At 69.9% G+C, this 55305-nt stretch carries 50 protein-coding genes, 4 tRNA genes and 1 pseudogene; 25 read left to right on the top strand and 30 right to left on the bottom strand.

The window, feature by feature from the left end; genetic code table 11:
- Positions 1-65 precede the first annotated feature (65 nt).
- From V6S85_RS24275 to V6S85_RS24250, 6 genes are all read right to left on the bottom strand, one after another.
- Positions 66-740 (bottom strand): RES family NAD+ phosphorylase, encoded by a 675-nt coding sequence (locus tag V6S85_RS24275; protein ID WP_334350549.1) that lies wholly within the window; start codon positions 738-740, stop codon positions 66-68.
- On the bottom strand, positions 737-1261 hold the full coding sequence (locus V6S85_RS24270; RefSeq protein WP_334350548.1) for an MbcA/ParS/Xre antitoxin family protein: 525 nt from the start codon (positions 1259-1261) through the stop codon (positions 737-739). Before V6S85_RS24270 ends, V6S85_RS24275 begins: the two co-directional genes overlap by 4 nt.
- Before the next feature lie 193 nt (positions 1262-1454).
- Positions 1455-2147, bottom strand: coding sequence for a GntR family transcriptional regulator (locus tag V6S85_RS24265; protein ID WP_116488713.1), 693 nt, complete (start codon positions 2145-2147; stop codon positions 1455-1457).
- 163 nt (positions 2148-2310) lie between these two features.
- Positions 2311-3141 carry a type I methionyl aminopeptidase gene (gene map, locus V6S85_RS24260; RefSeq protein WP_116565672.1) on the bottom strand — a complete coding sequence of 277 codons (831 nt, stop codon included), beginning with the start codon at positions 3139-3141 and terminating at the stop codon, positions 2311-2313.
- Between the two features lie 245 nt (positions 3142-3386).
- Positions 3387-4100 carry a DNA/RNA nuclease SfsA gene (gene sfsA, locus V6S85_RS24255; RefSeq protein WP_334350547.1) on the bottom strand — a complete coding sequence of 238 codons (714 nt, stop codon included), beginning with the start codon at positions 4098-4100 and terminating at the stop codon, positions 3387-3389.
- Positions 4101-4113: 13 nt separating this feature from the next.
- Positions 4114-4407 carry a hypothetical protein gene (locus V6S85_RS24250; protein ID WP_116565676.1) on the bottom strand — a complete coding sequence of 98 codons (294 nt, stop codon included), beginning with the start codon at positions 4405-4407 and terminating at the stop codon, positions 4114-4116.
- A gap of 162 nt (positions 4408-4569) precedes the next feature.
- Between V6S85_RS24250 and V6S85_RS24245 the strand changes: the two genes are divergently transcribed.
- Entirely contained in the window at positions 4570-5331 is a 762-nt protein-coding gene (locus tag V6S85_RS24245) for a competence/damage-inducible protein A (RefSeq protein ID WP_116565678.1), read from the top strand.
- Here the strand turns inward: V6S85_RS24245 and V6S85_RS24240 are convergent.
- Entirely contained in the window at positions 5328-5702 is a 375-nt protein-coding gene (locus V6S85_RS24240; RefSeq protein ID WP_101716670.1) for a helix-turn-helix domain-containing protein, read from the bottom strand. The two genes, V6S85_RS24245 and V6S85_RS24240, sit on opposite strands and share 4 nt — an antisense overlap.
- Before the next feature lie 105 nt (positions 5703-5807).
- Between V6S85_RS24240 and V6S85_RS26700 the strand changes: the two are divergent.
- From V6S85_RS26700 to V6S85_RS24210, 7 genes and pseudogenes are all read left to right on the top strand, one after another.
- Positions 5808-5996 (top strand): annotated as a pseudogene (locus tag V6S85_RS26700) (response regulator transcription factor); the annotation flags it as partial.
- 160 nt (positions 5997-6156) lie between these two features.
- Positions 6157-6528 carry a hypothetical protein gene (locus tag V6S85_RS24235; protein ID WP_243410678.1) on the top strand — a complete coding sequence of 124 codons (372 nt, stop codon included), beginning with the start codon at positions 6157-6159 and terminating at the stop codon, positions 6526-6528.
- A gap of 212 nt (positions 6529-6740) precedes the next feature.
- Positions 6741-7088 carry a hypothetical protein gene (locus tag V6S85_RS24230; RefSeq protein WP_058350191.1) on the top strand — a complete coding sequence of 116 codons (348 nt, stop codon included), beginning with the start codon at positions 6741-6743 and terminating at the stop codon, positions 7086-7088.
- Between the two features lie 72 nt (positions 7089-7160).
- A complete protein-coding gene (locus tag V6S85_RS24225; RefSeq protein WP_334350546.1) occupies positions 7161-7604 on the top strand; it encodes a hypothetical protein in 444 nt (147 codons plus the stop codon).
- A gap of 92 nt (positions 7605-7696) precedes the next feature.
- Positions 7697-8176: a protein activator of alkane oxidation PraB gene (locus V6S85_RS24220; protein ID WP_116569920.1), complete on the top strand. Its 480-nt coding sequence runs from the start codon at positions 7697-7699 to the stop codon at positions 8174-8176.
- A 53-nt stretch (positions 8177-8229) separates the two neighbouring features.
- Positions 8230-8727 carry a protein activator of alkane oxidation PraB gene (locus V6S85_RS24215; RefSeq protein ID WP_116569921.1) on the top strand — a complete coding sequence of 166 codons (498 nt, stop codon included), beginning with the start codon at positions 8230-8232 and terminating at the stop codon, positions 8725-8727.
- A 30-nt stretch (positions 8728-8757) separates the two neighbouring features.
- The gene (locus tag V6S85_RS24210; RefSeq protein ID WP_116569922.1) at positions 8758-9243 is read left to right on the top strand and encodes a protein activator of alkane oxidation PraB; all 486 of its coding nucleotides are present in this window, start codon (positions 8758-8760) and stop codon (positions 9241-9243) included.
- 10 nt (positions 9244-9253) lie between these two features.
- On the opposite strand, the gene V6S85_RS24205 is transcribed toward V6S85_RS24210, so the two are convergent.
- Positions 9254-9340 (bottom strand) — tRNA-Leu (locus V6S85_RS24205).
- A gap of 216 nt (positions 9341-9556) precedes the next feature.
- Between V6S85_RS24205 and V6S85_RS24200 the strand changes: the two genes are divergently transcribed.
- Entirely contained in the window at positions 9557-10678 is a 1122-nt protein-coding gene (locus V6S85_RS24200; protein WP_334350545.1) for an acyltransferase family protein, read from the top strand.
- A gap of 9 nt (positions 10679-10687) precedes the next feature.
- Here the strand turns inward: V6S85_RS24200 and V6S85_RS24195 are convergent, their stop codons facing one another.
- From V6S85_RS24195 to V6S85_RS24175, 5 genes are all read right to left on the bottom strand, one after another.
- The gene (locus V6S85_RS24195; RefSeq protein ID WP_334350544.1) at positions 10688-11452 is read right to left on the bottom strand and encodes an SDR family NAD(P)-dependent oxidoreductase; all 765 of its coding nucleotides are present in this window, start codon (positions 11450-11452) and stop codon (positions 10688-10690) included.
- A 5-nt stretch (positions 11453-11457) separates the two neighbouring features.
- Positions 11458-12783, bottom strand: coding sequence for a histidinol dehydrogenase (gene hisD / locus V6S85_RS24190; RefSeq protein ID WP_334350543.1), 1326 nt, complete (start codon positions 12781-12783; stop codon positions 11458-11460).
- Between the two features lie 98 nt (positions 12784-12881).
- Positions 12882-13442 carry a helix-turn-helix domain-containing protein gene (locus V6S85_RS24185; RefSeq protein WP_116569926.1) on the bottom strand — a complete coding sequence of 187 codons (561 nt, stop codon included), beginning with the start codon at positions 13440-13442 and terminating at the stop codon, positions 12882-12884.
- 199 nt (positions 13443-13641) lie between these two features.
- The gene (locus V6S85_RS24180; RefSeq protein WP_116569927.1) at positions 13642-14697 is read right to left on the bottom strand and encodes an NAD(P)-dependent alcohol dehydrogenase; all 1056 of its coding nucleotides are present in this window, start codon (positions 14695-14697) and stop codon (positions 13642-13644) included.
- Positions 14698-14826: 129 nt separating this feature from the next.
- Positions 14827-16425 (bottom strand): sensor histidine kinase, encoded by a 1599-nt coding sequence (locus tag V6S85_RS24175; protein WP_334350567.1) that lies wholly within the window; start codon positions 16423-16425, stop codon positions 14827-14829.
- Between the two features lie 68 nt (positions 16426-16493).
- On the opposite strand from V6S85_RS24175, the gene V6S85_RS24170 reads away from it, so the two are divergent.
- Together V6S85_RS24170 and V6S85_RS24165 are read left to right on the top strand one after the other, a co-directional pair.
- A complete protein-coding gene (locus tag V6S85_RS24170; protein ID WP_116569929.1) occupies positions 16494-17108 on the top strand; it encodes a response regulator transcription factor in 615 nt (204 codons plus the stop codon).
- A 107-nt stretch (positions 17109-17215) separates the two neighbouring features.
- Positions 17216-17605: a response regulator transcription factor gene (locus tag V6S85_RS24165; RefSeq protein ID WP_116569956.1), complete on the top strand. Its 390-nt coding sequence runs from the start codon at positions 17216-17218 to the stop codon at positions 17603-17605.
- A 186-nt stretch (positions 17606-17791) separates the two neighbouring features.
- On the opposite strand, the gene V6S85_RS24160 is transcribed toward V6S85_RS24165, so the two are convergent.
- The 3 genes from V6S85_RS24160 to V6S85_RS24150 are packed head-to-tail and all read right to left on the bottom strand — an operon-like array spanning position 17792 to position 24512.
- On the bottom strand, positions 17792-19792 hold the full coding sequence (locus V6S85_RS24160; RefSeq protein ID WP_334350542.1) for a DNA/RNA non-specific endonuclease: 2001 nt from the start codon (positions 19790-19792) through the stop codon (positions 17792-17794).
- On the bottom strand, positions 19789-22917 hold the full coding sequence (locus V6S85_RS24155; protein ID WP_334350541.1) for an ATP-binding protein: 3129 nt from the start codon (positions 22915-22917) through the stop codon (positions 19789-19791). The genes V6S85_RS24160 and V6S85_RS24155 overlap by 4 nt, the downstream gene beginning before the upstream one ends.
- Positions 22914-24512 (bottom strand): trypsin-like serine peptidase, encoded by a 1599-nt coding sequence (locus V6S85_RS24150; protein WP_334350540.1) that lies wholly within the window; start codon positions 24510-24512, stop codon positions 22914-22916. The genes V6S85_RS24155 and V6S85_RS24150 overlap by 4 nt, the downstream gene beginning before the upstream one ends.
- Positions 24513-24799: 287 nt before the next feature.
- On the opposite strand from V6S85_RS24150, the gene V6S85_RS24145 reads away from it, so the two are divergent.
- Complete coding sequence (locus tag V6S85_RS24145; protein WP_334350539.1) at positions 24800-25357, top strand: DUF1353 domain-containing protein; 558 nt, start codon at positions 24800-24802, stop codon at positions 25355-25357.
- On the opposite strand, the gene V6S85_RS24140 is transcribed toward V6S85_RS24145, so the two are convergent.
- The 4 genes from V6S85_RS24140 to V6S85_RS24125 all read right to left on the bottom strand — a co-directional run bounded on the left by V6S85_RS24140 (position 25354) and on the right by V6S85_RS24125 (position 29582).
- Complete coding sequence (locus V6S85_RS24140) at positions 25354-26910, bottom strand: nSTAND1 domain-containing NTPase (protein ID WP_334350538.1); 1557 nt, start codon at positions 26908-26910, stop codon at positions 25354-25356. The genes V6S85_RS24145 and V6S85_RS24140 overlap by 4 nt on opposite strands.
- Entirely contained in the window at positions 26911-28230 is a 1320-nt protein-coding gene (locus V6S85_RS24135; RefSeq protein WP_116569934.1) for a hypothetical protein, read from the bottom strand.
- Positions 28230-29315, bottom strand: coding sequence for a trypsin-like peptidase domain-containing protein (locus tag V6S85_RS24130; RefSeq protein ID WP_334350537.1), 1086 nt, complete (start codon positions 29313-29315; stop codon positions 28230-28232). Before V6S85_RS24130 ends, V6S85_RS24135 begins: the two co-directional genes overlap by 1 nt.
- Positions 29316-29505: 190 nt before the next feature.
- Positions 29506-29582 (bottom strand) — tRNA-Arg (locus V6S85_RS24125).
- Positions 29583-29870: 288 nt separating this feature from the next.
- Here V6S85_RS24125 and ggt point away from each other — a divergent pair.
- On the top strand, positions 29871-31628 hold the full coding sequence (gene ggt, locus V6S85_RS24120; protein ID WP_334350536.1) for a gamma-glutamyltransferase: 1758 nt from the start codon (positions 29871-29873) through the stop codon (positions 31626-31628).
- Positions 31629-31760: 132 nt separating this feature from the next.
- On the opposite strand, the gene V6S85_RS24115 is transcribed toward ggt, so the two are convergent.
- Positions 31761-32192: an acyl-CoA thioesterase gene (locus V6S85_RS24115; RefSeq protein WP_101711763.1), complete on the bottom strand. Its 432-nt coding sequence runs from the start codon at positions 32190-32192 to the stop codon at positions 31761-31763.
- A 15-nt stretch (positions 32193-32207) separates the two neighbouring features.
- Positions 32208-32489: a zinc-finger domain-containing protein gene (locus tag V6S85_RS24110; protein ID WP_334350535.1), complete on the bottom strand. Its 282-nt coding sequence runs from the start codon at positions 32487-32489 to the stop codon at positions 32208-32210.
- A gap of 144 nt (positions 32490-32633) precedes the next feature.
- On the opposite strand from V6S85_RS24110, the gene V6S85_RS24105 reads away from it, so the two are divergent.
- A complete protein-coding gene (locus V6S85_RS24105; protein WP_116569939.1) occupies positions 32634-33596 on the top strand; it encodes an ABC transporter ATP-binding protein in 963 nt (320 codons plus the stop codon).
- 38 nt (positions 33597-33634) lie between these two features.
- On the opposite strand, the gene V6S85_RS24100 is transcribed toward V6S85_RS24105, so the two are convergent.
- Positions 33635-34540: a 5'-methylthioadenosine/S-adenosylhomocysteine nucleosidase gene (locus V6S85_RS24100; RefSeq protein WP_334350534.1), complete on the bottom strand. Its 906-nt coding sequence runs from the start codon at positions 34538-34540 to the stop codon at positions 33635-33637.
- Between the two features lie 135 nt (positions 34541-34675).
- On the opposite strand from V6S85_RS24100, the gene V6S85_RS24095 reads away from it, so the two are divergent.
- The 4 genes from V6S85_RS24095 to V6S85_RS24080 all read left to right on the top strand — a co-directional run bounded on the left by V6S85_RS24095 (position 34676) and on the right by V6S85_RS24080 (position 37281).
- Positions 34676-35728 (top strand): purine nucleoside permease, encoded by a 1053-nt coding sequence (locus V6S85_RS24095; RefSeq protein WP_334350533.1) that lies wholly within the window; start codon positions 34676-34678, stop codon positions 35726-35728.
- Positions 35729-35731: 3 nt separating this feature from the next.
- The gene (locus V6S85_RS24090; RefSeq protein ID WP_116569936.1) at positions 35732-37048 is read left to right on the top strand and encodes an NCS2 family permease; all 1317 of its coding nucleotides are present in this window, start codon (positions 35732-35734) and stop codon (positions 37046-37048) included.
- Positions 37049-37106: 58 nt separating this feature from the next.
- Positions 37107-37183 (top strand) — tRNA-Arg (locus V6S85_RS24085).
- 21 nt (positions 37184-37204) lie between these two features.
- A tRNA-Arg gene (locus V6S85_RS24080) sits at positions 37205-37281 on the top strand.
- Between the two features lie 196 nt (positions 37282-37477).
- Here the strand turns inward: V6S85_RS24080 and V6S85_RS24075 are convergent.
- Positions 37478-38209 carry a PIG-L deacetylase family protein gene (locus tag V6S85_RS24075; protein WP_334350532.1) on the bottom strand — a complete coding sequence of 244 codons (732 nt, stop codon included), beginning with the start codon at positions 38207-38209 and terminating at the stop codon, positions 37478-37480.
- Position 38210: 1 nt separating this feature from the next.
- Entirely contained in the window at positions 38211-39212 is a 1002-nt protein-coding gene (locus V6S85_RS24070; protein ID WP_334350531.1) for an NAD-dependent epimerase/dehydratase family protein, read from the bottom strand.
- A gap of 137 nt (positions 39213-39349) precedes the next feature.
- Between V6S85_RS24070 and V6S85_RS24065 the strand changes: the two genes are divergently transcribed.
- A complete protein-coding gene (locus V6S85_RS24065) occupies positions 39350-40096 on the top strand; it encodes a class I SAM-dependent DNA methyltransferase (protein WP_116569945.1) in 747 nt (248 codons plus the stop codon).
- 22 nt (positions 40097-40118) lie between these two features.
- Here the strand turns inward: V6S85_RS24065 and V6S85_RS24060 are convergent, their stop codons facing one another.
- Positions 40119-41456 carry a nucleotide sugar dehydrogenase gene (locus V6S85_RS24060; protein ID WP_334350530.1) on the bottom strand — a complete coding sequence of 446 codons (1338 nt, stop codon included), beginning with the start codon at positions 41454-41456 and terminating at the stop codon, positions 40119-40121.
- Positions 41457-41503: 47 nt separating this feature from the next.
- A complete protein-coding gene (locus V6S85_RS24055; RefSeq protein WP_334350529.1) occupies positions 41504-43657 on the bottom strand; it encodes a glycosyltransferase in 2154 nt (717 codons plus the stop codon).
- A 211-nt stretch (positions 43658-43868) separates the two neighbouring features.
- On the opposite strand from V6S85_RS24055, the gene V6S85_RS24050 reads away from it, so the two are divergent.
- Complete coding sequence (locus V6S85_RS24050; RefSeq protein ID WP_334350528.1) at positions 43869-44336, top strand: low molecular weight protein-tyrosine-phosphatase; 468 nt, start codon at positions 43869-43871, stop codon at positions 44334-44336.
- Between the two features lie 146 nt (positions 44337-44482).
- Here the strand turns inward: V6S85_RS24050 and V6S85_RS24045 are convergent, their stop codons facing one another.
- Positions 44483-45124 (bottom strand): TetR/AcrR family transcriptional regulator, encoded by a 642-nt coding sequence (locus V6S85_RS24045; protein WP_116488691.1) that lies wholly within the window; start codon positions 45122-45124, stop codon positions 44483-44485.
- A gap of 168 nt (positions 45125-45292) precedes the next feature.
- Here V6S85_RS24045 and V6S85_RS24040 point away from each other — a divergent pair, with 168 nt between their 5' ends.
- The 5 genes from V6S85_RS24040 to V6S85_RS24020 all read left to right on the top strand — a co-directional run bounded on the left by V6S85_RS24040 (position 45293) and on the right by V6S85_RS24020 (position 52474).
- Complete coding sequence (locus tag V6S85_RS24040) at positions 45293-45472, top strand: hypothetical protein (RefSeq protein WP_133244838.1); 180 nt, start codon at positions 45293-45295, stop codon at positions 45470-45472.
- 77 nt (positions 45473-45549) lie between these two features.
- Positions 45550-46725 (top strand): efflux RND transporter periplasmic adaptor subunit, encoded by a 1176-nt coding sequence (locus V6S85_RS24035; RefSeq protein ID WP_334350527.1) that lies wholly within the window; start codon positions 45550-45552, stop codon positions 46723-46725.
- Between the two features lie 175 nt (positions 46726-46900).
- The gene (locus V6S85_RS24030; RefSeq protein WP_334350526.1) at positions 46901-50083 is read left to right on the top strand and encodes an efflux RND transporter permease subunit; all 3183 of its coding nucleotides are present in this window, start codon (positions 46901-46903) and stop codon (positions 50081-50083) included.
- A 148-nt stretch (positions 50084-50231) separates the two neighbouring features.
- On the top strand, positions 50232-51626 hold the full coding sequence (locus V6S85_RS24025) for an efflux transporter outer membrane subunit (RefSeq protein WP_334350525.1): 1395 nt from the start codon (positions 50232-50234) through the stop codon (positions 51624-51626).
- A gap of 197 nt (positions 51627-51823) precedes the next feature.
- Positions 51824-52474 (top strand): flavin reductase family protein, encoded by a 651-nt coding sequence (locus V6S85_RS24020; RefSeq protein ID WP_334350524.1) that lies wholly within the window; start codon positions 51824-51826, stop codon positions 52472-52474.
- An 18-nt stretch (positions 52475-52492) separates the two neighbouring features.
- Here the strand turns inward: V6S85_RS24020 and V6S85_RS24015 are convergent, their stop codons facing one another.
- Both V6S85_RS24015 and V6S85_RS24010 read right to left on the bottom strand, forming a co-directional pair.
- Complete coding sequence (locus tag V6S85_RS24015; protein ID WP_334350523.1) at positions 52493-53665, bottom strand: carboxynorspermidine decarboxylase; 1173 nt, start codon at positions 53663-53665, stop codon at positions 52493-52495.
- Positions 53666-53687: 22 nt separating this feature from the next.
- Positions 53688-54893 (bottom strand): saccharopine dehydrogenase family protein, encoded by a 1206-nt coding sequence (locus V6S85_RS24010; RefSeq protein WP_116569954.1) that lies wholly within the window; start codon positions 54891-54893, stop codon positions 53688-53690.
- Between the last annotated feature and the right edge of the window lie 412 nt (positions 54894-55305).

Raw genomic sequence — 55305 nt, 5'->3', positions numbered from 1 at the left:
TGGATTGCCAAGGCCTGTGTCGGGAAAGCCTCACAGTTGGCGGGATGTTCCTTCCGTCCGCCGCCTCAGGCCGCCAGTCGCCTGGCCTCGATGCGCCGTGATGCGGCCCGCACCCGCAATTCGTAGTGGTCGCCCTGCGTCACGTCTTGAACGTTGAGGGGGCGATGGGCGGCGACATTGACGCCGCCGGCGTGGCGCAGGCTGTCGAACAGGATCCCCGCCCCGCCGGCGGCGCGCACGGCCTCGCCCAGCACTTGGCCGGCGGCGTAGTCATCGCTGGCGTAGACCCCGGGCCGCGCCGCCTGCTGGCCGCGGATGTCGAGATAGTCGCCCTCGAGCCGTGCGGTGTAGACGCGGTACTGGCGGCTGATCGTCGCCGCGCCGGTGGCGACCGCCTCGCGGCGCAGGTGGTGGGCCACCTCCGCCACCGCCGTCGCCAGATGCTCGGCGGCGTACCAGGCGCCGAGATCGGGGCCGTTGAAGCGCATGCCGCCCGGCGCGACGTGCAGGAACGAGGCCATGACGATGCTGGCGTTGGGCCGGCCGTAGACCCGCTCCTCCATCGGCAGCCGCGCGATGCGCTCGGCTGCCAGCCGGTCGTTGGTCCAGCCTGAAAGCTCCATCACCGCGTCGAGGTCGGCCGCCGTCGCCACGGTGTCGAACAGGCCGATCGGCGGAAACCGCGACGGGATCAGGCGAAAGGCCGGCCGGGGCGCGGGCGCGTGTGGCTCGTCGCTCACGAGAAGACGATCTCGGCGTCTTCGTAGGGGCGGAAGTCGCGGTCGATGTCGCCCGGCGGCATGTAGAGCCCGCCCCGCGCGGCGTCGAGGAAGCGGCGCACGCTGACCAGGCCGTCCTGGGTCCCGCAGGTCAGGAGCGCGATCGGCGCGCGGCCGCCGAACAGCGGCCCGGCATGGGGCGTACGCAGCCAGGCGATCCCCTCGCGCTCGCTGGAATGCAGCACGCCCAACGCTTGGTGAACGCCCAGCACCACCGAGATGCGGGTCAGCATGTCGAGGTCGAGGGTGATGTCGCGATGCTCCCGCACCGCCTTGATCCAGTTGTAGTAGGTCGAGCGCGACGGCAGGCCCAGCACCAGCAGGCGCTCGTCCTCGGTAAGGCCCCACAGGTCGGCGATCGACAGGAAGGTGCGCAAGGCCGGACCGCTCAGCCGCCGGCGGTTGGCGGTCGAAAACCGCGACATGTCCAGCACGCCCGGACCGGCGGCGACCTCGACGGGTTTGCGCTTGGCGATCGACATGCGAGCCTCCATCCAGATCCACATATAGTCCAAATTTGGACTGGATGGAAGGTCGCGCAGGAAAAGCCCCCTTCCCCCATCGATGGAGGAAGGGCCGGGGATGGGGTGACTACGGCGGTTCAGGTTGGCGCGCGGCGGCCAACGCCGCACCACCCCCACCCAACCCTCCCCCATCAAGGGGGAGGGCTTGGCGCTATGCCTCCACCGGCGGCCGCTGCACGGCCTCGGGGGTGACGCTCAGCACGCGCATCATGGCGGCCTTGGAGGCCTCGACGTCGCCGCTGGCGATGACGTCGGCGACCTCGCGGTGTTGCTCGATGTCGGCCATCAACTCGGCCTCGGTGGCGCCGCCGAACGAGAACACCCAGAAGCGGGCGGCCTTGTGCTGCAACGGAATGAGGATCCGGGCCAAGGCCAGGTTGCCCGAGGCCCGGGCGACGGCGGCGTGGAAGCGCTGGTCCATGGCCACCAGGGCCGGCAGGTCCCGGGCCTTGGCGGCGGCTTCGGCGTCGTCGAACACGGCCTTGATGGCGGCGATGTCGGCCTTGGAGGCGTGGCGGGCGGCCAGGCCCGCGCAGTGCGGTTCGATCAGGGCCCGGGCCTCGTAGCCCTGGCGCAGGTCCACGAGGTCCAGCGGCGCCACCGTGGTGCCCGAGCGGGCGCGGCGGATCACCAGGCCCTCAAGCGCTAGGCGGCCCAGGGCGTCGCGCACCCCGGCCAGCCCCGCGTCGTAGCGCGCCGCCAGCGACTGCTCGTCCAGCCGCGCGCCTGGCGGCAGCTCGCCCAGGATCAGGTCGAGCAGGATCTTCTCGTAGACCTTGGCCTTCTGCAGGTCTGGCGACCAGTCCTCCAGGCCCGACGAGGAGCAGACGTCCAGCACCAGCATGCGCGAGCGCGCGCCGCCTCCAGCGACGTTGTAGGGGGCGTCGTCAGGGGCCCGAGGGGGCGAAGGCTGGCGCACGAAACCGCTCCGAGTGTTGTCCTCGGACTGATAGGTAGGCTGAAATGTCAGTTTCGCCTAGTGGCTTCGCGCCCGTAAGGGGATGCGCTTAGGCGCCCTGCATCGGCGGCTGGAACAGGCCGGTCGGCGAGGCCGTGAAGATCTCGCAGCCATCTTCCGTCACGCCGATCGAGTGCTCGCACTGGGCCGACAGCGACTTGTCGCGGGTCACGGCGGTCCAGCCGTCGCCCAGCACCTTCACCGCCGGCTTGCCCAGGTTCACCATCGGCTCGACGGTGAAGAACATGCCGGCCTTCAGCACCGCGCCCTGACCGGGACGGCCGAAGTGCAGGATGTTGGGAGCGTCGTGGAACACCTTGCCCAGGCCATGGCCGCAGAAGTCGCGCACGACGCTGCAGCGCTGGGCCTCGACGTAGGATTGGATGGCGTGGCCGATGTCGCCCAGGGTCGCGCCCGGCTTCACGGCCGCCAGGCCCCGGGCCAGGCTTTCGTAGGTGATGTCGACCAGGCGACGGGCCCGCGGGCCCACGTCGCCGACGCCGTACATGCGCGAGGTGTCGCCGTGCCAGCCGTCGACGATGACGGTGACGTCGATATTGGCGATGTCGCCCTCGCGCAGCGTCCAGTCGCCCGGGATGCCGTGGCAGACCACGTGGTTGCGCGAGATGCAGACCGTCTTGGGATAGCCGCGATAGAACAGGCAGGCCGGCAGGGCGCCGTGGTCGAGGATGAACTCGCGGGCCAGCGCGTCCAGGTGATCGGTCGACACGCCCGGCACGACATGCGGGATCAGCATGTCCAGGCACTCGGCGGCCAGACGGCCGGCGCGGCGCATGCCCTCGAAGTCTTCGGGCTTGTGGATCTTGATCTGGCCCGTGCGGGTCTCGGTCTCGATCTCGAAGGCGTCGTCGAGGGTCATGGGCGGTTCAATCTCAAACAGGGGCGCGGCCACGCGGCGCGCAGGAAACACTGGATGCCGGTCGGGCTTATGTCGCGACCATAGCATGAAATTTCAACCGGGGGCGCCGTCGAGGCTCGCCCCCTTCCCCCTTTGATGGGGGAAGGGTCGGGGGATGGGGGTGACAGCGGTTCAGGACATGGCGGGGCCGAACCGCCGCGACCACCCCCACCCCAGCCCTCCCCCATCAAGGGGGAGGGAGCGCCTCAGCGCTTCCACACGATCGGCCGCGCGATCCTGATCTCTTCCGTGCTCATCGCGCACGCCCAGACCATGACCTCCACCCCCGCCTCGGCGGCGCGGTCCAGACCGGCGGCGAAGGCCGGGTCGAGTTCACGGCAGGCCTGGAAGGCCTCGCAGTCCTCGCGCTGCACGACGAAAAGCGCCACGGCGCGGTGGCCCTCACGGACCTGAGCGGCCAGGTCCTCGAGGTGGCGGGTCGAACGGGCGGCCTTGCAGTCGGGAAACTCCGCCAGGCCCGGCGAGCGCGACAGGTGCACGTTCTTGACCTCCAGCCAGCACGGCGGCCGGTCGGGATCGGTCAGCAGGAAGTCGACGCGGCTGGCGGCGGCGTACTTCACCTCGGGCCGGATCGAGGCGTAGCCTGTGAGCTCGGGGATCACCCCGCCGACCAGGGCCTCGGCCACCAGCTTGTTGGGCAGCATGGTGTTGATCCCGACCAGGCCCGTCCCATCGGGACCGGCGGCCTCGACCAGTTGCAGCGTCCAGGACAGCTTGCGCTTGGGATCGTCGGAGTACGAGACCCACGCCCCCTGCCCCGGCAGGTTCACGCCCAGCATGGCGCCGGAGTTGGGACAGTGGGCTGTGATCTCGCGGCCGTCGTCCAGCACCAGGTCGCAGAAGAACCGCTTGTAGCGCTGGACGATGCGACCGCGGGTCAGCGGTTGCGGAAGACGCACGATGCCGAAGGCGTCAGTTCGCCGACCCGCCGTCGGGGGCGTCGGTGCTGTTGGGCGCGCGGCCGTCGAGCAGGGTGCGGGCGGCTTCCTTGTCGGTGTCGCGCTGGGCGGCCGTGGTGCAGATCCGGACCGGGCGGTTGCTGCCGACGACGCGCTCGCGGCGGCAGACGACGCCGGAGTCCTTCTTCTTCTCGGCCTTCTTGTCGGCGACGGCCGGCGCGGCGGCGTCCGTGGGGGCGGCGGTCTGGGCGGCGGCCGAACCGGCCACGGCGATGGAGATCAGGGCGGAAACGACGAAGGCGCGCATCACGGCTCAATGGTTAAGCTGAAAGATGCAGCGATAAGCTGCCACGCCGACCCGGGTGTCAATCGGGGGTTGGACGCGCGCGAACCCGATCGACCGCACGACGCCGTTGCCCGCCGCCCGGGCTGGCCTTAAGTCCTAGTGGCGACAATAGGAGCGACGCGCATGACGGCCAGCAAGGATCGGGTGACGGCGGCGGTGCTGATCATCGGCGACGAGATCCTGTCGGGCCGCACCCAGGACGTGAACCTCAACGCCATCGCCAAGTACCTGGGGACCTACGGCGTGGACCTGTGCGAAGCGCGTGTGGTCCCCGACGTCGAGCAGGAGATCGTCGAGGCGGTCAACGCCCTGCGGACCAAGTACGACTACCTGATCACCACCGGCGGCATCGGCCCCACCCACGACGACATCACCGCCGATTCGGTGGCCAAGGCCTTCGGCGTCACAGCCCCCGAGCATCCCGAGATCATGGCCATGCTGCGCGAGCGCTGGGGCGAGCCCAACGCCGCCCGCCGCCGCATGGCCCACGTGCCCGAAGGCGGCACGCTGGTGAAGAACCCGGTGCAGGGCCCGCCCGGCTTCCAGAAGGACAACGTGTTCGTGCTGGCCGGCGTGCCGGCGATCATGCGCGGCATGCTCGACGACGTCGGCCCGCGCCTGCGCACCGGCGCCGTCGTGGTGGCCGCGACCGTGCGCGTCACCGGCACGGGCGAGGGCACGATCGCCGCGCCGCTGGAAGCGGTGGCCAAGGCCCACCCGGACCTGTCGATCGGCAGCTATCCGTTCTTCGCGCCGCCGGACCTCTACGGCGCCAGCCTCGTCATCCGCGGCCGCGATCCGGCCGAGGTCGAGGCCGCCGCCGTCGAACTGGAGAAGACCCTGGCGGACCTCGGGGTTTCCAATGTCGCGCGGCTGGAGGCCTAGTCCTCGTCGGCCGCCAGCAGCGACTGGGCCAGGCCCAGCAGCGCCCGCTGGGTCTTGGGCCCGGCGGCGGCGTAGGCGTGCAGCAGGTCGAGCGCGCCGGGCAGGGTCAGCGCCGCCAGCATGGCCGAATCCTCGCCGGACGGCGCGTCCTCGCCCACCAGGGCCGCCACCGTCGTCTCCAGCCGGCCGGCGATGCGCACCAGCATCGAGGCCGACACACGGTTCTCGCCCCGCTCGTACTTCTGGATCTGCTGGAAGGTCAGGCCCAGCGCCGCGGCCAGGTCGTCCTGGCTGACCTTCAGATAACGGCGACGAATACGGATGCGGGTTCCGACCGCAAGGTCGATGGGATCCGGGCCGGTTGTCGTCATCGATATTGTCCGAAGCTCACAGAACTCGGCTATCTATCGACGTAGCCGTCACCGGCCGCAACGCACCTCCCTCTTAGATCGAGTAGTTTCCTTCCGCTCGCCCTCATGCCCGACATGCCCCACATCACCGCCGGCCTCGAACTGTTGACCAAACGCGAACGGGAAGCCCTTCGCCTGGTCAGCGAACACAGGCTTTCCAAGGAAATCGGCCCGCTGATGGGGGTCTCCAAGTCGCGCGCCGACGCCTTGGTGGAAAGCGCCTGCCGCAAGCTTGGCGTCAACGGCCGGCGGGCCGCCGCCCGGGTGCTGAGCGAGCACGAGCGGGTCGCCGGGACCGTGGGATTCGTCGCCGGCGACTATGGGATTCAATCCCACCCCGATCCAATCGGACTGGCGGGCGCCCCGCCCTCCTCGCCACCGTCGGCCTCGCAATCAACCGAGGCCTTCGACCCCAGTGAAAGAGTTTCCCGACAACACCATCCCGCCGCCGGCGAACACGACCAGCCTGCAGGAGCACCGACTGGGCCTGCTGGTCTGGAAGGCCCGGCAGATCCGCCAGGCGGTGACCGCCTTCGAGCAGGCCTGGCCGCCCCTGCCGCCAGAGCCGGCGGTCCCGGCCTTCGGCTGGTCTCAGCTGCAGCGCCAGCTGACCGACCTGGCCCCGCTGGAACTGCAGCCGCTGGTGGCCGACCTGGTCTCGGCGATCCGCAAGGAATCGGCGGCCAAGCCGGCCGAGATGGTGCTGAGGGAGATCCTGACCATCACCGCCACGGTGCTGGACGATGGCTTCCGCGAGAAATACGCGGAGGATCCGACCATGCTCTGACCCCCGCCTTCCGCCTCCTGGCCGTCCTGGCCATCGCGCTCGGCTTCGCCATGCTGATCGGCGGGCTGCTCAGCGCCCGCCAGGTGGTCGAGCTCTTCCAGAACCTGCGCCACGGCTGAGGCAGCCCTCCCCAGGAGGCGCCCGCCGGCGCCTTCGATCATCGTCCGGACAGCGCCTGCCGGAGCGCCGGACTTCCGAGGGGACACCGCTTCATGAACCGCCGCATCGTCGCCGAGCACCTCGCCACCCGCCTGTTCACCGCCGAGGAGGCCGTGGACAACACCCTGGCCGCCATGGGCGAGCTGATCGCCGCCATGCCCCGCGCCCGCCTTCAGGCCAGAGTCGCCGCCGGCGTCGGCCAGCAGGCCGTCGACCACGTGATGGAGGCCGCCTCCGGCCTGGCCGACGTCCGCCGCTCGCTGATCGCCGCCCACGGCGCCCTGGCCGACGCCAAGGACCAGATCGGCCTGCGCCGCGTCACCCTGGTCGGCGGCGGCGACAAGGAGGAGGACGGCGATCCCACCCGCACCGGCTTCCTGGAGGTGGTGAAGTCGGCCTGACCAAGGCCTCAGCCTCTTCCGACGCCCGCGATTCGTCGCGACAATGGCCCCCGGACACTGTTCGGGGGCCTCATGTTCAGCATCCTGCCGACTCAGCTCGGCGCCGGCGCGATGTTCGTGGTCTGCGGCGTGGCGCTGTGGATGGGCGGCCGGCTCGAGCGACTGCTGGCCGTCGCCACCATGCTGGCCTGGGTCGGTTCGGCCCTGGCCGAGATCGAGGACAAAAGCCTCACCCAGTGGGGCATCTTCGCCATCGACCTCGTCTATCTCAGCGTGCTGGTCGGCCTGACCCTGTTCGATCGCCGGATCTGGCTGCTGTTCATGACCGCCTTCCAGCTCCTCATCGTCCTCACTCACGTCGCCTTCGCCCTCGACCACTCACTGCGCCAGTGGGGTTTCTTCTCGGCCTATTATCTGTGGAGCTACGCCGAGCTGGTGGCGTTCGCCGCGGGGCTGGCGGCGCTGGCCTGGAGGCGGAGAAGGGCGCGGTCGGCGGGTCGCGCGACGAAGGCCTGAGCAAGCAATACAACCTCAGCGTTTGCCATCAAACTTAAAGCCGTGTAAATAGCACATCGAACCAAAGAAGCGTGCGATTGGGGAGATGCGCCGTGTCCAAGTACGCCGCCCTTGCCTCGGCCCTGGCTCTCGCCGGCATGACGACGCCCGCCGCGGCCGCGACGTTCACGCCCAATCCGTCCTTCGTGAACCTCAGCGGCTACCTGACCACCAACGAGACGACCACGCTCAGCTGCTACGTCTCTCTGAACGCCTCGGTGAACTCCGGCGGCACGTCGATGACGATCACGGACGGCGTCTTCACCGGCGGCGACTGGCAGTGCGGATGGCTGATCCTTCCGGTCGCGTTTCCCTGGACGGTCACCCCGACCAGCACGAGCTCGGTCAGCATTTCCGGCATGGCCCTGCTCACGCCCGCCGGCGCATGCAGCGGCACGGCCTACGTCCGGTGGCGCAACTATGCCCCCTTCTCCAGCAGCCTGGAATTCTGGTCGGCGTCGATACCGGGCGCGCCGGTCAACTGCTCCTTCGTCGGCGACCTCTACGTCTCAGGCGGCGTCACCCTTCAATAGGGCGCGGCCGAACTCGCCAACAGAACGGATGAACGAAGCTGGGAGGTCTCATCATGTCGAAGAACACCCTCATCCTTCGCGCGGTCGCGCTGGCCGCCGCGATAGCGGGCGCCGCGGCGCCCGGCGTCGGCTCCGCCGCCACCTTCAACCCGCCGGCAACCGAAATCCGTCTGACCGGCCGCCTGATGTTCGAGCAGGCAGGATGGGTATCCTGCGACGTAACCTTGTACGGCTACGTCACGTCCGCAGGCCACTACGCCCACATCATCAACGGTGATTTCGGGTATGGCCCAGACTGGCAATGCGGCTGGCTGGTGACCCCCTCCGGCTTTCCCTGGATCATCGCCCCCACCTCATCGAACACGGTGAGCATCTCAGGCGTCAGCCTCAACACCATTCTGGGCAACTGCAGCGGGACCGTGAACGCCAACTGGCAGAACGGACCTCCGAGCGCGATCCCCCTCATGTACGCGACGATTCCCGGATCGCCGGGCGTCTGCGCCATCACGGGCACGCTGGAAGTCTCCCATTCGGTGACGCTCATTCCCTGATCAAACCCAGCCGAACCGGGAGGTCCCCCAATGTCGAAAGCCGTAGCGCTCCTGTGCGCGGTCGCCCTGGCCGCCGCGATCCCCGCCGCCTCCGCGACCGCCGCGAACTTCGTTCCCAATCCTCGGGACCCGGTGAAGTTCACCGGCAACCTGACGATCGAGCAAGGCGGCGTCTCGGTCACCTGCAGTGTCCTGCTGGACGCCAAGGTCGTGAACGGCGGCTTCCACGCGGAAATCCGGGGCGGCAGCTTCTCTGCGGGCGACTGGCAATGCGGCTGGCTCCTGAGCCCCACCGCGTTCTCCTGGTACGTCTACCCCGACACGACCACCCAGGTGCTCTTCTCGACCTTCAGCTTCAACACGATCCTCGGATCGTGCAGCGGGCCGTTCTTCACCGGGTGGGCCAACGGCAGCCCCGGCAAGGTGGTCTTCTCCAACACGGTCATTCCCGGTTCGCCGGGCGCCTGCACCGTCAATGGAACGCTGGACACCGACCCGTCGCTGACCATCGTCTAGGCTGGGGCCTTGGTGCGGGCAGCCGGGGTCGAACCGGCAAGGCCTTGCGGCCGGCGGATTTTAAGTCCGCTGCGTCTACCAGTTTCGCCATGCCCGCGCTGGTCGCCGAGGCTTATCGCAAGGCGCTTTGGCCGTCCATTGCCCAGGTCTCGCGCCGGTCGAGCGCGCTCGCGGGCAATTCCCCGCCCTCGCCGCTCATCAATGCGGCGATAAGCCCCCGGGCCAGGGCTCAGCTTGAGCGCGAGCGCGCTTTGCTGTTGTGGATCGGCGCCAACCCAGGCTTATAGCCAGGCTTCAAGTCCGGGGGGATGCGATGTCGGAACCGATCAAGCCCAAGATCGCCGCGCTGGAAGGCCTGCGCGGATTGATGGCCGTGTGGGTGGTGCTGGGACACGTCTCGCTGACCTTCGGCTGGCGGCTGCCAGGGATCGACCAGAACACCCTCGCGGTGGACGTCTTCATCCTGCTGTCGGGCTTCGTGATCGCCCGCCTCATCGACCAGAAACAGGAGCCCTACGCTCCCTACATCCTGCGCCGCGCCTTCCGGCTCTTTCCGCTCTACCTGGCGGTCCTCGCCGTCTCGACCGCCCTCCTGGGCGTGCAGGGCGAGGCCTGGGAACGGGTCCAGGCGCTGTCGCCGGCCAACCTCGGCCGCAGCGGGCTGGTCGACATGGCGCGCGCCCACCTGCCGCTGCACCTGGCCACGCACCTGCCGCTGGCTCAGGGGATCGTCCCGTCCTCCCTGCTGCCGCGGGCGGCCTACACCCTCGTCGGCCAGGCCTGGAGCATTTCGCTCGAATGGCAGTTCTACCTGCTGGCGCCGTTCATGGTCTGGGCGGTCAAGGCGCGCCGACGCTGGCTGCTGCTGGGCGCCGCGGTCGCGCTCCTGCTGCTGGCCGCCCCGCTGTTCTCCAAGGCCTATCTCGGCGCCAAGATCCTGCACTTCGTCGTGGGCGGGGCCAGCTACTTCGCCCTCGAGCGCCGGTTCGACAAGTGGGCCCTGGGCGTGCTCGCCGCGGCCTGCCTCGGGGTCGTCCTCATGGACGGCGCGCCGCAGCTCGTCGTGCTGGCCATCTGGCTGTGCGTGATCGCCGCGGTGGGCGGCCGCCTGCCCCTGGCCGGCCCGTCCATCGATCGCCTGCTCTCGTCGGCGCCGCTCAAGCGCCTCGGCGAGATCTCCTATTCGATCTACCTCGTGCACATGATCCCGCTGTACGGGGTCATCGTGATCCTCGGCCGCATGGGCGTGCCTGCCGCGCAGCTGGGCGCGTGGGCCGCGCCGCTGACGCTCGTCCTCACCTACCTGATCGCGACGGCGACCTACCGCTGCATAGAGCGTCCGGGCATCGACCTGGGCGCGGCGGTCACCAGGGGCTGGGCGCGGAAGGCGTCATCCGGATCGCGCGGCTCCGCGCCCGCCCACCAGGCGCCCTGAACCGGCTTCTCAGTCGGCTGTCCAGCCGCCGTCGACCACCAGCGAACTGCCGGTCATCAGGGCGCTGGCGTCGGAGGCCAGGAACACCACCGCGCCCATCAGGTCCTCGACCTGGCCAAGGCGGCCCAGCTTGATCTTGGAAAGCACGCTGTCGAGGAAGGCCTTGTCCTCGAAGAACGGCCTGGTCAGCGGGGTCTCGATGAAGGTCGGGGCGATGGTGTTCACCCGGATGCCGTGCGGGGCGAGATCCAGCGCCATGGCCTTGGACAAGCCCTCCAGCCCCCACTTCGACGCGCAGTAGAGGCTGCGCCGCGCGCCGCCCACATGGCCCATCTGCGAGGTCAGGTTGACGATCGAGCCCTTCACGCCGGCCTCGAGCATCCGCCCGGCCACGGCCTGGGCGACGAAGAAGGCGGCCTTGAGATTGAGGTCCAGCACGGCGTCGTAGTCGTCCTCGGTCACCTCGGCGAAGGGCTTGGGACGGTTGGTGCCGGCGTTGTTGACCAGAACGTCGAAGGCCGGCGTCGCGGCGATGGCGGCCTTCACCGCCGAAAGGTCGCCGACGTCGAGCACCAGCGCCCGCGCCCGCCCGCCCCCGTCTCGGATCGCCTGCTCGGCCGCCTCGATCTCGCCCGCCGACCGCGCCGCCAGGGTCACCTCGGCCCCGGCCTGCGCCAGGGCCGCGGCGGCGGCCAGGCCGATGCCCCGTCCCGCCCCCGTCACCAGGGCCCGGCGGCCGTCGAGGCGGAACGAGGGCGTGCGCGGCAGGTCCAAGGCCCCTACTCCGCCGCCAGCACCGGCGAGGCGGCGCCCGCATAGGGCACCTCGCGACCGCCGTAGCGGCGCACGCGGATATTGGCCTGCTCGCCGTGGCCGGCGAAGCCCTCCAGGGCGCACAGGCGCGAACAGTATTCGCCGACCAGGGCCGAGGCCTCGTCGGTCAGCACCTTCTGATAGGTGCAGGTCTTGAGGAACTTGCCCACCCACAGGCCGCCGGTATAGCGGGCCGCCAGCTTGGTCGGCAGGGTGTGGTTGGTGCCGATCACCTTGTCGCCGTACGAGACGTTGGTGCGCTCGCCCAGGAACAGCGCGCCGTAGTTGGTCATGTGGCGCAGGAAATAGTCCGGGTCGGCGGTCATCACCTGCACGTGCTCGGAGGCGATCTTGTCGGCGATCTCGACCATCTCGGCGTTGCTGTCGGCGAGGATCACCTGGCCGAAGCTCTCCCAGGCCCGACGGGCGATGGCGGCGGTCGGCAGCACCTCCAGCAGCTTCTCGATCCAGGCGATGGTGTCCTCGGCCAGCTTGCGCGAGGTGGTCAGCAGGATGGCCGGGCTGTCGGGGCCGTGCTCGGCCTGGCCCAGGAGGTCGGTGGCGCACAGTTCGCCGTCCACCGTATCGTCGGCGATGACCAGGGTCTCGGTCGGCCCGGCGAAGAGGTCGATGCCCACGCGGCCGAACAGCTGGCGCTTGGCCTCGGCCACATAGGCGTTGCCGGGGCCGACCAGCATGTCGACCGGCGCGATGGTCTGGGTGCCCAGCGCCATGGCCGCCACGGCCTGCACGCCGCCCAGGCAGTAGATCTCGTCGGCGCCGGCCAGGGCCTGGGCCGCGACGATGGCCGGGGCGGGCTTGCCGCCGAACGGCGGGGCGCAGGTGACCACGCGCGGCACGCCGGCCACCTTGGCCGTCAGCACCGACATGTGGGCCGAGGCCAGCAGCGGATACTTGCCGCCGGGCACGTAGCAGCCGGCCGCGCCCACCGGGATGTGCTTGTGGCCCAGCACCACGCCCGGCAGGGTCTCGACCTCGAGGTCGAGCAGGGTCTCGCGCTGCTTCTGGGCGAAGTTCTTCACCTGGGCCTGGGCGAACTCGATGTCGGCCAGGTCGCGGGCCGACAGCTGGTCGATGCAGGCCTGGATCTCGGCCGGCGACAGGCGGTAGCTCTCGCGATCCCAGCCGTCGAACTTCACCGACAGGTCGCGCACCGCCGCGTCGCCGCGCGCGGCCACGTCGGCGAGGATGCCCTCCACCGTCTCGCGCACCGCCCGGTCCGCGTTCGCCACCGCCGTCACGTCCGCGCCGGTCTTCAACCACCTGGCCATGGTCTTGTCCTCCTGGGATCTCCCGGAAGGACGTGTGGCCCGGATCGGCGGGGCCGGCGCGCGGTTCGGCCGGAACGGTCGCTGGGTGGAGACGCGCCTCAGGCCGCCAGGCGGTTGGCCCGGCGCCAGGCCTGGGGCGCCACGCCGGCCGAGCGGCGGAACAGGCGGCACAGGTGCGACTGGTCGGCGAAGCCGCACTGGTAGGCGATCTGGCTCAGCGGATCGCGGGTGGCCAGCATCAGGTTCTTGGCCGCCTCCAGTCGGCGGCGGGTGATGTAGGCGTGCGGCGTCTCGCCGAAGGTGGCCTTGAAGGCCCGGCCGAAATAGCTGGCGCTGAGCGCGACCATCTCGCCCAGCACGGCCGTGGTCAGGCTGGCGTCGAGATTCTCGTCGATGTGCTTGCGCAGCTTGCGGGCCTGCCAGGGGGCCAGGCCGCCCTGGATCGGCGCGACGGCCTGCGCGCCCACGCCGACGACGATGGCCGAGGCCCGGGCGACCAGGGCGCGGGCGGCCTGGGCGTCCGGCTCCAGCGAGCGCTCCAGCGCCGCCAGCACCTCGCGCAGGTCTTCGAAGGTGCGGGGCTCGCCGGCCAGGTCGTGCGGAACCCGCAGGCCCGCGACGGGCGTGGCGGAAACGGTGTCGACGGCGAGGAAGGACATGGTTTCGATCCCTGGCTGGAGCGCCCCCCAAGGGCCCTCTCTTTTCGGGGATCATTGTTCTTCCCACGACGTCCGCGTCGCCATCGCACCTGGGCTTATCGTCGCGCTCCCTGGGTGTGGCGGCCTCATACCCAGGTATGAGAGCGGTATCGCCGGGCGTGGCCCGCGCGCCCTCGACGGACGCGCGGGCCTCCGGACCTTACGCCTTGGCCAGCGAGGCGCTGTCGATCACGAAGCGGTACTTCACGTCGCTCTTCTGCATGCGCTCGTAGGCGGTCTCGATCTCCTGGATGTCGATCTTCTCGATCTCGGAGACGATGCCGTGCTGGGCGCAGAAATCGAGCATCTCCTGGGTCTCGGCGATGCCGCCGATCAGCGAGCCGGCGATCGCCCGGCGCTTGAAGATCAGGGCCGCGACGTCGGGGCTCGGGTGAGCATGCTCCGGCACGCCGACCAGGCACAGGGTCCCGTCGCGCTTCAAGAGGGCGGTGAAGGCGTCGAGGCTGTGGCTGGCCGAGACGGTGTTGAGGATGAAGTCGAACGTGTTGGCGTGGGCGGCCATCTCCTCGGCGTTGCGCGACACCACGACCTCGTCGGCGCCCAGGTCCAGGGCGTCCTGGCGCTTGGCTTCCGAGGTGGTGAAGGCCACGACGTGCGCGCCCATGGCGTGGGCCAGCTTGACACCCATGTGGCCAAGGCCGCCGATGCCGACGATCCCGACCTTCTTGCCAGGGCCGACGTTCCAGTGGCGCAGCGGCGAGTAGGTGGTGATGCCGGCGCACAGCAGCGGGGCCACGGCGGCCAGCTGTTCCTCGGGGTGGCTGATCTTCAGCACGAAGTCGTCCTTGACGACGATCTGTTGCGAATAGCCGCCCAGGGTGTGCCCGGGGGCGTCGGCGGTGGGACCATTATAGGTGCCGACGAAGCCGTTCTCGCAGTATTGCTCCAGACCGTCGTCGCACGAGTGGCAGTGCTTGCAGCTGTCGACCAGGCAGCCGACGCCGACCACGTCGCCTTCCTTGAAGCGGCTGACCTGGCCGCCGACGGCCGAGACGCGGCCGACGATCTCGTGGCCAGGCACGCAGGGGAAGAGGGTGCCGGCCCATTCCGAGCGCACGGTGTGCAGGTCGGAGTGGCAGACGCCGCAGTAGGCGATCTCGATCTGGACATCGTTCGGGCCGACGGCGCGGCGCGTGATGTCCATCGCTTCCAGCGGCTTGTCGGCGGCGAAGGCGCCATAGGCTTTGATGGCCATGTGCAGGATATTCCGATTGGCTTTTTGGGGAGGCGGAGACCCGGGGAGGAGTCTCGCGAAGCCAAACTAGCGCGCGCGCGACCGTAAAATTAGCCGCTCAGCTTTGCACGGGCTGATGAGCACATTTCATCAATCAGCCTCTTGCGCGACCCCGGCGCGAGGCAGTTTCAGCACGAAGCTCGCGCCCTCGCCCGGCGCGGAAACCACCGCGATCTCGCCGCCGTGGGCCTGGACGATCGTCTTGCAGATCGACAGGCCCATGCCCATCCCGCCCGCCTTGGTGGTGTAGAAGGCGTTGAACAGCTGGACCAGCCGCTCGGGCGGCACGCCGGGTCCGGTGTCGGCGACCGACAGCGTCACCATCGCCTCATCGACCGATCCGCGGATCGTCAGCACGCGCTCTTGCGCCTCGGCCATGGCCTGGGCGGCGTTGACCATCAGGTTGACCAGCACCTGCTGCAGCTGGACCCGGTCGCCCTCGACCTCGGGCAGGTCGGCGGGGACCTGCACCCGCAGCGCCACGTCATGCGTGGTCAGCTCTCGCCGCACCAGCAGCACCGAATCCTCGACCAGAGGCCCCAGCGAAAGCCGCGCCTTCTCGGGCTCGCCCTTCACGGCCATGGTCCGGATGCGACCGATCACGCCCGAGGCGCGGTTGGCCTCGCCGATCATCCGGTCGAAGGCACGCCCCACCTCCTCCAGGTCCGGCGTCGCGCGCCGCAGCCACCGCAGCCCCGCCTCGCCGTTGGTGACGATGGCCGACAGCGGCTGGTTGACCTCGTGGGCGATCGAGGCGGTCAGCTCGCCCAGGGTCGAGATCCGCGCCGCGTGGGCCAGTTCGGCCTGCACCCGCGCGAGGTCTTCCTGCGCCCGCAGGCGATCGGTGATGTCGATGACCCCGACCAGGGTCGCGCCCTGCGGCAGGTATTCGCGCGGATAGCAGCAGGTGAACAGGCCGTCGAACTCGCGGCCGTCATAGGTGCGAAAACGCGCCTCGCTTTCGTAGTGCGGCTTCTTCTCCAGCGCGGCGATGACGCTGGCGGCGAAGACGTGCTCGCTGCACGGCGGCCAGAAGCGGTCGACCGGCCCCAGCAACTGATCGCGGGTGGCCTCGAACAGCTGCAACGACTTGTCGTTGACGTCGACGACCTGGCTGGCCTCCATCATCTGCCGCACGAAGCGCGGGTTCTCGGCGATGTGGGCCCGCAGGCTGGTCACGCCCTTGGCGCGCAGGGCGCCGAACATTCCGGCCAGGGCCGAAAAATCGAGTTCCCAGAACGACACGCTCATGGCGTGGAAGACGTTGCGGAAGCGGTACTCGCTGCGGCGCAGGGCCTCCTCGGCCTTGCGGGCCTCGGTGACGTCGCGCCCCGTCTCCAGCACCTCGACCCCGCCCGACACGTCTCGGCGCAGCGACCACCGCAGGGCGATCACCGCCTCGCGACCGTCGGCCAGGCGGCGCGTGACCTCGCCCTCCCAGCGCCCTTCGGCCAGCAGCCGGGCGGTGATCTGGTCCAGCGGCGCGGGAAACACCGTGCTCAGGAGATCCGGCGCCAGCGCGCCGCGCGCGACCTCGCGGCCATGGCCGTAAAGGGCCTCGCAGCCCTGGTTCCAGAACAGGATCCGCCCCTCGAGGTCGCGCACGAGGATCGGCTCATGAGCCGCGTCCAGCAGCCCGGCCAAGCTATTGGCCGATATGTCCAAGACATCGCCCGTACAGTCGTGCATCGAGCTCACCGAAGGATGCGCTCCCCCATTGTTGACGCCGCGCCGGCGGCGGGTCCAGCTATTCGTCCATGTCCAATCCGACGGTGCACATTGTCGACGACGACGGCCCCCTGCGGGAGGCCCTCGACAGCCTGTTCCGGTCCGTCGGGCTGGAGACGCGCCTGTTCGGCAACGCCCAGGACTTCTTCCGCTCGGGACATGCGCATGACGCCGGCTGCCTTGTCTTGGACGTTCGACTCCCCGGGGTCAGCGGCCTCGACTTCCAGGCCCAGCTGAACGCCGCCGACATCCGCATGCCGGTGGTGCTGATGACCGGCCACGGCGACATCCCCATGACCGTGCGCGGCATGAAGGCCGGGGCCGTCGACTTCCTGGCCAAGCCCTTCCGCGACCAGGACATGCTCGACGCGGTGATGGCCGCCATCGACCGCGACCACGCCTTGCGGGCCGAGCGCTCGGGCCTGGACGACCTGCGCCGCCGCTACGAAACCCTGACCACGCGCGAGCGCCAGGTCATGGGCCTGGTCGCCGAAGGGCTGATGAACAAGCAGATCGCCTTCGAGATCGGCCTGTCGGAGATCACCGTGAAGATCCATCGCGGCGCGGCCATGCGGAAGATGCAGGCGCGCTCGGTGGTCGAGTTCGTGCGCATGGCCGAGCAGCTGGGCGCCGCCGCGACCTGACGCCACACACCCGAGTATAGTTCCACACGCTCGCCGCTTGCGGCAGATAGGAGGCTCGTCGCCGTCGCTCGCCCGTGCGGGCCGCCGGGACCGAAAGGGTCGAGTTGGTGTCGCAAGCCCCGTTGATCGCCGTCGTGGACGACGACGAAGCCATCCGGACCTCGCTGGAGGCCCTGATCCGCTCGCTGGGCCACCGCGTCGCCAGCTTCGATTCAGCCGCGGCCTTCCTGGCCTCCGAAGTTTCGGACGGCGCCGACTGCCTGATCAGCGACGTGCAGATGCCCGGCCTTTCCGGCTTCGACATCCAGCAGGCGCTGGGCGAGCGGGGCGTGCCCACGCCGGTGATCCTGATCACCGCCTTCGACGACGCCCGCGCCCGCGCCCGAGGCCTGGACCTGGGCGCCACCTGCTTCCTCAAGAAACCCTTCAGCGGCGACAGCATCATCGGCTGCCTGGAAACCGCCCTGGCCCCGCGCGCGAAATCGCCCGACGCCTGAGGCGTCGCCCGGCGAGGCAGCTACCCCTCGCCTTAGGTTCTATCGACATTGAGGCTCAGTGCGTGGCCCTCGCCCTTCGACGAGCTCAGGGTGAGGACCATTTACAGACCCAAGCGATAGAAAAACCTCATCCTGAGCTTGTCTAAGGACGAGGTTTTCGTCTCAACCGGTGAATATCGCTACGTCCTAAAGCACCAGGTCCCCGGGCTCGGCCAGGGGCACGAACAGCGGCAGGCCGCTGTCGATGGCCTCCGCGCCGGCCGTGGTCGCGGCCAGGGGGTCATGGTTCCTGAGATCGTGGAAGTTCATGCCCGTGGCCTCCTCCAGATCCTTGATCGCGATCTGGAAGGTCCGATAGGCGCCGAGACGGAAGCCTTCGACGGCCTCGCTGCGGTTGCGATCCTCCAGCAGCTTGCGGATGAGCTGGCCCTGGCTCAGCAGATAGGCCGTGGCGTGCAGGACGTCGCGGCCGTCCTGGGTCTTCACGGCCATCACCGCGACCTTCCAGAACTCCAGCGGCACGCGGACCCCGCCCTCCTCGTCGAGATACTCGTAGTCGCCGTTGAGGACGGGACCGGTGAAGATGCAGGCTCGGAAGCCCTCGGTCCGGCTGTTGTCGAGGATGTAGTTCTCCAGCCCCTGCCACAGGGTCTTGCCCTGGTTCAGCAGCGAGTGCTGCGGCGCCGAGTTCGTGTAGTGGAAGGTGTCGAAATTGGCCTGGTTCGCATCGGGGCCCCAATTGGGGTCTTCGCGGCGGACCATGTGGCCCCGATCGATAGCCCGATCCGCATAGTGCTTGGCCGTGTATTGCGAGGCCGGATCTATCCGGGCGTCGACGTACCACTTGTCGTCGCCGCGCTTGATGCGCACCGCCTTCTCGCCGTCGATATTGACCGCCGTGGCGGCCGGCAGCTTCAGCGCCTCGGAGAACAGCACGCCGAAGTGGGTGTAGCGCAGTTCGTGCGGCCGGTCGGCCAACGCATCGTCCGGCTTGGCCAGCCCAGCGGCGACCGTGGCTTCGAGTTCGGGCCATGGAACCCGCAGGTTCGCGCCGAGGAAGTTGGGATCGTAGCCGCCGCGGTCCTTCAGGTCCGCCTTCCTGTGGACCCCGTCCGCGGCCTCGACGGCGTGCGTTTCCTTGAACACCGCGCCGGCGACGGAGGTGCGCTCCCCGAAGGCCAGGCGGCGCAGGGTGCCGGCCGAGACCGCGCTGTTGGCCACGCCGTATTCGCCCGCGAAGTGCAGGCCCACCACCGCGCGGCTTTCCAGGCTGATCAGGGCCGAGCCGGAATTGCCGCCCAGCGAAGTGCAGTCGTGGCTGAGGATGATGCCGGCGGTGGCGGGACGGGTGATCTCGCCGGGCGCGAAGCGCTTCACGTCGTAGAGGCCCCGGAAGTATTGCTCCATGGCCGTGACGTCGTTGCGGGTGTCGTAGGCGGGATAGCCGACGAGGGCCACCAGGTCGCCCTGTGCGGCCTCCTTCTCGGCCAGTTCCAGGCGATCGGGCCACGACCAGTCGACGCCGTTCGGCCGCGCCACGCGCAGCAGGGCGACGTCCGCCTCGGTGTCGTCGGCCAGGTACTCGACGGCGGTGGCGACCGCGCTGCGAGCGTCGGTGGTGCGGGCCTCGACCTCTTCGTTGAAGTCGATGCTCGCGCCGTAGCGGACACCGGTGAAGGGGGAACGGACGAAGACGGCCTTGCCGTCGAGGCTGCGCTTGGCGACCAGCTTGGCCACGTGGCGGTTGGTGACGACCAGGGCGTCGTCCTTAGAGCGATCCACGACCCAGCCTGTACCGCCCCAGGCCATCTCGTGGTTCACGAACTCGATGCGTCCTACCGAGGAGATGGCGGGTTCGGCCCCCTTGATCAGCCCGACGATGCCGCTCGGGAACTCGAGCAGCAGCTCCTTCTCGATGACGACGGCGTTGTTGCGGACGACCAGCGGCGGACGGCCCGTGAGGCGGACGATCGCCTCCAGCGCCATGGGATTGACGCCGACGCTCTCGAGCCTGCCGGGCTTGGCCTCCAGGGCGCGCGCCACGCTGGCGGCGTCAAGCACGGAGGCCCGGAGGCCCAGCTTGCGCAGGTTCTCGCCGCCGCCGTTGGCGAGGCTTTCAGCCGCCTTGCCCAGGCGCGGCAGCAGGCTCTCCAGCCTGCCCCGGCTTTCTTCCAACTTGTTGCTCATGACATGTCCGTCCCTTGGGGTTCGATTGCCAGGATCGCCAACGCGGGCACGAAAGCGGCGGGGATCCAGCGCCGCGAAAGCTTGGAGGCCGCGCGCAGAGCCAGCTCACGCGGCTCCTTCGGCGGCTCTTGAGCGAGGTCGTCCCTCAGCCGGTCGAGCCTGGCGGCGCGCAGGATTCGCGTCGTTCCGGCCTCCCCGCCGGCCCAGGCCGCCAGTTGCGCGCGCGCGGCCTCGCCGGGCGACACTCTGCCGAACAGGTCCTCGAGACGATTCTCGGTGACGACGTCGAGACCCGTCTTCGTGCCCCGCCAGCCGCGCGGCGGATGCGCATAGCGCCACCAGCCCGCGGCGGTGCTGCGCCAGCGCTCGGCGCTGCGGCCGATCGCCCGCAGGTCCGGATCGCGCAGCAGAAAGCCGGCCGCCGACAGCCATTCGGCCGTGAGCCCCAGCGCCGACAACGTGGCGGTCGGGACGGCCGGGTCGTGACGCAGGGCCCCGAACTCCGGAAAGGCCTCGACCCGCGCGTTCAGCATGTCCTGCAGGCGTCCGTCGCGCCGGTCGCGCAGCAGCCACTCACCGAGGTCGTCATAGGGCGACAGGATGGCCAGGGCCTGGGCGTCCCCCGCCTGGGAGAAGAAGAAACGCGACTCGGCGGTCGCCGTCGGGTCTATGCGCCGCCGCCGCTCCTCGGCGATCGAAAGCGCGGTCGGCAGATCCTCGCGGGGCGCGTCGGCCGACCAGAGCGCCTGAACCGCGGCGACGGTGTTGGTCCGCCCCGGAAGCAGGTGTTGCGGCGCCGCGGCGAACCCCAGGGCGCCGGAGGCCAGGTTGGACTTCGAGGCCATGATCAGCCGCGCCGTCCGTTCGCGCCTGTCCTCGTTCCCCGCCTCGCCGAACCAGCGGCGCAGGTCGGTGAACTGGAACTCGGCCCGCATCTCCAGCCGGACCAGCGCGGCTTCCGGCCAGGTGTCGAACAGGGCTTCGTCCCATGGACGAGACCAGGCGCGCTCGTCCGCCAAATCCCGGGCTTGCCGCCAGCGACCGGTGCGCCAGAGCAGGACCAGCGCCGCCTCGGCCGCTTCACTGACCGGGTCGATGGAGGCGGGCCGGAAGACGTTCTCGTAGAAGGAGATCGCCTCGGCCAGGTCGCCCCTGCCGATCAGCATGCGCAGTTCCCCGGCCGCCTCGGCCGAGACCAGGCCCGCCGAGGCCGCGGCGTAACCGCGCCCCTCGTAGCTTCGCTCGCCCCGGGCCCTCAGCAGCGCATCGCGGGCAGGCGCAGGCAGATCGTCCAGGTCGTTTCGCTCGAAGGTGATCCCGGCTTCCAGGTTCATGCCCTTCAGCGCATCGTCCCCTTCCCAGCGCGTCGCCTGGAGACGGTGATAGAGGCTCTCGGCGGCCGCCCAGGGCGCGGCCTGGCGCGCGAACCATCGGGCCGCGCGCCTATGCAGCTTGTGCGCGAGGCCGGAGCGCTCCTCGTAGAGCTTGCCCGCCAGCCGTCGGCGCAGGTCGGGGTGAGGCTCCAGCCAGCCGGCGGCGGACCGCCCCCCGATCAGCCACGTCTGCTCCTTGAGACCGGCCCACAGCTCGGCCGCCTCGGTCGGGCTCAGGCGCGTGGGGCCGACGACCGGCGCGATGACCTCGCCCAGCAGCCTGCTGTCGAAGCGGCGAAACAGGGGGACGAAGCGCGCGATCCTGCCGTGGCGACCGCCCAGGCGCGATTCCAGGCTTCGATAGAGGGTGACGGTCGCGCCTTCCTCCCGATCCAGGCCCGCCGCACCCTCGCGCCGGGCGACCGCGCCCAGCAGGCGCAGCTGCATCGGGTCGCCGTCAGCGCGCCGGATAATCGTGTCCCACAGCTGCGGAGGCGTCCGGGCCTGCGCCAGCAGGGCCGCGGCGTCGGTCTCCGTCAGACTGTCGAGGGCCAGGGGCACAGCTACCCGGTCCTGGACCGGCTCCAAGGCGTCCCCCCGACCGGCCGCGACCACCACCAGCGGCCCCAAACCGCTCCTGCGCAGCTGATCAAGCCATTCGAACAGCTGGCCTGGGTGGGTTTCGCCCCGGCCACGCAGCACCTCCAGCGTATCCAGCACGATCACCAGCCTGCGCTTGGAATCGCGCAGATAACTGGAGATCGCCTCGATCAGCGCATAGGGCAAAAATCCCCGGCCCCTGGAGCCCTTGATCCTGGTCTCCTGCGTGGAGACAGCCTCGAGGCGCGTCGCGCGCAACTCGCCGGCGATCTCCGGCGCCTGGCTGGCGACCTGGCGCGCGACCTCGAGGCTGAGCCCCAGGCGATCCAGCACGTCCAGGCTGGCCCGGTCGAAATCCAGCCGCGCGACGACGACATCCACGCCGCGGCTGGCCACCTCCCGCAACGCATGTTCCAGAAGCGTCGACTTGCCGATCGCGGGCAGGCCGCTGACATAGAGCGTCCGAACCCGGCTTTGCCAATCCTCAGGAGCGCAGATCCAGTCGACCAGCTTTTCGGCCAGGTCGCCGCGCCCATGGAAGCCGTCTTCCAGCAGCAGGTCCCCGCGACGCTTCTGGTCGGCTCGGCTCAAGGCGGCCTGCACGCGCGCCAGCAGGGACGCCGCCGGAGCGAACCCGCCGCTCCATTCCAGGGCCGCCGCCAGCCTCGGCAGATCGGGCAAGGCCCCATCCTTTCCCGCCTCCGTCGCCTCCAGCGCAGCCGCCACCGCGGCGGTCGAGAAATCGCCCCTGCCGTCCAAGGCGTCGAGCAGGTCGCTCGCCGCCGCGTCCACGCCCTGGTTGCGGCGCCAAAGCTTGGCGACCTCGAGCAATCCCTGCTCGGAAAGCCGCTTCAGATCCCAGGCGCGTTCGCTGGCGCGCAGCAGCCACGCCTTGCCCACGCCGGTGTCACAGGCCGACGCAAGGGCCGCCGACACCGAGACGGCCAGGTCCAGCGGCCGGTCGGCGGCGAACGCGCCCGCCGCGCGCAGCGCGTCTCCCGGCGCGAATGGACCCGAAAGCGCCGCGTACTCGCGCGCGAACCCGATCGCCTCCTCGGCGCCGGTCTCCATGGCCGTCAGCGAAGGCGCCGCCACATCCAGCTCGGGAAGCGGCCGTTCGTGCTCCGGCGGGGGCTGGTCGGAAGCGCTCATGGCCGTTCCCCTTGGGCGTCGAGCCAGTCAACCAGCCTCTCGCGCACGACGGTCACGATCTGGACGCTGTGGGCGACGTCGAAGACGCCGTTCTGCGAGGGCAAGTTCCTCAGCGCCGGGTTGGCGATCTGCCGAACGCCGACATCTCCCAGGTCCAGTTGCAAGGCGCGCCCCGCCCGCTCGACAAGGATCTCGACCTCGCGGCGCTTGATGTGGCCCACATACTCCACGACCAGGCCCGGCGGCCCCTCGCTGGCGCCCGCCCCGGCGTCGGCGAACTCCTCGCCCGGGGTGCTGATGGTCTCGAAACCGGCGATCACCATCCGCAGCCCCGGTTGCTTGAGCGCCGCGTCCACGAACGCCTCGAAGGCGATCCGCTCGCCTTCGGTCAGGCCCGCGGCCGGGTTCTCGAAAAAAAACCACAAAAGCCGGTCGGGCCCTTTCGCCAGGACCGCCGCGTCCAGCGCCTGCGCCAGCCGCCGGGCCTCGTCGCCGACGGCCGCCTCGGGCGTCGTGTCGCCGGCCCGCGCCCCCTCCGGCGCCGCGTCGGGTTCCAGCGCCAGGCCCGCCTCGGCCGCGCGGCGGCGAACCTGCCCCAGCAGATCCTGCAGGGGCTGGTCGAAGCCCAGGCGGATCAGGAGGTGACGGCCCGGGTCACGGTCCAGCACGGTCTCCAGCAGCGCGGCCGAAAAGGCCAAGCCCGTGGTTCCGGCCGTCAGGTTCATGCGGCTGACCCGCACGCCTCGGACACGCCCCCCGGGGCGCGAGGCTTCCGCCACCCCCTCGAAGAACAGATCCCGGCCAATGACCAACTGGCCGTCGAGCGTATCGGTCAGGGACCACAGGAACCGAGGCGCGACGTCGGTCCGCACCTGCTCCATGACCGGACCGTGGAATCGGGTCAGCGGCACCAGCCGGCGCGCCGGCTCCCACCGCCCCTGGTGGATGCCGACCAGTTCGTAGCGCGTGTTGACGCAGGCGGCCCCGGACGAACCGCCGTTGGTGAGGCTGTCGTGGGGAACGCGAGCTTCGAAGCCGGCGATGGGCTCGACACGCCCGATGCCCCAGCCGCTTGGACGTCCGTCCGGGAAGTCGAGGACGAATACGTTGGCCTGCGACGGCAGCCTCGGCGCCACGTCCGGCACGCGCAGGAAGTTGAGCCGCATCCCGTCCGGGCGGCTCAGCCGCAGCAACGCCACGTCGTGACAGTCGGCGAAGTCGGCGTCGTTGGCCGGAAACTGGTTGGCGAACTCCGCGATCGTGCAGGGCGACAGGTAGTGGCTGACCTTAAGCACGCTGCGCCGCGTCTCGTCGGCGAGCAGCACGCTGATCGGCTTGCGAACGGGATCGGGGGTGTCGGGCGCGCCGCTGGCGATCACGTGCCAGGCCGTCAGCACCAGGCTGGGCCCGATCAGGCAGCCCGATCCGGTGATGTCGTTGTCGAGCACGATCCGGCAGGCCGCGGCCTTGCCGACCCGCTCGAAGGCGCTGAAATTGCTGAAGCGCCGGTCCATGGGCGCGGCGGTCTCGCGCCCGGCCAGCGCCACGCCATAGGCTTCGAGCAGTCCCTGCTTTTCCAGTTGAAAAGCCAGCATGCTCTCCAAGGACATGCCGCGCTCATCGGCCACGGGCCTCAACGCTTCGAGAGTCACGGGGCGCTGAACGCCGCCCTGAATAGCCTTCAAGGCCTGCTCGGCCCGCATGGGATCGGCCCGTATGGCGTCCTCGATATCCGTCCTGCTGACCATCGCATCCCCCAAGCTCAAGTTTGAGCTTGAAATCACGACGACACAACTATGAATTGCTTGCGACAATCGGCACACGCACCGGAGGCGCAGCCCGCCGTCCGGATGCGCCCAGGCCGCGTCCGAGGAGACCCGCCATGCCCTTCGTGACCCTCCAGCCCCCGCTGGAGAAAGGCCTCGAGGCCTATCCCCAGATGATGCCCAAGCCGCTGGTGGTGGCCATTCTGGACAGCGAGGACGAGAAGGAAGGGCGAACCTGCGCCATCGTGACCTTCGCCTTCCGCTACATCCATCCAGCCTCGGGCGCGCAGATCGACGTACCCGAGGGCTATGTCACCGACTTCGCCTCGATCCCCTCGGCCGCGCGCGGCGTGTTTCCGCCGTTCGGCCGGCACGCCAAGGCCGCGGTCCTGCACGACTGGCTGTACCTGATCGGCGAACCCGGGCAGCGCCCCTTCGCCGACCGCATCTTCCTGGACGCGATGAAAGACCTGGGCGTCAGCCTTCCGCGCCGCACGATCATGTACCAGACGGTGCGAGCGGCCGGCGGCGGGGCCTATGCCAAGGAGGTCGACACCTGGTCGAAGGCCTTTGGCGACTGGCGCACCGGCGAACGGCGCGCGCCGCCGTTCGCCGCGGACGCTCACTACCAGCGGCACTGGCCGGCCCCGCCGCGCCCTGACTACCGCCCCTAGCCGCCGGACTGGGCCGTCGACGCGGCCCTCCGGGCCGTGAAGTCGACCCAGACCTCCAGGACATGGGTTCGGTCGGGCTGCAGGTCGGCGAGAAGCCGGCAGGACGGGTTCGCCGACGCCCCCTCGCCGCCGAGCGCCCCGGCCAGGTCGGCCCTCAACCGCGTCGCGAAAGGCGTTTCCTCGTCACGGAAATAGCGGACCTGAGCGACGGGGATCCGGTCGTCGCTGCGGTTCTCGGGCTCCGGCGCGTCGTAGCCCAGGGCGAGCAGCCTTCGCCGAAGCGCGGCCGCCTGCTCCGGCCGTCCCCGGTACTGGATGTAGACCGTGATCGCCTGGCGCACGTGCAGCCAGTATTGCGGGCCCGACGGCCGCGCGATCGCGACCGGGGCGTCGAGGGCCTTCAGCAAGGCGCCGTCGCCGACCACCCCCGTGCGCGGCGCGGAGTTGTAGTTCTCGTCCGGATAGCCCTGCCGAAGCGCGATATTGGCTCGCGCCCGATAGACGCCGTCCTTGACCACGCCTCCCGGCGTCACCCGCTCGCCGTCCGGATAGCGCGCCAGCAGCGCCTGCGACTGCCCGCCAATCCAGATGTAGCCCTCGACGCCTGGCGGCTCGCCGGCCTTGGCGACCTCGGCCTTCGCCTGGGTCGTGTCGGAGGGCTGGATAAGCTCCTCGACGGTGTTCTTCAGCGTGGTGTTGTCGTCCGTGAGCGTGACGTTGGCGTCTTGCGAGTTTTTCAGCTCGCCATTGAGAAGGAGGGTCGTCGCGATGAAGCCCCCGGTCACCAGGACCGCGCCGGCGACGGCGCCGGCCAGCGCCACGCGACGCGCGATCCGGCGCTGAAGGCTGGCGTCGATATAGTCGGCGATGCCGGACGAATGCTCGCGATAGGGCAAGGCCTGCGAAAGCGCGCGCCCCCGCAGCAGGTCATCCACCCGCCTGTAGCGCCGCCAAAGAACGCCGGATTTCTCGAGCTTCAGGACCATCGCCTCGTCGAGCGCGCGGTCGGCGCTCCAGCCGTCGAGCTGCGGCCAGTTGGCGATAAGCAGCGCCCTGTGGGCGATGACCAGCCCTTCGTCGCCCGGCCCCTCGACGATGACGCCCGCGTCCTGGAAGCGTCGCCGGACACGGTCGAGATCGGGATCGCCTCTCGCGTCGTCCAGCCTGACGGGCCCTCCCAGCAGCCGCAGGAACAGCTTGCGCGCCTGGTCCTGCTCGTCCGGGGTCAGGCCGTCATAGACCGTCCGGGCCCGCGCCTCGACGGCCGCCCCCGCCTCGGGGTCGGCGGCGGCCAGGCGCAGCAGGTCCGGAAACGGCTCGTCCGGCAGGCCGGCCAGGGCGCTGGTCCAGTAGTCGACAACCCCCTGGGCCGTGTCGCGCTCGGCCGGATCCTGCAGCCATTTGCCAAGGTCCGACGCCGTGTGGCGCAGAGCCGTGGCCTTTCGCCGCCGCTCATCGTCGCCCATGTCGCTCCAGCCTTGCAGCAGGCGCAGGTGCTCGGCCCGAACCGCGGGCAGCGACAGGGTCGCGGAGTATCGCAAGGCGCTCGCCATCTACGTCTCCTTCAACAACTCTTCGATGGGACGGCGCAGCGCGCTGATGCGGTTGCACTGGTCGAGCACGGCCTTGTCGACGCCGAAGAACTGCAGGCGGCCGATCCGGACAAAGGTCCGCAGCGCGCTGACGGCGGCTCCGGGCGCGGCGGCGGCCAGGCTCTCGTCGACATACAGGCGGGCGCTGTCCATGTTGGCGTCCCACATGTCCGGCGCGGTGCGGCGCAGGGTGTCCAGCGCGCGCGACAGCGTGCTCCAATGCGCCTTGAGCATGGCCCGGCTCGGCTCGCTCGCCTCGAGCTCCCGCTCGAGCAGCCACAGCTCGGCGTCGACGCCCTGCCAGTAGCGGTGCAGCGCCAGGGTCTGGCGCAGCACCAGATCGAGATTGACCAGCTCGTGGGACGCCGCGTCCAACGCCTGCAGCGCCGTCGGCGAGGAGAAGATCTCCAGCTTGGCGTTGTCCTGCAAGAACTTCAGAACGTCGTTGAACGGGATCCGGTCGGCCGCCGCGACGATCTGCTGGTCGTAGGCGATCAGCTGCATCCGCAGGATGCCTCGCAGCGTGAACAACCCCTCGCGCAGGGCCTCGGGATCGGCCTGCCCCTTTTCGATCTGGCCGATCGCCTCCTTGAAGTCCTCCACCCAGGCCCGATCGACGTCGACCGCGGCGGCCAGATGCTCTTCCAGCTGCCCAAGCGCCAGCTTCAGGGACCACACGTGCATCCGGATCTTCGAGACGGTCTCGAAAGTCAGCGCCGTGTCCGACGCCAGCAGCGGCCCGAGCTCGGCATAGGAGCTGGTCTGCACGGTGTGCAGGATGTCGTGCACCCGCTTGGCGAAGCCGAGGCGCCGCAGGTTCTGGTCGACAAGTCCCAGGTCATCGCGCGCCAGCTGGCCGATCTTCTGCGACAGGCCCTTTTCCCGGATGCCGTCGAGCACGCTGGAGATCACGGCCACCCGTTCGGCCTGCCCTCCCCGCTCGGCCGCCAGGAAGTCCGCCTGCGGGACAAGCGCCAGGACTTCGGGGCAGCGGCCTTCCACCCATAGGCGCAGGTCGCGGTTGCCGGACAGGTCGAGGAACAGCGCCGCCACGATCTTGAGAACGGCGTCGGGACCTTCCGCCTCGACCAGCCTGAAGGCCCCGTCGACGAGCGCGAGCATCGGCTCGTCGTCGCCGCCGACGAGCATGCCCAGGCTCGCCTGCATGACGCCCTCGAACACGGCGTTGAAGGCCAGGTAGTCCTGGCGTCGGCCGCCGCCATAGGCGCGCGCGACGATCGTCTGCAGCGCCTCGTCCTGCAGCGAGGGGGCCAGGGCCACTATAGCGCCGTCAGATCAAGTCGCTGGGCCACCGCCCGGGCGACGAGATAGAGCGGCACGGCCTGGTTGAAGCGCGGGACCCTGGCCGGGTCGGCGGCGTGGTGCAGGCCGATCACGTCCAGGTCCGCGCTGAGCACCGGCGACCCCGACGCCCCGGGTTCGGTCGTGACATTGTAGCGATAGCGCAGGCCGTTGGCCGGGAACTCCGTCACCACGCCGTAGGCGACCGACAGCGGATCCCCGCCTGGGTGCTGGGCCACCAGCGCCACGTCCCCCGGGACCACGACGGGCGACGTAGCCGCCAGATCCAGGGACTGTCGCTCGATCGGGATGGACTCGGCCAGTTTCAGGAGCGCGAAATCCAGCTCCCCGGCGGCCGGGTCTCCGGTCCCGGTCACGTCGCTCTGCGAATGGGGCCGGCTGTCCACGTGCCAGTCCTCGGCCAGCCGCGCCTCGACGCCCGCCGTCGCGCTCCGGTCGGCGTTCCGGCGGTAGTCGAACCGGCAGACGACGCCCGCGCCAAGGGATCGGTCGGCGATGGCGGCCGAAACCACGTGATGGTTGGTCAACACATGCCGGCGGCCGACCAGAAAGCCGGTGCCCCGCGGCCCGCCGGCGTCCTCGATCCTGCAGATCGCGCCCGCCAGCCGGGTCAGCCTCGCCTGGAACTGCGTGAAGTCGACGATCCTGGAGCGTTTCGCGACCAGGGCCTCAAGCCGGTCCTGGGGCAGCGGCGCGAGGCTGGGTCCAGTGTCGTACGGCGTCTTGGCCGCCTCCAGGTCGGGCAGGAGGCGTTCGGCGGCGGCGCGGAGATAGGGATTGCCGGGCTTGCCTGTCCAGGCCAGCGCCAGCAGGTCCCGCGCCCGGCCGGCCTCCTCCGCCCAGTCCAGCAGCCGCCCGAACACCTTCTTGCTGCCGCCCGCCGCGCCGACTTCCTGGTCGATCCGCGCGCCCCAGCTGAAGCCCAGGCGCCGGTCCAGGGTCTCGATGTCGTAGGCGCGCCACAGCGCCTCGTGGATCTGCGCCAGGTCGCCCGGCTGCAACGGCCCCTGCTCGAGGCCCGCCGGCAAGTCCAGATCACTCATGCGCCCCCCGGACCGCGTGACCATTCCCGGCCATCGAGCCTATCAGGCGGCGCCATCTCGCAAAACGGCGTTTTCCATTTTTAAGTGCAAACCCGGAAAAACGCGCAAAACGCGCGATACGACGGCCCGCCAGCGACCAGAGCCGCGCGCTTAGACCTGTCGAAAACCGGAAAATCTCTCGAGGAGAAAATGGCGCGCCCGGAACGATTCGAACGTCCGACCCTCAGATTCGTAGTCTGATGCTCTATCCAGCTGAGCTACGGGCGCGCACTGCCTTGCGGCGAGGCGGGGGAGATACCCCGTACCCCTGGGGTGCGCAAGCGTCTTGTCGCAAGAAAGTCGCCGAGTTCGGTGGATAACTGCACGAACCCTTGGCGCGTAAGGGTTTGTTGGCGTGGAAAAGATGTCGCAGGGAGGTGCGGCGGCGATTTTTCGCGAGCGTGGTGGCGGCGTCGGGGGCATGGTTCGTCGAATCCCCGTCGTCCGAGTCGGCTTTCCGACGCCACGGGCGACCCGTTCTGCGCCCCGATGCCAGGTCTTCCGAAGGATCCGCCCATGCGCCTGCCCGTTCTCGCCGCCCTCGCTGTCCTGACCGCTTGCGGAGGGATCGCCGGCTGCGCGACCGCGATGGGGCCGCAACCGGTCGCGCCCCTCCCGCAGACGGCCCCGGCCACCGCCGGCGCGGCGGCCGCCTACAACCCGCGCGGCATGGTGGCCTCGGCCAATCCGCTGGCCACCGAGGCGGGCCTGGGGGTGCTGCGCGAGGGCGGCTCGGCCGTCGACGCGGCAGTGGCCGTGCAGGCGGTGCTGGGCCTGGTGGAGCCGCAGAGCTCGGGCCTGGGCGGCGGCTCGTTCATGGTCTTCTACGACGCCAGGACCGGCAAGGTGACCGCCTATGACGGCCGCGAGACCGCGCCGGCCGGCGCGACGCCCGCCCTGTTCCTGGGCGAGGACGGCAAGCCGGTGTCGTTCATCGCCGCGGTGCTGTCGGGCCGCTCGACCGGCGTGCCGGGCGCGGTCGCCATGCTGGCCCAGGCCCAGAAGGAGCACGGCGCCATCGGCTGGGACCGCCTGTTCCTCGACGCAGAGACGCTGGCCGACCAGGGTTTCGTCGTCAGCCCGCGCCTGGCCTCGATGATCAACGGCCGCTCGCCCCAGGGCCAGACGGCTGACGCCGCGGCCTATTTCACCAAGCCGGACGGCCGGCGCTACCAGGCCGGCGAGACCCTGAAGAACCCGGCCTACGCCGCCACCGTGCGCCGCCTGGCCGCCGAAGGGCCCTCGGCGCTCTACGAAGGCCCGCTGGCGCAGGCGATCGTCGCCAAGCTGCACGAGGGCGAGCGGCCCTCGGCCATGACCCTGGCCGACCTGAAAGCCTACAAGCCGCGCTCGGCCGACGCCCTGTGCCGGCCGTGGAAGGTCTACAGCGTCTGCGTGCCCAACCCGTCGTCGAGTGGCGTGTCGCTGCTGCAGGCCCTGCTGATGCTCGAGCACACCGATATCGCGGCGCGCAACCAGAACGACCCGATCGCCTGGACCCAGATCGCCGAGGCCGAGCGGGTGATGTACGCCGACCGCGACCGCTATGTCGGCGACCCGGGCAAGGTCAGCGTGCCGGTCGAGGGCCTGCTGGAGCCGGCCTATGTGAAGGAACGCGCCAAGCTGATCGGCGAGACGGCCGGTCCGGCCCCGAACTTCGGCCTGCCCAGGGGCGCGCCCAAGGTCGGCCCGGATTCGACGATCGAGCCGGGCGGCACGACCCACTTCGTCATCGTCGACGCGGCCGGCAACGTGGTGTCGATGACCACCACGGTCGAGAGCATCTTCGGCTCGGGCCGGATGGTCGGCGGCTTCTTCCTCAACAACCAGCTGACCGACTTCAACTTCGCGCCGACCGACAAGGACGGCCTGCCCGGCGCCAACGCCGTGGCCGGGGGCAAGCGCCCGCGCTCGTCGATGTCGCCGGTGGTGGTGCTGGACAAGAAGGGCAAGTTCCTGGCCGCCGTCGGCTCGCCCGGCGGCTCGGCGATCCTGTCCTATAATCTCAAGGCCATGGTCGGGGTATTCGACTGGGGCCTGTCGATGCAGGACGCCGTGGCCCTGCCCAACCTGGTGGCGCGCGGCGACACGTTCTCGGGCGAGGTGAACCGCTTCGGCCCCGAGCTGACCGCCGCCCTGCAGGCGCGCGGCGTGATGGTCAAGGAAGGCCAGAACGAGAATTCGGGCCTGCACGGCGTGATCGTTCGCCCGGGCGGCAAGCTGGAAGGCGGCGCGGATCCGCGCCGCGAAGGCGTGGCCAAGGGGCTGGAGTAGTTTTTGGAAATCCTCCCCCTGAAGGGGGAGGTGGCCCGGAGGGCCGGAGGGGGAAGGGGCTGCTGGCGCGCCCCAAGCACTTCCCCCTCAGTCGCTTCGCGACGGCTCCCCCTTCAGGGGGAGCATTCTTGATTACGGCAGCGGGCGCGGCTTGCGATCTTCGCCGATGGCGACGAACGTGAACACGCCCTGCGTCACCTTGTGGGCCTTTTCGCCGTCGCGGCGGCGGCGCCAAGCCTCGACCTCGACCTTCAGCGAGGTGCGTCCCGTGTGGACGATGCGGGCGAACAGGCTGACCTCGTCGCCGACGAACACCGGGCTGATGAACACCATGCCGTCGACGGCGATGGTCGCGCAGCGGCCGGCCGCCCGGTGGAAGGCGATCGAGGCCGCGGCCAGGTCCATCTGCGACAGCAGCCAGCCGCCGAAGATGTCGCCTTCGGGGTTGGTGTCGGACGGCATGGCGATGGCGCGCAGGACCGGCGGGTCGTGCGGCCATTCGGCGGCTTCCCACGCCTTGGCGAGGGTCTCGGCGCGCGGGCCGGAGAGCGAGGAATCGTCCATCTGGGCTAGTCGGCCTTAGTGGCCGCCCGGGCCTTCGTAGACGCCGGGAGCCAGGCGCTCGTCCTCGTCGTGGCCGGCATGGGTCGAGGCGATGAAGCGGCGGTCGCAGTAGGGGCAGTCGACCGAGCCGGCCGCGCCCATCTCCAGCCACACGCGCGGGTGGCCCAGCGCGCCGCCGACGCCGTCGCAGGCGATGCGGTGCGAATGGACGTGCACGATCTCCGGGGCCGGGCCGGCGCTGACAGCGACGTCCATGGCGGTGGGGGCGGTCGGAGCTTCGGACTTGGCCTTGGCCATGGGGGAACTACCTTCGAATTCTGAGCGCGGCCTTGGCTAGGCGACGAACGAGGCATACCTATGCGACGCGTCGGCGCCGCGTCAATTCGACGAAGCCGCGCACGCCCCTGTTTTCAAGGCCTTCCGCCCCCGATTGGACGCTTCATGGACCTGCCTGCCTACGCGATCGAAGCCGAGGGGCTGTTCAAGACCTATCCCGCCACCAAGACCGCGCCCGAAAAGCGCGCCCTGAACGGCATCGACCTGAAGGTGCCGCGCGGCTCGATCTTCGGCCTCCTGGGTCCGAACGGGGCGGGCAAGTCGACCTTCATCAACATCCTGGCCGGCCTGACCCGCAAGTCCTCGGGCACGGTGCGGATCTGGGGCCGCGACATCGACGAGCGCCCGCGCGACGCCCGCGCCGCCATCGGCGTGGTGCCCCAGGAACTGGCCGCCGACGTCTTCTTTACCCCGCGCGAGTCGCTGGAAGTGCAGGCCGGCTACTACGGCGTGCCCAAGAACCAGCGCCGCACCGACGAACTGCTGAACGCCCTGGGCCTGGGCGACAAGGCCAACGCCTACGTCCGCCAGCTTTCGGGCGGCATGAAGCGGCGCCTGATGGTGGCCAAGGCCATGGTCCACCAGCCGCCGGTGCTGATCCTCGACGAACCGACCGCGGGCGTCGACGTCGAGCTGCGCCGCCAGCTGTGGGAATATGTAAAGGGCCTGCACGAGCTGGGCGTGACCATCGTGCTGACCACCCACTACCTGGAAGAGGCCCAGGAGCTGTGCGACCAGATCGCCATCGTCAACCGCGGCGAGGTGGTGGTGTGCGAGCCGACCCCGACGCTGCTGGGCCGCATGGACATCCGCAACGTGGTGGTGACGCCCGAAGCGCCGCTGGCGACGCCGCCGGCGCTGGAAGGCTTCGAGACCAAGGGCCGCGCCGGCGGCGCCTTCTCGGTCAGCTACCGAACCGGCCAGTCCAGCGTCGAGCACGTGCTGGCCGCCGTGCGCGCGGCGGGCGTGTCGATCAAGGACATCGCGACGGAAGATCCGGACCTGGAGGACGTGTTCGTCTCGCTGACCTACGGCGATCCGAACGCCAAGGATCCGCTGAAGACTTAGCCTCGGAAAACCTCTCCCATGGGGAGAGGGTTCTTTGACTAGGGCAACGCCTTCACGAACGCCCGCACCACCGTCGCCGAATTGTGCGCCGCCAGGCGCAGGAACACCGGGAACTGGTTGGTGGCCGGATCGCCGCCGGCCAGGTCCGACAGGCTGCGGAAGGCGATGAACGGGGTCTTGTTGACATAGGCCACCTGGGCCACGGCGGCGCTTTCCATGTCGAGCACGCGGGCGCCGAAGGTCTTGTGGGCGTAGTCGCGGAAGGCGGCGTTGTCGACGAACACCGGGCCCGAGCCGCCGGCCCCGCCGACCACCACCTTGGGCGGCTTGGTCAGGCACTGGTCGGCCGCGCAGCGTTTCAGCTCCAGGCCCTCCACCGACTGGCGCGCGAGAGCGATCAGCGCCGGATCGGCGGTGAACGACAGCCGGTCTTCCGGCTTGGCCGGATCCTGCGTCACGGTCACCGCGCGCGGATGCATCATGCCGAAGTTGGGCAGGTCGCTGACCAGGCCCGGCGTCGGCGCGAAGCCGCCCGGCACCTCGCGGGCATAGGCCATCTCGGAGGTCTGGGCCCAGGTCTCCGGCGCCACCACGTCGCCGACCTCGAGTTCGGGGTCCGCGCCGCCCGCCACGCCCGAGAACACGATGCGGCTGACCTGGAAGCGGTCCAGCGCCGCCTGGGTGGTCATGGCCGCGTTGACCATGCTGATCCCCGACAGGAACAGCACCACCGGCTTGCCCTCCAGCGTGCCGGTGACGAAGCGCGTTCCGGCGGCCGTGAATTCCTTTTTGCCCGAGGTCGCCGCCTCCAGCGCCGCCATCTCCGGCGGGAAGGCGCTGACCACGGCCGTGCGCGGCGCGGCGTCCAGGCGCTCGGCGGCCTGGCTCGCCAGGGGCGCCAGCAGGGCGGCGCAGGTCAGGGCGAAGGTCGGGACGATACGCATGCGGGGCTTTCCGTGGTCGATTCGCGCGCACCCTAGCCCCGCGCGCGCCGACGCAGGAAGGCCCGGCGGCGAAGCTGTTGCATCGCCCGCCGCTTCCGACGATTTTCGCGCCGCTTTTTAAGTAGCGGGGCAGGCATGCGGGCTTGGATTCTAAGAACATTGATCGTTGTGGCGACCCTGCTGGGAGCGGGCGCGCCAACCCTGGCGGCGACCAAGCCCATCCCGATCAAGGTGGTGGTCGTCACCACCTTCGAGATCGGCGCCGACACCGGCGACGTGGCCGGCGAGTTCCAGCCCTGGGTCGAGGGCTGGCCCCTCGATCGCGAGATCAAGGTGCCGGGCATCCGCCACGTGGCCCGCTATTCCGACGACGGCGTGCTGGCCATCGTCAGCGACATGCGCGGCCGCACCCGTGAAAGCGTCGCGGCCCTGATCCTGTCCAACCAGTTCGACCTGTCGAAAGCCTACTGGATCGTCAGCGGCATTGCTGGCGTCGATCCGGGCGCGGCCTCGGTGGGCAGCGCCGCCTGGGCCCGCTACGTCGTCGACGCCGACCCGATCTACGAGGTCGACGACCGCGAGATCCCGGCCGACTGGCCCTACGGCCTCTATTCCAACGACGCCGACCGCCCCAACGTGAAGGGCAAGGCCGAGGGCTCCAGCGCCATGGTCTGGACATTGGACCGCGGCCTCGTCGACTGGGCCTACGACCTGACCAAGACCGTCGCCCTGCCCGACAATCCCGACCTGCAGAAACTGCGCGCCGGCTATGCAAAGGAGCCGCAGGCCCAGCGCCCGCCGTTCGTGCTGCAAGGCGACGCCCTGGGCGCGGTGCGCTTCTGGCATGGGACGCACCGCACCCAGTGGGCTCGCGACTGGGTCAAGCTCTGGACCGACGGCGCGGGGACCTTCACCATGAGCGACTGCGAAGACCAGGGGATCCTCGACGTGCTCGACGCCCACGCCGACAGCGGCCGCATCGACCGGCGCCGGGTGCTGGTGCTGCGTACGGCCAGCAACTATACGCGCCCGCCGTTGGGCGAACCGACCTTCCCGCGCGTGCTGCACGACGACGGGGCCAAGGCCGCCTTCGAAGCCGAATTCCTGGTCGGGGGCGTCGTGGCCCGCGATCTCGTCAAGAACTGGGACCGCCACGCGCGCGTCCTGCCCCAGGGTGGAGCCCGCTAAGCCATGCTCGAACGCCTCTTCAAGCTGCAGGCCCTGGGGAGCAACGTCCGCACCGAGGTGCTGGCCGGCTTCACCACCTTCATGACCATGGCCTACATCGTCGTGGTCAACCCGGCGATCCTCAGCGAGACCGGCATGCCGATCGCCGCCGTGGCCGCCGCCACCTGCCTGGCCGCCGGCCTGGGCTCGATCCTGATGGGCCTGATCGCCAACTATCCGCTGGCGCTCGCGCCCGGCATGGGCCTCAACGCCTACTTCACCTACACCGTGGTCAAGGGCATGGGCGTGCCGTGGGAGACCGCGCTGGGCTGCGTGTTCATCTCGGGCGTGGCCTTCCTGATCCTGACCGTGGCGGGCATCCGCCAGATGATCGTGGCGGCCATTCCCCGGCCCCTGTTCTCGGCGGTCGCCGCGGGCGTTGGTTTGTTCATCGCCTTCATCGGCCTCAAGAGCGCCGGCGTCATCGTCGCCAATCCGGCCACGGCCGTGGCCCTGGGCGACCTGACCACGCCCTCGGCCGCCCTGGCCCTGATCGGCCTCGTCCTCATCGCCGCGCTTCAGGCCTGGCGGGTGAAGGGCGCGATCCTGATCGGCATCCTGCTGGCCGCGATCGCCGGCTGGCTCCTGGGCCTGTCGAAGTTCACGCCCGGCGCCTACAGCCTGAGCGACCTGTCGGCGACCTTCTTCAAGATGGACGTCGGCGCGGCTCTCCACCTGCAAGGCGGCATGGGCGTCGCCCTGCTCGAGATCATCTTCGTCTTCCTGTTCGTCGACCTGTTCGACAATGTCGGGACCCTGGTCGCCGTCACCAAGAAGGCGGGCCTCGTGGAGCCCGACGGCACGATCCCGCGCCTCAATCGCATCCTCACGGCCGACTCCGCCGCGACCATGATCGGCGCCGCGGCCGGCACCAGCACGGTGTGCAGCTACATCGAGAGCGCCTCGGGCGTCACCGCCGGCGGCCGCACCGGCCTGACCGCCGTGGTGGTCGGGATCCTCTTTTTGATCACCCTGTTCTTCGCGCCGCTGGTCCAGGCCATTCCGGCCGCCGCCACGGCCCCGGCCCTGGTCCTCGTCGGCGCGCTGATGATCGGCTCCCTGGCCGAGGTCGACTGGACCGACCCGACGGTGGCCATCCCCGCCTTCCTGACGGTGATCACCATTCCGCTGACCTTCTCGATCGCCAACGGCCTGGCGTTCGGCATCACCAGCTACGCCGTGCTCAAGGCCGTGACCGGCAAGCTGCGCAAGGGCGACTGGCTGCTCGTCGTGCTCGCGGCGCTGTTCGTCATCCGCTTCGTCTATCTGGCGAAAGGCTGACCAAAACCCTTTGCGCGAGCGCGGCTTTCGGCTAAGACCGCGCTTCCGCAAGGCGGATGCACCCGTAGCTCAGCTGGATAGAGCGTTGCCCTCCGAAGGCAAAGGTCACACGTTCGAATCGTGTCGGGTGCGCCAGTCCTACTTGCCAAGAAATGCGCGCCCGTAGCTCAGCTGGATAGAGCATCAGACTACGAATCTGAGGGTCGGACGTTCGAATCGTTCCGGGCGCGCCATTTTCTCCCAAGACATTCATGGACTAGACGGCCACTCTGGGCGGCCCCGACTAGTTTTCGTGTCCAGCCGGGACTTCAGGCGGGGAATTTCCCACGTCGCGGGGATTTTGCGGCGCTCATCAAATCCGCTCGGCCGCCCAAGGGTCCTCGAAGGCCCGCGGACCTGGCGTGGGCCAAGACGGACTGGCTGCCGTCGCTAGAGCACCAGTCGCCGCACGCGGAAGGCCTCGGCCGCCGCCAGCGAGACTTCCGACCCGCGCAGCCGCGCCAGCCGCTCGACATTGGCGAGGCTGGCGTGATGCGGCTCCCGCCGGATCTGCGAGCGGTAGCAGCCATAGGCCGCCAGCTTGCGCTCCAGGGTCGCGCCGATGTCGACATGGAGGTTGGGATGGAACGGCTCGGCGCCCCAGCCCAGCTGCGGCTGGTCGTATTCCATGACCAGCGAGGCGAAGGCCTTGTCGGCCGGCAGGTGCGGGCGGCAGGCGGCGATCACGGCGCGGAACACGGCGACGTGGTCCTGGTTGTAGGACGGCGCCGGCATGCAGACGATGTCGGGCCGGAAGGCCTCGAAGGCATAGCCGGCGCGCCGCTCGATCAGGCCGACCAGCTCGGCCTGGGGCATGGCGTCCAGCCGCATGTGGACCTCGTCGGAGGTGAACAGCACCTCGTGGTCGCGGACCCCCAGCACCTCCATAGCCGCCTCGAACTCGCTGCGCCGGCGATCGCCCCCGACCACCGCCTCGTCGGCCCCGAACTGCGGCAACGCCTCGGGCGCCGAGATCACCATGACCGCCACCTCGCAGCCGGCGTCGACCGCGCGGGCCATCAACCCGCCGCAGCCGAAGGTCTCGTCGTCGGGATGGGGGCTGATCACCAGCAGGCGACGCCCCTTGCTCAGCAGGCTTTCGCCCAGGCCGATCGCGCCCATGTCAGGCCTCTCCCCGCTCGTGCTCGCGTGGGGGCGCGGGCGCGCCCGCGCCCGCGCTCTCGATCGCGTCGTCGATGATCCGGTCCAGGCCCCGCCGGGGCGACCAGCCGACGGCCTGGGCGATCCGGCCGATGTCGGGCTGGCGATGGCGGGCCTCGGCGAAGTCGTCGCCGAAGGCCTGGACGAACGGCACGTGGCGGATCGGCGAGTCCGAGCCCAGCCGCTCGCGCACCTTGCCGGCCAGGTCGCGGATCGACACGCTCTGGACCCCGCCCACGTTGTAGAGCCGCCCCCAGCTCGACGGCGTGCGGGCCAGGGCGACCAGGGCGTCGACCACGTCGGCGACGTGGCAGAACACCCGGGTCTGCTCGCCGTCGCCATAGACGGTCATCGGCTCGCCGCGCCGAGCCTGGTCGACGAAGCGCGGCAGCACCATGCCGAAGGCGGCCGACTGGCCCGGCCCGACGGTGTTGAACAGGCGCACCACCACGAACGGCAGACCCCGCTCGCGACCCAGGGCGAAGGCCATCTGCTCGCCGGCCGCCTTCGTCAGGGCGTAGGTCCAGCGGCCCTGCTCGGGCGGGCCGAAGCTGCCCGCGTCATCCTCCCGGAACGGGGCGGTCGCCAGCGGGCCGTAGACCTCGCTCGACGAGGCCAGCAGGACAGGGACGCCGGCGGCCGCGGCCGCCTCCAGCACCGTCAGGGTGGTGGCCTGGTTGACCAGCGCCGTCCGCAGCGGCGACTCGACCACGCGCCGCACCCCGACCACGGCCGCCAGGTGGAAGACGAAGTCGCAGCCCTCGACCAGCCGGGCGACCAGCGCCGCGTCGGCGCAGTCGCCGCGCACGAAGGTCAGCCCCTCGGGCTCGCCGAGCGTGGGGTTGGGCCAGGTTCCGGTCGACAGGTCGTCCAGCGCCACGACCTCGACGCCCTGGTCGAGCAAGGCGCGGCCCAGCCAGGCGCCGATGAAGCCGGCGCCGCCGGTGATGAGAACTTTCTTCAAGGGCGAGATCCACTCCCGAAAGGCCTTGCCTCGGCGAGACCGCGCCGCGATACAACCTTCGTGCGTAGCTATATCGATCCGCCGACCCGCGCCAGACGATCGACGTCCTTCCGGCGCCGCGCCGGGGCGGGCGCCCGATGAGCGCCTGGTCCTACGACCTCATCGCCGAGGTCTACGACACCGACATGGGCTCGAACCTGGCCGTCGACGACGTCGGCTACTACGCCGACCTGTGCCGCGCGGCGCCGGGCCCGGTGCTGGAGCTGGGCTGCGGCACCGGCCGGGTCACCCTGCCGCTGCTGGCGGCCGGGATCGACGTGACCGGCGTCGACCGCTCCTGGCCGATGCTGCGGCGCCTGGCGCGGGACGCCGTCGCGCGGGGCCTGGCCGCCCGCTGCGCCTGCATGGACGCCGCCGCCCTGTCGTTCACGCAAAGCTTCCAGACGGTCATCGCGCCGTTCTCGATGGTCACCTACCTGACCGACGACACGGCGCTGGACGCCATGCTGGCCGGGGTCCGCGCGCTGCTTCGCCCCGGCGGCCGGCTGGCGCTGGACGCCTTCGCGCCGCGCGACGTCTCGGCCTTCGCCGAATTCCGCCAGGACTACGACCGCTCTCATGGCGAGGGCCGCCTGGCGCGGTTCCGCCGCATCGCCCCGCTGGACGGCGGCCGCAACCGGATCGAGCGCCTCTACCGCCTCACCGCCCCGGGCCAGGCGCCGCGGGAATGGACGACGATCGACACCATTCGTCCGTATACGGAAAATATGCTGATCGAGGCCGGCGAGCGCGCGGGCTTCGCCCTGGACCGGGTCGACCACGACTACGGCCGCCGGACGTCGGACGACCCCGATTTCGCCACCGTGGTGCTGACGTCCCGCTAGGCGCGGGGACGGTCCGGCTCTCTCAGACCTGCACCACCCGGGCGCTCCCGCCGGCGACGCCGGCCAGGACGTTGCGGGTGTCGAACACCAGCGGCGCGGCGCGCAGGAAGGCGGCGTGGTCGACCCGGTCGTGATCGGTGACGATCACCACCGCGTCCCAATCGCGCGCCAGGGCCTCGTCGACGGGCGCGGCGCTCAGCATGCGCCCGCCCGCCTCCAGCTGCGGCACCAACGGATCGCAGTAGGCCGTTTCGCACCCGGCCTCGGACAGGATCTCGATGATCTCGACCGCGGGGCTGTGGCGCGCGTCGCCGACATTGCGCTTGTAGGCCGCGCCGACCACCAGGATCCGTCCGCGACCGCCATCCGCGCGCGGCGGCAGGGCGGCCAGCACCTCGGCGCAGACCTCGCCCGGGCGACGCCCGACGATGTCGCGAGCCGCGTCGACCAGCGGCAGGTTCAGACCCATGCCCTCGGCGCGCCAGGTCAGATAGACCGGATCCACCGGGATGCAGTGGCCGCCCACCCCGGGGCCGGCCGCGAAGGGCATGAAGCCGAACGGCTTGGTCGCCGCCGCCCGAGCCACCGCCCAGGGATCCAGTCCCATGCCTCGGAAGGTGGCGGCCAGTTCGTTGGCCAGGGCGATGTTGACCAACCGGAAGACGTTCTCGCTCAGCTTGGCCGCCTCGGCCGTGGCCAGGCTGTCGACCGCCGCCGGCTCGGCGAAGGTCCGATAAAGGCCGAGCGCCATCTCGCGCTCCGCGTGGCTGTCGGCTCCCACCAGGCGGCGGCGTGACTGCTCGCCGCTGGCCCCGCCGGGATTCTGGCGTTCGGGCGCATGGGCCAGGGCGAAGTCGCGACCGGCCCGCAGGCCGCTGAGCTGCTCGAGCCTGGGCCGCAGGACCTCGGCGGTCGCCCCGGGATAGACGGTCGATTCCAGCGCCACCAGGGCGCCGCGGGTCAGCGCCGGACCGACCAGTTCGGCCGCTTCGATCACCGCCCCCATGTCGGGCGCGCCGGACGGCGACAACGGGGTCGGCACGCAGATCAGGTAGACATCGGCCGGAGGAGCGCGCCCCGCGACCGGGGCGGCGGCCGCGAAGCGCGGCCACAGCGCCTCCAGCGCCGCGTCGGCGATATGCGGCAGCGGACTGCGGCGCGCGGCCAGGCTGGCCAGGACCGCGGGACTGGAATCACAGCCGACGACGGCGAAGCCGGCCCGCGCCAGGTCCAGCGCCAGCGGCAGGCCCACATAGCCCAGCCCCAGCACGCAGACCGTCAGGTCGCGATCCTCCACGCGCGCGATGAACCGCGCCGCCTCCAGGGCCAAGCCCTCCGCCGTCGCTCCGCACTCGGCCATCTGTCCCCCTACTCCACTACTAGTCCGTCAGGACGCGCTCGCGCCTATCAGAGTCCGCGGATCGGCAGCGGCAGCAACAGCCGCACGATCAGCACCAGCCGGTTCCGCAACCGCCTCGCCACGGACGGCGGCGGGGGCGGAGGCGGCGGAGGCGGGGGAGGCGGCGGCGGGTCGCGCAGGGCGTCGTCCTGATAGTGGCCGCGCAGCAGGTCGACAGCGTCCTGCAAATGCTTGTTCGCGGCGGCTTTCATCGCCTCGCCCTCCAGCCGCACGGCCAGCATGATGAAGCCTTCGAGCATGGCCTGCACGTGCTTCAGCGGCGAGGTCAGGTGCTGGGCGGTATACGACCTGGAATGGATGCGATAGCGGGCCAGCCGTTCCGGCAGGTGCAGGAACCACCCGCGCGAACTCAGCAGGGTGATGATCGTGTAGTCCTCGTTCTGCCACAACTGCTCACCCGAGAACGGCGCGCGCTTCAAGGTCGCCGTGCGGATCAACGCGCTGGAGGTCAGCACGGTCATGCGGGTGAAGGGGTAGGGCTCGGCCATGGGATCGTAGAACGGCGCGCTGGGCACGTGGTTGAAGTAGGCCTCGGCGCTGGCGGCCAGGGCCGGCTCGTCCTCGGACACCACCGTGCAGAGCGTGTGGCAGAGCACGGCCTCGGGATGCTTGCGGAAGGCGTCGAGCTGCCGCCGCAGCTTGTCGGGCTCGAAGGCGTCGTCGGAGTCGAGCAGGGCGATGAACGGCGCGCGGGCCGAGCGAACGCCCAGTTCGATGGTGCGGCTGACGCCCCGGTTCCGGCCGCCGCCGTGACGGACCATGCGCACCCGGGAATCCTCGCGCGCCAGGCGCCGCACGATATCCGGCGAGCCGTCGGTGGAGCCGTCGTCGACCACCACGACCTCGAGGTCGCGATGGGTCTGGTCGAGCGCCGAGCGGATCGTCTCCTCGATGAAAGGCTCGGCGTTGTACATCGGGATGACGACCGCGACCTTGTCGTCTGCGGGCCGTGGGCGTGACGCCATCATCGTCGTGATGTCGTCGGCCGCGCGGCCCCCCACCCGCTCCCACGACAGCACGGCCAGCAGAGCCTCGTGCGCGGCGCGGGCGCGGCTTTCGCGTTCGGCCGGCGACCGCGCGACCAGGGCGACCAGGGCCCCGGCGAAGTCCTCGACCTCGGCGAGGTCCAGGTGGGCGCAGACCGGGGCGGGCAGGCCGCGCGCACCGAACGGCGTCGACAACACCGGCAGGCCGGCGGCCATGTATTCGCGGATCTTGATGTTGCTGCCCGAGCCGCTGGTCACCGGGTTGAGCGCCAGGTCGGCGGCGGCCAACTCGGCCTGCTTCTCCTCGTCGGACAGGCGCGGCACAAGTCGCACATTGGGCGGCGGCGGAGCGGCGTTGACCTCGGGCGCGAGCGCGATGCTGCCGGCCAGCACGAAGTCGAGCTGCGGCGTCGCTACGGCCATGTCCAACACCAGCCGCGCCGCGTCGACGTTGGGCGGCGCCCAGCTAGCCAGGAACAGGCAGCGCGGCCGGGCGCCCGCCGCCTCGGCGCGCCGGTAGCGCGACGGGTCGAAAGGCCAAGCCTCGACGCCGTTCTCGGCCACCCGCAGCTTGTCGCGCGCGGCGCCGTAGTGCTCGACGAACCGCTCCAGGTCGGCTTCGCTGCAGGCCAGGACGAGGTCGGCCTCGGCCAGGCAATGGGCTTCGGTCTGCTCGATACGGATCAGCATCCGCTGGGTCTCGGCGGTGCGGGGCAGGTGGCTGCGGCGCAGGTCGATCTCGACGTCCGGCGCCTCGTAGACCAACGGCTTGTCGCTGACCTGGCGCAGCGCGTAGATCAGGCCGGGATGGCTGGCGACCAGCACGTCGGCCTCGTCGCAGGCCGCCTTCAGGGCCTCGACATAGGTCGGCGTCAGGCGGAAGAGGTGCGACACCGCGAAGTCGCCCACCGGGTTGCCATCGGCCTTCTCGCACAGCCGCAGCTCTTCCCAGAGATGGTCGTCCGAGATCGGGATCCGGCGCTCGACCAGTCCCGGGGCGATCTCCGCGTCCAGGGCCCCGGCGTCCTGCTTGACCAGGGCCAGGATCGTCACGGGGTGGCGCTTGGCGATCTCGCGATAGAGATTGAAGTTCCGCATCGCGGCGCCGGAGGTCGGCGGGAAGGTCGCATAGGTCGTGGCGACAACGATTTTCATGAACTCAAGACCCCCCGGCCGACCTATACGCGTCAGTGGCATGTATTAGAGCCCACCCTGCAAATCACAAGCCGTCGCGCGCAGGGGACACATCGCGCGCTACGCCGTTCCCAGAACCGGCCGTTTCAGCGCGCCATGCGCCTTCTCCTCGAAGAACCTCCGGGAAGTTCCGGGTTGTCGACGCAGCGGGTTTGGCCGTAGCGCTGGGCGCATGACCATCTCCGTCCTCTTCGTCTGCCTGGGCAACATCTGTCGCTCGCCGCTGGCCGAGGCCGCGTTCCGGCTGGAGGCCGAGCGGCTGGGGCTGGACGTCTTCGTGGATTCGGCCGGCACCGGCGGCTGGCACGCGGGCGATCCGCCGGATCGGCGGGCGCAGGCCACGGCGCGGCGGCACGGGGTCGAGATCGGCCACTACGCCGCGCGGCAGGTGACGGCGGCCGACTTCGAGCGCTTCGACCACGTGGTGGCGCTGGATCTGGACAATCTGCGCAACCTGCGACGGTTGGCGCCGGCCGGAAGCCCGGCGCGACTTAGCCTGCTGCTGGACCACGTGGACGGGCGCGCGGGCGAGGCCGTGGCCGACCCCTACTATGGCGACGACGCCGGGTTCGAGGTCACCTGGGCCGATGCGGTGGCCGGGGCGCGGGGGCTGGCGGCGAAGCTGAAACACCCTCGCTAGGGGCGCGGGACGCCCAAGTCCGCGCAAGCTGAAAACGTCCCCCCTCCGGCCCTTCGGGCCACCTCCCCCAGAGGGAGAGGATCTTCGGGCGTCGACGCCGAGATGCTCCCCCTCCGAGTGGAGCTGTCGGCGAAGCCGCCTGGGCCTTATCCCAGGTGCACGCGGATGAGACTGCGGGCGGCGCGGGCCACGGAACGGGCCGGGCCGTCGGCGCCGAGGGTGACGCGGGCGGTATAGGAGCCCTCCATCAACAGCATCAGGGCGTCGGCAAGCTCGTCGTCGGTGGTCCCGGCGCGGCGGCACAGGTCGATCAGGCGGCCGTGCAGCGAGCGCTTGTAGTTCACCGACACCTGCTGGGCCGGGTGGTTCTCCTCGTGCAGCTCGATGGCGGCGTTCGACAGCGGGCAGCCGTGGACGTTCATGTCGCAGGCCTTGGTCTCGAAGGCGTCGAAGATCGCCTCCAGCTGGGCCCGCGGATCGGTGCAGCAGCAGGCCGTGACGCCGTCCCACCAGGCCCAGTATTCACGCTCCTGCTCGCGCAGCACCTCGGCGACCAGTTCGTCCTTGGACGGAAAGTTCCGGTACAGCGTCATCTTGGTGGCCTCGGCCTCGGCCGCGATGGCCTCGACGCCGACGGCCCGGATACCGTGCTGGTAGAAGAGCTCGCGGGCCGTCTCGAAGATCCGGTCGCGGGCGGGCCTCTTGGACGCCGGCGGGCCGTCCGGCGCGCACGCCGTCCCGGCTCCCAGCTCCCCCGAGCCGACCTCCCCAGATTTTCTCGCAGCCATTTTCGCAACACCTCGCCTTGACGTGAGAGTTACCGGTCAGTATCTCTCCGCCATGGAGTGATACCGAACGGTATCGTCACATCCTAAATCGTCATTCCGCCGAGCCAAGTCAAGCAACAGACCCTGCGACATTTCTCACCCTCTTACCCCTTGAACGGAGCGCAAGCCATGCCGAACGCGAGCGACATCACCGCCGCCCCCGAAGCGACCCAGGCCTGCCTCTCCTCGGGGTGGCTGGCCACGGCCGCCTGTCACGGCCGCTCGATCCAACGCTGGCTCGACCGGGCCACGGCGCCCAAGCCCCGCACCCGGTCTTCGCGGCCCTACCGCCCGCCGACCTGGGAATAGTTCCCCAAGCTTACCGCCTCCCCGGCGTCCCCTCCCCGTCCGCTCCTCCCCGAGCGTCTCTTTCGACAGGTCTCCCGATGCGCCAAGCCATCAACACCTTCGCCGGCCTCGCCGCGCTGGCGGTCCTCACCGCCTGCAGCGCCCAGGCCAAGCCCGAGCAGGGCCCCGCCCCCGCCGTGCAGGTCACCGTCGCCGACGTGGCCTTCAAGTCGCTGCGCCAGTGGGACGACTTCACCGGCCGGCTGGAGGCGGTCGACACCGTCGACATCCGCCCCCGGGTCGGCGGCTACGTGAACAGCGTGCGCTTCGCCGAAGGCGCCTATGTCCGCAAGGGCCAGGTGCTGTTCGAGATCGACCCGCGACCGTTCCAGGCCGAAGCCGCCCGCGCCTCGGCCGAAGTGGCCCGCGCCAAGGCCGGCCTTGATCTGGCCGTCGTCAACCGCGAGCGCGGCCAGCGGCTGATCGACCAGAACGCCCTGGCCCGCAGCGAATTCGACCGTCTGGCCTCCGAAGAGAAGGCCGCCCAGGCCAACCTCGCCGCCTCCCAGGCCGCCTTGCAGACCGCCCGCCTGAACCTGGAATGGACCAAGGTGACCTCGCCGATCGACGGCCGCGTCTCCAAGGCCCTGATCACCCGCGGCAACCTGGTCACCCAGGCCGACATGCTGACCACGGTGGTTTCCGACGCGCCGATCTACGCGGCCTTCAGCGCCGACGAGCAGACCTTCCTGAAGTACGCCGCCGCCGAGCGCGGCAAGGAAAGCCCGGTCTATATGGGCCTGATGACCGAGGACGGCTATCCGCACGAGGGCAAGCTGTCGTTCATCGACAACGCCCTGGACGCCAAGAGCGGCACGATCAGCGGCCGGGCGATCTTCGCCAACGCCGACGGCAAGTTCACGCCGGGCCTGTTCGCCCGCATCCGCCTGGTCAGCGCCTCCAGCCAGACCGTCGCCCTGGCCCCCGACCGCGCCATCGCCACCGACCTGGGCAAGCGCTACGTGATCGTCGTCGACCAGGCCAACAAGGCCCAGTACCGCCCGGTCGAGGTGGGTCCGCTGGCTGGCAACCTGCGGGTCGTCCGCCAGGGCCTCAAGCCCGGCGACCGGGTGATCGTCGGCGGCCTGCAGAAGGTCAAGCCCGGCGACACCGTCGCCCCGGTGGTCGTCAAGACGCAGGCGGCCGACCTCGGCCAGCTGGAAGTCGGCCCGCAGAAGGTGGCCTCGGTCGCGACGGCCAGCAGCCAGAACTGACGCCCTCTCCCTTCCCCCTCGATGGGGGAAGGGCCGGGGATGGGGGTGACAGCAGCGCCAGCCGCCAGACGCCAGCGCCTCTCACCGCCCTCAGCAGACACCCCCACCCCTGCCCCTCCCCCATCAAGGGGGAGGGGGTCTTCAAACTCGTCCCTCTCCTCCCCGGACGCTCCCCATGAATTTCGCAAAATTCTTCGTCGGACGACCGCGGTTCGCCGCCGTTCTGTCCATCGTCATCTTCATCGCGGGGCTTGTCGCCCTGCCCAACCTGCCGATCAGCGAGTACCCCGAAGTGGTGCCGCCGACGGTCGTCGTGCGCGCGGCCTATCCGGGCGCCAACCCGTCGGTGATCGGCGAGACCGTGGCCGCCCCCCTGGAGCAGGCCATCAACGGCGTCGAGGGGATGATCTACCAGTCGTCCCAGTCGGCCTCGGACGGGGCCATGATCCTGACCGTGACCTTCGCGCTCGGCACCGACCTGGATAAGGCCCAGGTGCAGGTGCAGAACCGCGTGGCCCAGGCCCTGCCGAAACTGCCCCAGGAGGTGCAGCGCATCGGCGTGACCACCAACAAGGCCTCGCCCGACCTGACCCTGGTCGTGCACATGATCTCGCCCAACAACCGCTACGACATGCTCTATCTGAGCAACTACGCGCAGCTGAACGTGCGGGACCGCCTCAAGCGCATCGACGGCGTGGGCGACGTGCAGATCTTCGGCGCCGGCGCCTATTCCATGCGGGTGTGGCTGGATCCGGAGAAGGTGGCCGCCCTGGGCATGACCGCCGGCGACGTCGTCCGCGCCCTGCGCGAGCAGAACGTGCAGGTGGCCGCCGGCCAGCTGGGCGCGCCGCCCAACGCCGGCTCGGGCGCCGAATTCCAGCTGTCGATCAACGCCCCCGGGCGCCTGACCGACGAGGACCAGTTCCGAAACGTCATCATCCGCTCGGGCGCCGACGGCCAGATCACCCGCCTGGGCGACGTGGCCCGCGTGGAACTGGGCGCCAACAACTACGCCCTGCGCTCCCTGCTGGACAACAAGTCGGCCGTCGCCGTGCCGATCTTCCAGCGCCCCGGCTCCAACGCCCTCGAGATGGCGGCCGAGGTCAAGAAGACCATGAAGGAGCTGAAGAAGGACTTCCCCGAGGGCGTCGACTACGAGATCATCTACGACACCACGGCCTTCGTGCAGGAGAGCATCGACTCGGTGGTCCACACCCTGGTCGAGGCCATCATCCTGGTGGTCATCGTGGTGGTGATCTTCCTGCAGGGCTGGCGGGCCTCGGTGATCCCGCTGCTGGCCGTGCCGGTGTCGCTGATCGGCACCTTCGCGATCATGCTGCTGCTGGGCTTCGGCCTCAACGCCCTGACCCTGTTCGGCCTGGTGCTGGCGATCGGCATCGTCGTCGACGACGCCATCGTCGTGGTCGAGAACGTCGAGCGCCACATCGAGAACGGCCTCTCCCCGCCCGAAGCCACCCGCAAGGCGATGAGCGAGGTCACCGGCCCGATCATCGCCGTGGCGCTCGTGCTCTGCGCGGTGTTCATTCCCACCGCCTTCATCACCGGCCTGTCGGGCCAGTTCTACCGTCAGTTCGCCCTGACGATCGCCATCTCGACGATCATCTCGGCCATCAACTCCCTGACCCTGTCGCCGGCCCTGGCCGCCGTGCTCCTGAAGTCGCACCACGCGCCCAAGGACCGCTTCCAGAAGCTGATCGACCGCCTGCTGGGCTGGCTGTTCACGCCGTTCAACAAGGTCTTCCACCGCGCCTCGAACGGCTATGTCCGCGGCGTGAAGGCGACGTTGGGCCGTTCGACCGCCTCGCTGTTCGTCTATGGCGGCCTCTTGCTGCTGACGGCGCTGGCCTTCGCCCGCACCCCGTCCGGCTTCGTGCCGCAGCAGGACAAGGCCTATGTGGTCGCCGTCGTGCAGCTGCCCGACGCCGCCTCGCTGGATCGCACCGAGGCCGTGATCAAGCAGATGGGCGACATCGCCATGAAGACCCCGGGCGTCGAGCACTCGGTGGCCTTCCCCGGCCTGTCGGCCAACGGCTTCATCAACAGCCCCAATTCCGGCGCGGTGTTCTTCCCGCTCAGCGACTTCAAGGACCGCAGGAGCAAGGATCTCTCGGCCGGCGCCATCGTGGGCCAGCTGAACCAGAAGTTCGCCGCCATCCCCGACGCCCAGATCGCGGTCTTCCCGCCGCCGTCCGTGCAGGGGCTGGGCACCATCGGCGGCTTCCGCATGCAGATCGTCGACAAGGCCGGCCTCGGCTCGGACGAGCTCTACAAGCAGACCCAGGCGATCATCGCCAAGGCCCAGAAGGATCCGGCCCTGGCCGGCGTCTTCTCCAGCTACCAGGTGAGCGTGCCCAAGATCCAGGCCGACATCGATCGCGAGAAGGCCCGGGCCCAGGGCGTGTCCCTGACCGACCTGTTCGAGACTCTGCAGGTCTATCTGGGCTCGCTGTACGTCAACGACTTCAACCGCTTCGGGCGGACCTACGAGGTCAACGTGCAGGCCGACCAGGACTTCCGCCTGCAACCCGAGCAGATGCTGCGCCTGCAGACCCGCAACGGCGACGGCCAGATGATCCCCCTGGGCGCCTTCGTCAGCTTCAAGGAGGCCACCGGTCCCGACCGCGAGATGCACTACAACGGCATGCTGACCGCCGAGATCAACGGCGGCCCGGCGCCCGGCTTCTCGACCGGCCAGGCCCAGGCGGCGCTGGAGAAGATCGCCGCCGAGGAACTGCCGAACGGCATCGGCTTCGAATGGACCGAGCTGACCTACCAGCAGATCCTGGCCGGCAACACGGCGATCTACATCTTCCCGCTGTGCGTGCTCCTGGCCTTCCTCGTGCTGGTCGCCCAGTACGAAAGCTGGAGCCTGCCGCTGGTGGTGATCCTGATCGTTCCGATGACCCTGCTGTCGGCCCTGGTCGGCGTGCTGGTGACCGGCGGCGACAACAACATCTTCACCCAGATCGGCCTGATCGTGCTGGTGGGGCTGGCGTGCAAGAACGCCATCCTGATCGTCGAGTTCGCCCGCGAACGCGAGATCGAGGGCGACACACCGCTCCAGGCGGTGCTGGAAGCCTGCCGCCTGCGCCTGCGTCCCATCCTGATGACCTCGATCGCCTTCATCATGGGCGTCTGGCCGCTGGTGGTGTCGCACGGGGCGGGCGCGGAGATGCGCCGGGCCATGGGCGTGGCGGTGTTCTCCGGCATGCTGGGCGTCACCGTCTTCGGCCTGATCCTGACGCCGGTGTTCTACTACGTCATCCGCCGGCTCTCGGGCCGCAAGTCGCTGGCGACCGTCAAGACGGCCCCGGCGGTGGAGGCGCAAGCCCACTGACCCAACCGCTCCCCTCCCCCTCGATGGGGGAGGGGCAGGGGTGGGGGTGAAGCGGCGTCGGCCGGCTCCCCATCCTGAAACGCCGTCACCCCCATCCCCGACCCTTTCCCCCATCAAAGGGGGGAAGGGAGACCTTCCGAGGTTTTCGATGACCTTCCTCAAAGTCGCTCTCGTCGCCGGCGTCTCGCTGCTGGCCACGGCCTGCGCCGTCGGCCCGACCTACAAGGCCCCGGCCACCGCCCCCGTCGCGCTCCAGAACGCGACGCCCGCCGTCGTCTCCACCGCCAATCCCGAGGCCCAGTGGTGGAAGGCGTTCGGCGACCCGACGCTGGACGCCCTGGTGTCCCAGGCCCTGGCCGCCAATCTCGACCTCAAGGTCGCCGTGGCCCGCGTCGACGAGGCCCGCGCCCTGTTCAGGGACGCGCGCCTGGACCAGATCCCGCGCGTCACCGCCTCGGGCGGCTATACCGACACCAAGCAGCAGCAGCCCGGCTTCTCCGACCAGCGGGTCGAGGTCGAGAGCTATCGCGCCGGCCTCGACGCGGCCTGGGAGATCGACCTCTTCGGCCGCGTGCGCCGCGGCGTGCAGGCCGCCAGCGCCGAGGCCGGCGCCGCCCAGGCCGACCTGCATGATGTTCAGGTGAGCGTGGCCGCCGAGGTCGCCCGCAACTATCTCGAACTGCGCGGCGCCCAGGCCCGCCTGGCGGTGGCCCGCCGCAACCTCGAGACCCAGCGCGACACCCTGCGCCTGACCCGCGTGCGGTTCGAGGCCGGGGCCGGCGGGGCCATCGACGTCGCCAGCGCCGAGGCCCGCCTGAACGCCACCGAAGGCACGATCCCCGACCTCGTCACCGCCGCCACGCGCGCCAACTATCGCCTGGCCGTGCTGACCGGCCAGCGCCCCGGCGCGCTGGACGCCCAGCTCGCGCCGCGCGCCGAGGAGCCCGCGCCGCTGGTCGCCGCCCTGCCGATCGGCGAGGCGTCGGACTTCCTGCGCCGTCGCCCCGACGTTCAGGCGGCCGAGCGCCGCCTGGCCGCCCAGACCGCCAAGGTCGGGGTGGCCACCGCCGACCTCTTCCCGCGCGTGCGGGTGACCGGCTTCGTCGGTTTCCTGTCGGGCACGTCGTCGGGCTTCGGCAACAGCGCCAGCCAGGCCTGGTCGGTCGCCCCGGCGGTCAGCTGGCCGGCGCTCGACCTCGGCGGCGCCCGCGCGCGGCTGAAGGCGGCGGAAGCCCGCAACGACGCGGCGCTGGCCGCCTATGACCAGACCGTGCTGGCGGCGATCGAGGACCTGGAGACCGCGCTCGTCTCCTACGCCCAGCGCCAGGCCCGGCTCAAAAGCCTGGCCGACCAGGCCGCCGCCTCCCGCCGCGCCGCCGAGCTGGCCCGCATCCAGTACAAGGAGGGCGGCATCGACTTCCTCGTCCTGCTCGACGCCGAACGCACCCTGCTGGCGGCGGAGGATTCGCTGACCGTCGCCGAGACCGGCGTGAACACCGACGTCGTGGCGATCTACAAGGCGCTGGGAGGCGGGTGGTCGTAACTCAAGACCCTCCCCCTGAAGGGGGAGGTGGCCCAAAGGGCCGGAGGGGGAAGTTCCTTCAAACGGCGAAGCGACGTTGACCCAACAGCGACTTCCCCCTCAGTCGCTTCGCGACAGCTCCCCCTTCAGGGGGAGCATCTTGTTGCCGAACCCCTCCCCCGTCCCTACCTGCACAGCTCCAACCCGGAGCCCCCCGCATGGCCGCCGCCGACGCCTACGTCTACCATCCCCGCGACGGCCACGGCCTGGCCCACGATCCGTTCAATTCCATCGTCGGCCCGCGCCCGATCGGCTGGATCTCCAGCGTCGACGCGCAAGGGCGGCGCAACCTCGCGCCCTACAGCTTCTTCAACGCCTTCAACTACACCCCGCCGATCGTCGGCTTCGCCTCGACGGGCTGGAAGGACACCATCGCCAACGTCCAGGCCACCGGCGTGTTCTGCTGGAACCTGGCCACGCGCGAGCTGGCGCAGGCGATGAACGTGACCTCGGCCCCCGCCGCGCCCGGCCAGGACGAGTTCGAACTGGCCGGCCTGACGCCGGTCGCCAGCACGCTGATCGCCGCGCCGCGCGTGCTGGAAAGCCCGGTGAACTTCGAGTGCCGCGTCACCCAGTCGTTCCAGCTGACCACGGCGGCCGGCGAGGCGGTCGAGACCTGGATGACCTTCGGCGAGGTCGTGGCCGTCCACATCGACCGCCGGCTGATCCGGGCGGACCATGTCTACGACGCGCCCGCCGGCCGGCCGATCCTGCGCTGGGGCGGCCGCGGCGACTATGTCGCCGTCGACCCCGCCGCGATGTTCGAGATCTTCCGCCCGACCAAGGCCGACATCCCGCCGGCCGACTAGCGCCTCAGGCCGACGGGGTCAGGAAAGCCGGTCGCGGAACGCGGCGTAGTCGAACGCCCTGACCTCTCGCAGCACGTCCGTGTCGCTGTTCCACAGCGCGATCGCGGGCAGCGGCACGCCGTTGAAGGTGTTGGTCTTGACCATCGAATAGTGGGCCTGGTCCAGGAACGCGATGCGCGTTCCCGGCGCCGGGCGCTCGGCGAAGACGTAGTCGCCGATGATGTCGCCGGCCAGGCAGGACGGCCCGCCCAGGCGCACGGCGACGCCTTCGCCAGGCTCCTTGAGCATGGCCGGGCGGTAGGGCGCCTCGATCACGTCCGGCATGTGGCAGGTGGCCGAGATGTCGGTGATGGCGATGGGCATGCCGTTGTCGAACACGTCCAGCACCTCGCCGACCAGGATGCCGGCGTCCAGCGCCACGGCCTCGCCCGGCTCCAGATAGACCTGCACGCCGTGGCGATCGGCCACGTCGTTGAGGAACGCGACCAGCCGGTCGGTCTGGTAGTCGGCGCGGGTCACGTGGTGGCCGCCGCCGAGGTTCAGCCACTTCACCCCGCCCAGCAGCGGCGCGAGCTTGGGTTCAACCGCCGCCCAGATGCGGGCCAGCGGCTCGAAGTCCTGCTCGCACAGGGCGTGGATGTGCAAACCATCGACGCCCCGCATGTGCTCGGGCCGCAGCTGCGACACCGGGAAGCCCAGGCGCGAGCAGGGCTGGGCCGGATCGTACTTGGCGACCTCGCCCTCGGAATGCTCGGGGTTCAGCCGCAGGCCGATCTCGAACACCTCGCCCTCGGCGCGGGCCTTGGCGATCACGTCCTCGAAGCGCGCCACCTGGTCGGGCGAGTTGAAGATCACGTGGTCGGACAGCCGCAGGATCTCCGGCAGGTCCTGGGCCTTGTAGGCGGGCGAATAGGTCGTCAGCTCGCCCTTGTAGAACTCGCGCGCCAGCCGCGCCTCCCACAGGCCCGAAGCGCAGACGCCGTCGAGATACTCACCGACGACGTCCGCCAGCGACCACATGGAAAAGGCCTTCAGGGCCAGCAGGACGCGGGCGTTCCCGCGATCGCGCACGTCCTTCAGGACGGCCAGATTGCGCCGCACCGCGACCTCGTCCACCACGAAGGCGGGCGAGGCGACGCGGTTCAGGTCGAAATGCGCGAAGGCGCCCGGATCACCGGCCCTGGTTTCCATGGGGTCTCTGTCTTCTCGGCTCTTAGAACGCCAGCGGCGCGTCCAGGTCTTCGACCGTCCACGGCAGGCCATGCTGGTTCAGCATGTCCATGAACGGATCGGGGTCGAGCTGCTCCATGTTGAACACGCCTTCGCCCTTCCACTTGCCGGTCAGCATCATGGCCGCGCCGATCATGGCCGGAACGCCCGTGGTGTAGCTGACGGCCTGGTTGCCGGTCTCGGCGTAGGCCTCCTCGTGATCGCAGATGTTCTTGACGTAGACGGTGCGGGCCTTGCCGTCCTTCTCGCCGGTCGCGATCGTGCCGATGTTGGTCTTGCCCTTGGTCAGCGGACCCAGCGACGACGGCTCGGGCAGCAGCGCCTTGAGCAGCTCCATCGGGATGATCTCGCGGCCCTGGAACATCATCGGCTCGATGCTGGTCATGCCGACATTGCCCAGCACTTCCAGGTGCTTGAGGTAGCTGTCGCCGAAGGTCATCCAGAAGCGGATGCGCTTGATCTCCGGATAGAACTTGGCCAGCGACTCCAGCTCCTCATGGTACATGAGGTACATGTTCTTGGGGCCGACGCCCTCGAAGTCGAACACCTGCTTGTGGCTGAGCGCCGGCCCCTCGATCCACTGGCCGCTTTCCCAGTGGCGCGACGGGGCGGTCACTTCGCGCAGGTTGATCTCGGGATTGAAGTTGGTGGCGAACGGCAGGCCGGTGTCGCCGCCGTTGCAGTCGAGGATGTCGAGCGTGTCGATCCGGTCCAGCAGGTGCTTCTTGGTGTAGGTCGTGAACACCGAGGTCACGCCCGGGTCGAAACCGCTGCCCAGCAGCGCCATCAGGCCGGCGTCCTTGAAGCGGTCCTGATAGGCCCACTGCCAGCTGTATTCGAACTTGGCCTCGTCGCGCGGCTCGTAGTTGGCCGTGTCGAGATAGTTCACGCCGGACGCCAGGCAGGCGTCCATGATCGCCAGGTCCTGGTAGGGCAGCGCCAGATTGACCACCAGGGCCGGCTTTGCCGACTTGATCAGCGCGGTCGTGGCGGCGACGTCGTCGGCGTCGATCGCCGCGGTGTCGATGGTCACGCCCGTGCGCTCCAGCACCGACTTGGCGATGGCGTCGCATTTGGACTTCGTCCGACTCGCCAAGGTGATGTGCGAGAAAATATCCGTGTTCATCGCCATCTTGTGGACAGCGACCGAACCAACGCCACCTGCGCCGATAACCAGCACCCTGCTCATTTTTGGCTTCTCCTAACGCCTACCGCCCCGCCCTCGGCCTGATTCTGGGGGGCGGGCCTCTTATCACGTGGACCAGGTCTTCGATAGGAACGATCGGCCTCCGCATTCGGAGGCCGCATGAACCCGGCAAGACCTGAAAGATCCTGAACCATTACACGAGCTTGATGGCGGACGCGTGTCTGACTTGCGCGCGCGGGCCAAAGCCGGTCGTTCAGCGAGGGGCTCGCCGCCCTTCCCACGCCCGGAGGTTGGGCGCGGCGCTTCTTCCACCGGCGAGGTTTTTCCCTAAACGAAAACGTCGAGCCGCCGACCTAGGGCATAGGCGGGCATTGTGCGCCCGCATCGTCGCATCTAGGGGCGGATGATGGTTGCTGTGGTGGCTGGCGCGGGCCTTGGGCTGGAGCGCAGTTCG

It is taken from the genome of Caulobacter sp. CCNWLW153 (assembly GCF_036889365.1).
GTDB lineage: Bacteria > Pseudomonadota > Alphaproteobacteria > Caulobacterales > Caulobacteraceae > Caulobacter > Caulobacter radicis.
This window is presented reverse-complemented; position numbering and strand designations above follow the sequence as displayed.

Excerpts from the sequence above, each read along its gene's own strand:
- V6S85_RS24270 (WP_334350548.1), bottom strand. The coding sequence starts at position 1,261 with ATGTCGATCGCCAAGCGCAAACCCGTCGAGGTCGCCGCCGGTCCGGGC.
- V6S85_RS24265 (WP_116488713.1), bottom strand. The coding sequence starts at position 2,147 with ATGCTGGTGCTGGACGTCTGCTCCTCGTCGGGCCTGGAGGACTGGTCG.
- map (WP_116565672.1), bottom strand. The coding sequence starts at position 3,141 with ATGACCCTCGACGACGCCTTCGAGATCGAGACCGAGACCCGCACGGGC.
- V6S85_RS24250 (WP_116565676.1), bottom strand. The coding sequence starts at position 4,407 with ATGCGCGCCTTCGTCGTTTCCGCCCTGATCTCCATCGCCGTGGCCGGT.
- V6S85_RS24245 (WP_116565678.1), top strand. The coding sequence starts at position 4,570 with ATGACGGCCAGCAAGGATCGGGTGACGGCGGCGGTGCTGATCATCGGC.
- V6S85_RS24240 (WP_101716670.1), bottom strand. The coding sequence starts at position 5,702 with ATGACGACAACCGGCCCGGATCCCATCGACCTTGCGGTCGGAACCCGC.
- V6S85_RS24230 (WP_058350191.1), top strand. The coding sequence starts at position 6,741 with ATGAACCGCCGCATCGTCGCCGAGCACCTCGCCACCCGCCTGTTCACC.
- V6S85_RS24225 (WP_334350546.1), top strand. The coding sequence starts at position 7,161 with ATGTTCAGCATCCTGCCGACTCAGCTCGGCGCCGGCGCGATGTTCGTG.
- V6S85_RS24215 (WP_116569921.1), top strand. The coding sequence starts at position 8,230 with ATGTCGAAGAACACCCTCATCCTTCGCGCGGTCGCGCTGGCCGCCGCG.
- V6S85_RS24210 (WP_116569922.1), top strand. The coding sequence starts at position 8,758 with ATGTCGAAAGCCGTAGCGCTCCTGTGCGCGGTCGCCCTGGCCGCCGCG.
- V6S85_RS24200 (WP_334350545.1), top strand. The coding sequence starts at position 9,557 with ATGTCGGAACCGATCAAGCCCAAGATCGCCGCGCTGGAAGGCCTGCGC.
- hisD (WP_334350543.1), bottom strand. The coding sequence starts at position 12,783 with ATGGCCAGGTGGTTGAAGACCGGCGCGGACGTGACGGCGGTGGCGAAC.
- V6S85_RS24185 (WP_116569926.1), bottom strand. The coding sequence starts at position 13,442 with ATGTCCTTCCTCGCCGTCGACACCGTTTCCGCCACGCCCGTCGCGGGC.
- V6S85_RS24180 (WP_116569927.1), bottom strand. The coding sequence starts at position 14,697 with ATGGCCATCAAAGCCTATGGCGCCTTCGCCGCCGACAAGCCGCTGGAA.
- V6S85_RS24175 (WP_334350567.1), bottom strand. The coding sequence starts at position 16,425 with ATGCACGACTGTACGGGCGATGTCTTGGACATATCGGCCAATAGCTTG.
- V6S85_RS24170 (WP_116569929.1), top strand. The coding sequence starts at position 16,494 with ATGTCCAATCCGACGGTGCACATTGTCGACGACGACGGCCCCCTGCGG.
- V6S85_RS24160 (WP_334350542.1), bottom strand. The coding sequence starts at position 19,792 with ATGAGCAACAAGTTGGAAGAAAGCCGGGGCAGGCTGGAGAGCCTGCTG.
- V6S85_RS24155 (WP_334350541.1), bottom strand. The coding sequence starts at position 22,917 with ATGAGCGCTTCCGACCAGCCCCCGCCGGAGCACGAACGGCCGCTTCCC.
- V6S85_RS24150 (WP_334350540.1), bottom strand. The coding sequence starts at position 24,512 with ATGCTGGCTTTTCAACTGGAAAAGCAGGGACTGCTCGAAGCCTATGGC.
- V6S85_RS24145 (WP_334350539.1), top strand. The coding sequence starts at position 24,800 with ATGCCCTTCGTGACCCTCCAGCCCCCGCTGGAGAAAGGCCTCGAGGCC.
- V6S85_RS24140 (WP_334350538.1), bottom strand. The coding sequence starts at position 26,910 with ATGGCGAGCGCCTTGCGATACTCCGCGACCCTGTCGCTGCCCGCGGTT.
- V6S85_RS24130 (WP_334350537.1), bottom strand. The coding sequence starts at position 29,315 with ATGAGTGATCTGGACTTGCCGGCGGGCCTCGAGCAGGGGCCGTTGCAG.
- ggt (WP_334350536.1), top strand. The coding sequence starts at position 29,871 with ATGCGCCTGCCCGTTCTCGCCGCCCTCGCTGTCCTGACCGCTTGCGGA.
- V6S85_RS24115 (WP_101711763.1), bottom strand. The coding sequence starts at position 32,192 with ATGGACGATTCCTCGCTCTCCGGCCCGCGCGCCGAGACCCTCGCCAAG.
- V6S85_RS24110 (WP_334350535.1), bottom strand. The coding sequence starts at position 32,489 with ATGGCCAAGGCCAAGTCCGAAGCTCCGACCGCCCCCACCGCCATGGAC.
- V6S85_RS24105 (WP_116569939.1), top strand. The coding sequence starts at position 32,634 with ATGGACCTGCCTGCCTACGCGATCGAAGCCGAGGGGCTGTTCAAGACC.
- V6S85_RS24100 (WP_334350534.1), bottom strand. The coding sequence starts at position 34,540 with ATGCGTATCGTCCCGACCTTCGCCCTGACCTGCGCCGCCCTGCTGGCG.
- V6S85_RS24095 (WP_334350533.1), top strand. The coding sequence starts at position 34,676 with ATGCGGGCTTGGATTCTAAGAACATTGATCGTTGTGGCGACCCTGCTG.
- V6S85_RS24090 (WP_116569936.1), top strand. The coding sequence starts at position 35,732 with ATGCTCGAACGCCTCTTCAAGCTGCAGGCCCTGGGGAGCAACGTCCGC.
- V6S85_RS24075 (WP_334350532.1), bottom strand. The coding sequence starts at position 38,209 with ATGGGCGCGATCGGCCTGGGCGAAAGCCTGCTGAGCAAGGGGCGTCGC.
- V6S85_RS24065 (WP_116569945.1), top strand. The coding sequence starts at position 39,350 with ATGAGCGCCTGGTCCTACGACCTCATCGCCGAGGTCTACGACACCGAC.
- V6S85_RS24060 (WP_334350530.1), bottom strand. The coding sequence starts at position 41,456 with ATGGCCGAGTGCGGAGCGACGGCGGAGGGCTTGGCCCTGGAGGCGGCG.
- V6S85_RS24055 (WP_334350529.1), bottom strand. The coding sequence starts at position 43,657 with ATGAAAATCGTTGTCGCCACGACCTATGCGACCTTCCCGCCGACCTCC.
- V6S85_RS24050 (WP_334350528.1), top strand. The coding sequence starts at position 43,869 with ATGACCATCTCCGTCCTCTTCGTCTGCCTGGGCAACATCTGTCGCTCG.
- V6S85_RS24045 (WP_116488691.1), bottom strand. The coding sequence starts at position 45,124 with ATGGCTGCGAGAAAATCTGGGGAGGTCGGCTCGGGGGAGCTGGGAGCC.
- V6S85_RS24040 (WP_133244838.1), top strand. The coding sequence starts at position 45,293 with ATGCCGAACGCGAGCGACATCACCGCCGCCCCCGAAGCGACCCAGGCC.
- V6S85_RS24035 (WP_334350527.1), top strand. The coding sequence starts at position 45,550 with ATGCGCCAAGCCATCAACACCTTCGCCGGCCTCGCCGCGCTGGCGGTC.
- V6S85_RS24030 (WP_334350526.1), top strand. The coding sequence starts at position 46,901 with ATGAATTTCGCAAAATTCTTCGTCGGACGACCGCGGTTCGCCGCCGTT.
- V6S85_RS24025 (WP_334350525.1), top strand. The coding sequence starts at position 50,232 with ATGACCTTCCTCAAAGTCGCTCTCGTCGCCGGCGTCTCGCTGCTGGCC.
- V6S85_RS24020 (WP_334350524.1), top strand. The coding sequence starts at position 51,824 with ATGGCCGCCGCCGACGCCTACGTCTACCATCCCCGCGACGGCCACGGC.
- V6S85_RS24015 (WP_334350523.1), bottom strand. The coding sequence starts at position 53,665 with ATGGAAACCAGGGCCGGTGATCCGGGCGCCTTCGCGCATTTCGACCTG.
- V6S85_RS24010 (WP_116569954.1), bottom strand. The coding sequence starts at position 54,893 with ATGAGCAGGGTGCTGGTTATCGGCGCAGGTGGCGTTGGTTCGGTCGCT.